A 57,383-nucleotide genomic window follows, 5' to 3' on the forward strand; every position below is an offset into this window, starting at 1 on the left:
TAATCAGGGATTTATCAACCTTGAGGTAGGAGAGGTGAGAGGATTGCAAGCGACTCATGTTGCCATATCCAGTTCCAAAGTCGTCCACCGATATTTCAATTCCTATGCGATTGAACTGCTCAATCGTTTTTTGATATTGAGTGTCTGAAATAGAGCTGTCCTCAGTTACCTCAAGGCATATCTGCAAACGATCATCAGAAAGGGCGGGATGCGTCTTAAAGAATTGAACCATCTCGGAATTGAGGTTGGCGGGGAAGATATTGAAAGAAAGCTTGAACGGTTTTGTCTCGGACCACTGGATACCTCTTATTCCCGAATAGGCCCTATCAAACATCATTTTGGAAAAGTCATTCATCAGTTCATTTTCAGCTATTACTGGAATGAACTCTGCTGAAGACAATGGGCCGTACCGGTCCTCTAGCCGGGCAAGAACCTCACAACCAACGATGCCGCCGGTCCCAATATCCACTATAGGTTGGTACGCGCAGTGGAAGGAACCTTTGCTTACAGCAGATAAGGTCCTCACAGATGCTGTAGTAGAGCCCTCAAGCAGCCAGCGAATCAGTGAAGGGAACCAGAATCCCAGCATGAGAGCAACCAGCGATAGCACTATGAGCACAACGTAATGCTGGCGGAGAATGCTCTTCCAGGGTCTCATAACAAGAATGCAAACGTTCAATCTTTCTGAGCACTCTGCGGAAACTATCCCTGAGAGACTACCGTTTTCAGCTGTGAAGTTCCGGTACAGTCCTTCGGAGCCGCTAATCGTGTAAGGAGAATCCCCGGTATAAACGATCTCCCACAAGAATGAAGAGTCCTGACTCTCTTCTATTGGTAGCGGTTCTATAAAGTAAATCAGCTTGCTGGTTGCGATTGCGAGCGAGGAGTCGATGCCATCGTCCTCCAGGAGGTCGCGGGAAGGCCATATCCTTCCATTTTCTGTGATCGGAATGTAGTTATCGGGATCAATCGCCTCTGCCGGAAGGTTGCCGATCATGGCAGTGCAAGCCACGCCTCTTTCTCCGTAAATCCCAATGTCCGAGATTCCGGAGTTTTCGAAAACATAGCCTCTTAGAGTGCGCCGACTGCTAGCACTGCAATTTAGGAGGGAAGGGTCTGACAGGGCCATTGATGTTGTGTTGATTTTGCTTGAAATCGACTCAACGTCCCGGATCGTCTGGCTTGCGATGTAGTAGTTTTCGAGGGTTACATCCCGGTTAAGGTACAGATAGGCGGCTACCACGCACAAGACGGCCGCCAATAGCCATGCAGATGATGAAATCAAGAAAGCCTTTAAGGTTACAAGCGCAATTCGACGCACAGAGGGGCTCGCTTAGTAGTAGTAGTATTCGCCTTCAATACCTGCGCCGGTAATGCGAACAAATCGCTTACTCTTCCTTTGACACTCAGTCCTTAAGTGGTACATGGGATCGCTTTGCCCGTCACGGGCTGCTCCGTAGCGCCCACCCGGGATTGGAAACCATTGACGGCAGGTTTTCCCGCTGTGATCGTAGTGCTCCTGTATGACTTTTTCCTTACGGCAGTACTTGCCCACAAAATCGCCTCGCTGGTTGATTTTCCTATCCCAATCGAGACAGATTTTGTGTTGTGGGATAAAACGGGCGATACCTCTCTCCGGTTTAGGCAGTGCTGCGTTTGATGCTCCTCCGCCAATGTCGGGACCTGATTCCATTTGGCAGCTAGGAAAGCCTTTGCCTTTGGCCAACCTCTTGTACAGCTTTTTCAGGATAGGCTTACATTCCTGCGGTGTTCCCTGGTTTGCGGCAAGACACAGTAATACCTCACAGCCAAAACTGGCCTTGCTGGCCTTGGCCTGGGGGGCGCCGACAAACAAGAAAACGGCAACGCCTAGACTGAGCAAAATTTTCACTGCTGATTGCCTCTTTTTTGCGCTATGGTATAGCTCTAGGATATTATAACTCTACAAGGTAAACAAGTTGCCGGTGTCGAGCCCTTAAAATTATAGGTTGATCAATGCATTTATCCGAAATCGCCAAAGAAAGTGCGACTGAAGACCAAATTTCATTTCTGGAAACGGAGTTTGCAGACCGGATCTATGCTGTTGGAGGTCGCTTCTATAAGGACGAGAGGGGCTATTTGTATCCAGGGTTCCAATACCCGTATACCACGAAATCCGGCGCCCAGCTTACCTTCGACATCGCATTCCAGACTACGACAGGTGAAACGCCGATCTCGATTGATGACACCTGCGTTGTCTTATTGGCGGTGCCTGAGGAACCCATCTTTACCAAGACGACCAGTTCTGTCTCTCTTCGCAAAATGATGAGCACCCCCAACAGCTACATCGTATTCGCCACCATCTCGACAGTGCTGGCGGAGAATGAGCGGATTGAGCTGCTGTCCCGTATCGAGAAGGAACTGATCGATGATCTGCTGGTCGATGATCTTTCTAATGTCGACCCTGACGATTTGAGAGAACAGGTATGGAGAGCCCACAAGTGAAAAGCACCGTCGCGGCCGTCCTTACAGCCAGCGTTCTCTGTGCACAGCCGGTGGTTGCCGGCTGGGATGTGTACCAACATCTGTCATCACAGGGCGGAAGCTGGACAGTTCATGACCGCAAAGCCGGTGTAACAGGGGCAGATAACGGCCAATCTTTCCTGTTGGCATCTGTTCACTGCGCGGGCGAGAATGCAGATGCTTTGCGCCTCAGCTTCGGGAGCCAGATATCTCAGTTTTACCGGCTCTATTTCGTGAGTCAGCTGGTCCCGGCTATCCAGGCGAATAAAGCGGATCTGACTATCTCAGTTGACGGCACGCATAGCTTTCCCCTGCAATACCACAACGCTTCCATCGACAACCAGAATCGACTAATCACTTCGGGGATGGTCATGAGCCATCAGGCTGAATCAAAAGCTATGGACGCACTCATGGCAGGCCGACAGGTGACTTTCAATCTCAGCTACAACGGCAGTCTGCTGCTGACCGAAAAGTTCACGCTCTCTAACTCGGCCGATGCCCTGAACAGCCTGCATTGCCCGGATTCATCGACCACTGTGGCCGACACCCGGGACGCTGCTGCCACTGACCAGGCGCTGTAGCCGGATTTTAGAGAATCCCTCGCACGTAACCACTTTCATATCGCTTTGCCGTGTCAGCGTCGATGTATTCCGCTTCAGTGAACGCTGCCGATTCGTGGCCGAGATCTTCTGAAACATCCCGCAATGGTCTCCGGTTCTCGATTATGTCCATGGAAGCACCGGTATGACGAAGAATGTGCGTTTTCTTTGAGGTCTGCAGTAACTCATCTGAAGCCTCAGGCATTCCCATGTCCAGGTACCGGTTAGCCGCCAGCACCATCGATTCCTCAACAATCCGCTCAATTGTCCTTTTGCTCATAACTGGGTCTGATTTCCCGCGTTTGGCAATCAGAGGTGCGGTTTCGCCGGGAGAAGGCATCGGCGGGAGGCCACGGTATTCCCGGTACCGTTTAAGGTAGGGGATATAGGCCTTGGGTAGTGGTATAGCACGGTCCTTGTCCCCCTTGCCTGAGACGTTTAGCTCCCAATAGCGGTTGTTCCCCAGGGTTGTGATCTGGAAATCCCCCATTGTTGGTGCCACAAATTGCTCGGAATCCGGATCGCCGTGGGGCGCCAGTTCAAATACCCGTAGGTAGAGCACCTTCATGGTGACGACAATGAAGAGATTTACCTCGTAGTAGTCATCTTTGTCAGCGGCCTTGATGAGCGTGTCGTGAAGGTGTCGCCATTGATCGGAAGTCAGTCGCGGGGCGGTCGCCTTGCGTGCCTTCGGCGCGGTTGGTGATCGACTTGCTCTTTCGGCCTTGCTCGCTTTCTGAACCCGTTTGGTGGCATCGAGCATGGGTGATCGACTCAGGTAGCCGGAAACCGTCAAGCGCTTGAAGAAGATCGACATGCTGGCCACGGCTGCATCGATCGTACTCTGCTTGCGGACTTTTCCTGCATCATAGAACGGACGCCAATCCGGGTTTGCTTCCCGGCGGCCGGCGCGGGTGACAAATCCCCTCAGGCGACCCTGTTCAGGTGTGGTAGACCACCCCTTTGGTGGGCGCTTGATCAGGTTGATATAGGCGTCGATATCATCGCCGTTCAGCTCTTTGAGTGATTTGCCCCGGATACACCAGGTGAAATTTAGGAGCCTTTGCACTTCACCGCGGAACTGGGCAAAGGACCCGGGTGTAGCCGCATGCTTAGTCAGGAATTTGGCCGCGGCATGCCAGTCTTCTCTGGCCTGGGGGTGCTGTGCATCCAGAAACTGTGCGAGGGTGGGGTAGTCCTCCAGGCTTTCGATCTGCCCATCGAGCAGCTTCGCGGTATCGAACAGCGGGTGCCCCGGAAACGTTTTTCTGCTCATGGTGTGGATCTCGAATCTTGTTGTTTTGCTTTCATGGCCGCGATTCTGGCGTACGCAGCCCGGCCCCGGGAAACGTATTCATGGCCACAGGTATTGCAGCGGCACAGAACCCCCTGACCCCGGACCTCAATCACTTCGACGTTGAACCAACGCCAGAATGTGGGGCTGTAATTGCTCCGGGCGTACATATAGCTCCACTTTGCCTTGCACTTGGAGCAGTAAAGGGCGCGTACAGGCGTTGAACGTCCCATTATTTCTTTGGCCTTCTATTGGCCCGGTTTTCGATCTTTCCTTCTCGGACCATTTGCTGAAGCTCCGTGATACATACCGGCCGGGTTTTCTCCAGCTTGGCCTCGAGTTCTGTCTTCTCCCCCGGGAAAAGCCTTTTCTTTAGCCGGTGAAGAGCCCGAATCTGGCGTTTAACTTCATCTTTCTCAGCTTGCGTGCAGTTGCTGATGGCGTCGAGAAAAGTCTCACGATCCTGCAGGGCCCACTCAATGGCCATAAACATGGTGTCGCCGTAGGAGTTCAGATGCATAGTTACCTCCCGCTGAACGCGGTTTTAGTGCCGGGCCGGCTCAAAGACCTCATAGCCGGCGAATAACTTGATTGTCCGATCGCTGCTATCCCACACAGCGACCGGGGTTCCGTTGTTGGCCAGGGACATCTTGCGTGCTTCGGACTCTGCAGCTTCCAGGGACGCAACGACTGGATCCCTTTTCTGAGGATTCAGGAAAAGCCCGTAGCGGTAACGTCGTCTGGACTCACTCGCCACGCTCAAGCCCTCCATCCAACGTTGACGTACTGCCGTCACCGCCATCAACATGGCCTTCGACGTAACCGAGAACCAATTTTCTCCCATGCCCATCATCAAACCGAAGGGAGCCGGTACCGGAGCCACCGAATAATTCAATCCCGAGACTTTCTGCTTCACGCAAATATCGGCTAAGGCCTTTTGCGATCCGCTCTACCTTCTTCGGGTCGAGGCCGGCGTGCTCACACTCGGGGATGTTGATGAACATTCGATTACTCCCAGAATCGCTTAATCGGAGGAAGGTCGAGGCCCTGATCAATGGCGTCGAAATTCTGCTCAAAATACTGGACGTACTGATCCAGATGCTTTCCGCAGAACTCTTCCAGTTCATTCACTGGTAAGCGAGGATAAAAAACGATTTCCGGATAGCCATCTTCGTCAGCGAATTGAACAGTCCCATCATCAAAAACAAGTCGCCCAACCCCGCCGAGATAGTTCTCAACGGCGGCGATGTAGGGGTAGTTGTTGGCCCCTCGGGGTCAAAAAATATCGTGTTTGATTCAACCATGACTCACTCCACTTGCTGTTACTTGCCGTCTCGAACCCAGCGCCTTACGCGCAATTCACAACCGGATGTCAGAGCCACGCCATTGGCCATACCCACATGGGTCGCTCTTTGCTTGCACCCGCAGCCGCATCGCTGGCGGCTCTTGCTTGGTGCCTTGACCATGAAGCGTGTGTGTTCTGACGCACTACCCCATATTTCCACTGCAATACTCCTGTTAAGCCGCGCAGGCCAAGAACTCAGGGTTAACAACTAGAGAATCATTACCCGCAAACCGGTATGAGCCACCGTGAACATACTCATGCATACATTCTGTAATCAGCCATTTACGGTTGGTGTTCTCAGCCCCAACCGCCGTGGTCAGGCTTCCGCCAAACGGATCCACCACCAGGTCTCCCTCCCGCGACATCAGCCGAATCAGAAATTCCGCTAAACGCAGTGGGTAAGGGGCTCCATGAGCTGGTAATCCGGCTGCCTTCGCCGCCTTCTTGTAGGCCGACTGCGAGCGACAGTTGTGCGGAAACCGAAGAACGTTCCTCGGGATTCTTCCCGGTGTTTCATTTGAGAAGGCGCCGGCCGGGCGTCTGTACGCGCCATCAGAAAAAGATCTGGCCTCTTTGGTACCGCCAGCACGAATCAGTGACAGGTGACGCTCAGAGTGCGGCTCCAAAACCCGGCGGTTATCGGAAATGAGCTGAGAAGGATCATTGCTAAACCAGTAAATTGGCTCCCAGGCGACATTCAACTGCTGGCGGGTTTTACTGGCCCACTGCAAAGGCCCGGGGGGCTTGCAGGGGTTCTCCCAGATCAATTCGTCAATTTTCCAGAGACCGAGCTCTTCCGCCAGCGCGATCACCATCTTTTCCCGGTATAGCGATCGGGCAGGGCAGCCTGGCTCAAAAATGTCATTGGAAACGTTCAGACAGATGCTGCCGCCGGCCACCAGGTTTCTCGCGATAGGGCGAATGCTCTCAACAATGAAGTCGATGTATTCGTTCAACGAGGGGTTACCGTAAGCCCGGGATTCCCGGAGCGGGTAGGGCGGTGAGGTCAGGCAGAGTGTGATTGGAGTGTCTATGGACTCAAACACATCGCTGCTCAAGGACCAGAGGGCGGCGCCAAGCTTTGTGGAGAATGCCACCACGGACGCCTTGGGCTGGACCTTGCGAAGCTTGGTCTTACCCTTGCCGGTCAGAACCCATTCGCCGCGGGTTTCAGTGCGTTCGAGCAGACCTGCCGCCTTCAGGGTTTGTTGATGCCACCGGATTTCACGCTTGAGCGTGCTTCTGGGGGTGCCGTCAGCGCCAATCGGCTTACGCTCATTCAATGCAGCGAGGGGAATCCCGGCTTCCCGGGCAACTCGGCGATAAAGGCTGGCATTATCGACAGGGCCTTCCGCTTTGCTGTAGACGGTCTTTACTGCATTGAATAGTGACAGCTGCATTGATCATTCCTGATTCATCCTAACCTGAGATTATTGTTGCACAATATTAATGCGTTATCAAATGTCATATAATTATTTATAAGAGTGGCTTAAGGAAAATCAGGCTGCATTTTTCCGCCATCACCATAGGCAGAGCGAGTTATTTGTACTAGGATAGTATCGTATTAGGTACGAGCTACGAGGTAAGTCATGGCCACCGAAGCCGATATCAGGGCAATGGGCGAGGATGTCATCAAAATCAGTTTCTCCGGCGAGAAGCGCAACGAAACATTCGTGATCGACAACATTGATGACCTGTTGAGATTGCGGGTAAGCCGGGAAGTGAAACAGCCAATTTCCCGCTTGATGACAGCGATGCTGATCTCCAAGAAGCCCGCTTCTGGTGAGACCCTGAAATACATATCAGCGACAATCCCAAAAGACGTGGTTGCAGCCTCTCTTGAGATCAATCCGACGAATCTTTCGAAGCTATACCGGCGGCCGGCTCTGTCCCGAACACAAACGGAAGAGCTGGATAGCCTGACCCTGGTATGGAAGGACGCTTTTTACGGCCTTTTCTCTGGCAACTCAGAGGCCATGACCCGTTGGCTTGAAACGCCGGTACCGGCCCTCAACGGAGTCACCCCCAGGAGCTTGATGGGTACCTTGTCCGGGCGCCGTGTGCTGGAGGGATACATCCAGGATCTCAAGTTCGGAGATTACTCTTGATCCTATTCAAAGCCGGGCACAAGGACTACGTGGACAAACTCGCTGATTACCGGAAAACACGCAGCTTTCGCGAAGGTGGCCGATGGAACAGTCCCGGCACGCCGGCATTGTATTTCAGCAGCAACGTGCAAAACGCCATGCTGGAGCTGAGAAACTACCTACCTGACCCTGTAGTGGCGAACACCGTGAACGTCATGGGGGTGTTTCAGACACCGCCACTGCGATTGATTCACCTCAGACCTGATGAGCTACCCAGCGGGTGGCATCAATACCCTTATCCGACACAAACCCAGATTACCGGTGACCGGTACTTGCTGGACGAGAACTACGACGGTTTTGTGGTTCCTTCTTGTGCAATTAACCATGACCTAGCTGAGTCAACCTACAACGATGTTCGCCAGAGTATCTATGCAAACGTGATCGTGAACCCTGAACGCCAGGCAATACAGGAAGCTTTGCTGCTAGAGAAACACAGCCCGATATACTCAGCTCGCGCATTCTCCGCACTCAAAGGAGATCTTTGACCATGAAAACGTCCGCATCTTCGATGATCGTTTTTCTTGTTGCGGTCTTTATGGCTTCTACTCTAATCGGAGCCTCTCTATGGGACAGTTTCGTTGATGGACTCCGGCTTATGATCGAGGGTTTCTAGCTAGGTCTCAGAAAATTGGCTAAACCTGATCATTTGGAGGTTTTGCCATGAAGAAGATCAGCCATGCACCACTTTCCATCGGTCAGTTTGCTTCAGGCTTAGGTGTGTCAGTGGTCACAATCCGGCGATGGTGTCGGGTCGGGAAAATCAGTGAGGCTTTCAGAACGGCTGGCGGACATCGCCGATTCACAACGGGGCAATTGCGCAAGCTAATGGGTTTGAACGATCAGCGGTACAGTGTCGGCTATGCTCGCGTTTCCTCTCATGATCAAAAGAGCGATTTATTGACACAGGCTAATCGACTGGCAGGCGTTTCAGATCGAGTCATTGAGGACTTAGGTTCTGGGCTGAATTGTAAAAAACCGGGCCTGAGAAGGCTCATTGCTACATTGTTAAATCACGAAGTATCCACGTTGTACCTCACGCACACCGACCGGCTGGTAAGGTTCGGACACGAACTGATCTTTCAGGTCTGCCGCTGGGCCGGAACGGATGTGGTGGTTCTGGACGATGAGAAGGAGATTCCGTTTGAACAGGAGCTTTGTCAGGACGTGCTGACGCTGATGACGGTATTCTCTGCACGACTGTACGGAAAGCGGTCCCACAAGAATCGCAAACTTACCGCTTGATACTGTATATATAATCAGTATTATTAGGGTGTGGATGTTGCCTTCAAGACCCAACTGCTGCCCAACAACAAGCAGCGCACCTACTTCGCTAAAGCCAGCGGGATCTCGCGATTCACCTGGAACTGGGCGTTGGCCGAATGGGATCGGCAATACGCCATACACAAAGATGGAAGCGGGGACCGCCCTTCGGGCATGGCGCTCAAGCGCCAATTCAATGCCCTGAAGAAATCCGAGTTTCCATGGGTGTACGAAGTGACCAAGTACGCCAGCCAGCAGCCATTCATTTCGCTCCAGCGAGCCTTCTCCGACTGGATGAAGGATCTTAAATCCTCGAAGCCCAAACACCTGAAGAAGCGCCGCCCGCGCTTCAAGAAGAAAGGCAAGGCTGTAGATTCATTCTACATTGGCGGAGACCAGGTGAAGGTTGAAGGTTGCCGGGTCAAGGTGCCGAACCTGGGATGGGTTCGCATGGCGGAGCCGGTCAAATACGGTGGTCACATCAACAGCATGACGATCAGCCGCCAGGCTGATAAATGGTTTGTGTCCTTCTCCATGAAGGTTGAGGTCTGCTCACTCCCAAGCAAAAGCCAAGCACGGTGTGGTGTGGATCTCGGTATCAAGGCGCTAGCCACGATCTCTCAGGGAGATGTTCGGGAATGGAAATCCCCAAAGCCACTGCAACAAGCGCTACGGAAGCTGGCCCGGTATCAACGGCGACTGGTGAAAAAGGTCAAAGGCAGTGCCGGCTATCGAAAACTGAAGACCCGCATTGCCAGACTCCACAAACGAATTGCCGACATTCGTGCCAACACGCTGCATCAGCTTACCCACTATCTGACCAGCAAATTTGCAGAAGTTGTTATCGAGGATCTGAACGTCAAAGGCATGATGGCGAATGGGAAGCTGGCCCGGCACATTGCCGACATCGGCCTGTTCGAGTTCCGCCGACAGATGACCTACAAGATGGAATGGCGAGGTGGCGTTCTTACCGTAGCAGATCGATGGTATCCATCCAGCAAACGTTGCTCTGCCTGCGGAAACCATAAAACGGATCTGGCGTTGGCGGATCGGGTCTACCACTGTCAGTCCTGCGGCCATCGAGAGTGCCGAGACTACAACGCCAGCAAGAATCTTGAGCATTACAATACGGCTCGTTCAGCCGGAATTTACGCTACTGGAGATGACGGCTCTGCCCAGGCCGCTTAGGCAGCTTGGGCAACCAGCATCGTTGAATGTAGAAGTGAGCATCAAACCTGATGATCAGGTTTGGATAGGTCTCTCAGAACGGTAATCCCAGTGAAACTGAAAAGGACCGGTTCGTTGCTGCCAGCTTTTGGGTTCTTGCTCCGGTTGCGATGGTCGCGGTAACAATTGCCATTATTCTGGATGACACAAATGATACTAAGCAGTGAGCGTAGAGGTGTCAGATGAGTTCAGCAGTTACTGAGCAGTTAAGTCCCTACCACCTTTCCCGGGACTACTCGAAGCTTTATGAGCTAATCTGCCGCGGTTTCAGGATGGCGGGTTGGGCAAATTCATTTAACCGTATCGATTCAGATGATACGCCTCTCCGTGACATCTGTGAGATTCGAAGAGAGGGTGAATACCAGGTCATGTTTTGTACCACAAATAATGTAACTCTCCTGTTGCAGTCTTAAACCACCCCTTTATACTGAACAAAAATACAGTATTGGAGATCCGAGGGTGGAGTTCCTTCTTGCTACACCAGAGTTTGGAATCAGGGGCCACTCCTATGAAGGGTTCCCGATTCTTCTCAAATCCAATCATGATGTGTTTGTCGAAGGAATGGAATTTCTCGTTCATCACTGCTTAAAACGTGGAAGTGTGCAAAGCCGACGTAGTTGGGAAACGTTTGGAAGGGATCTGTGTGATTATTTCGAGTTCATTGAAGCCAATGGGTTTGATTGGAGAGAGCTTGATCACCGAAATCACGAAACCCTGTTAGCCCTGTATCGCGACGTTTCTTTTGATCGATTTAACCTTAGCGCCTCCACGGTAAACCGACGACTTCACCTGGTGATCAAGTTTTATCAGTTTGCCCTCAAACAAGGTTGGGTAAGCACGTTGCCGTATGACCTTGAAACGGTGAGAGTCAGACAGACAAAGGGTTTCCTGGCACACACAGACACGTCCGGGGGGTATGCCGTAAAGCCTGATGTACTGCTGAAAACCACGCCAACCAAGATCAAAGTCCTCAACAAAGAGCAGGTCGATGAGCTGCTGAAAACCATCAAGAACAAAACTCTCCGATTGATCGTTCGGTTGGCGTTGCTAACGGGTTTGCGTAAAGAAGAGCTGCTGACAATTCCAGTTCACTACATATCTGCACCCCGGTCGATCTCGGCTCGAAGTCATGTGGTGGTTGAGCTTGATCCCCAAGAGATGAGCACCAAGGGAGACAAACCACGGACGATCCATGTGCCGATATCATTGATGACGGATCTCTGGGATTACGTGATCCACGAGCGTCACGAAACGATCCGCAAACACGGGACAGACCCAAAAGCCCTCTTTGTAACCGCCAAGGGCAACCCCTGGAGCATTCGAACCTCGCTCAACAATCAACTGAACCGATTGAAGCTGTCGTTCGCCTGCCATCCCCACATCCTTCGTCATACATACGCGACGCACACGTTGAAATCACTGATGTCACGGAAGAGCACCACGTTCAATCCGTTGATCTATGTCCGAGATCGCCTCGGCCACAGCAGCATCACGACTACGGAAAAATACCTGCATTTCCTCGACGACATCGAAGACGATTTGCGCACAAGCTATCAGAGAGAAATTGAAGAAACGGCGAAGGAGGCGGCCTGCGCATGAAAAAGGATTTCACGCTAGAGAGGCATGAGGTTGGTGTTCAGGAGTGTGGCGAGACTGCAATCGAGGGGACAATCACCACCGTTGATCAGGCGCGTGTTTCAAAACCGGCGAACACCGTCGTTGCGTTTCCCGAAAACGCAACAAGCGCCAGAAATGCGGACTTCGGGCCATTTTACGGCCAGGGCTATGACAACATCACCGCTGCCTGCCAACGCACAATCGAAAGGCTGGTCGCAGAAAGCGTCAAAACCAATGGAAAGTCTCTCAGCCCGAGCACGATTGCGAGTTACTGGAATGATGGCTTTCGTAACTTTGCGCCCTTCCTGTCGTTACTCCACGCCGCTAGTGGTGAGCGCCTTACCATGGCCGATCTCGACGCCGACAGCATCAAACAATTCCTCCAGTACTTGAGAAACGAGCCCCTCAAATACGGCGCGCAGAAAAACTACTTCTCTCATACCAAATCTCTGCTTGTGGCATGCCATCGGTTCGGGTTCTGGCCAGAAGTGGATATGAAAACGGTCTGGCCTGCCAGTCCGTTTCCGAGTTCTAACAGGCGAACTAAGGGCCAGAGGGCGCTTAGCAAGAATGAAAAGCGGTTTTTGATCAAAGCGCTGCGAAAAGACATGGAGCGTATTGTGGCTCACTCGGAGCCACTGGGTCGCTATGACTTGGCCGTATGCGTCTTGTCCATTGCGCTGTCGACCGGAATGAACCTGACGCCCATCCTGGAGCTGACCACAGACTGCGTACAGCCTCACCCGCTCAAATCCAACCTGCGGCTGTTAGTGAGCTTTAAACGTCGTGGTAACGCCACGCAAGTTGTCGCACTGAGAAAGTCTGAGGAAGTGTCAGAGATGGCCAGTATCCATCTCTATGCCGCTGATGCCATTGATCTGATCGTTGCGAGGAACGCTACGACACGCGCCCAGTTCGATGACTCAAATCGGCTGCTGGTCTACGAGGGAACTCGTAGCAAGTTCGTGGGCAAAGCATGCCGACTGACGAACTCCATATTGAATTACAGCATCAACGCATTTGTTGACCAGCACCAGCTTAAAACGGACGATGGTAAACCGCTCACATTGAATGTCAGCCGGCTGCGCCAGACGCTCTTGAATCGTGTGTGGGAAATGTCGGGGCAGGACCCCTTGGTGGCGGCCAGAACAGGCCGACATGCCGTCTCAACGGGCAATGCCCACTACTGGGAAGCACCACCGGAAGCGGAAACCGACATGCGGTTTTTAGGCGAGGCGCGTGTTCAGGAGCTTCTTAGCCAGCCGAATATTATCGCCAGTGACCGAACACCCGTTTCGTCGTGCAAGGATGTCCGTCGCGGGCAGCGCGCCCCGAAAAACGGCGAGCCCTGTCAGGACTACCTCGGCTGCTTCCGATGTAAGAGCTTCGTGGTGACCGGCGATGACCTCTATCGCCTGTTCAGCTTCTACTGGGCCGCCCTGCGCAATTACGACACCTTCGGCGGCAAACGCTGGACCAAGTACCTCAAGCAAGTGATTCGACTGATCGATGAAGAGATTGCGCCTCACTTTGGTCAAGCGCTCGTGAATGAACAGCGCGAGAGAGCGAAACACCAGCCGCACCCGTTCTGGCGAGACCTGAGCATGGCGAGGATGGCGGTATGAGCAAGATTACCGGCGCAGAGGTGCTGGCCGACCGTGAACGTTTGCTGCGGGCTTTGCCCCAGGGTGAAGGACTTCACGGTATCATCACCACGGACCGGGCCGATGGGGTGTTATATGCGCTTTCCCGGTATGAAGACCCGGAGTGGTGGTTGCCCAGAGCCAAGAGCACTGGAAACCGGAGGGATTGCGAGCGGAGGATGGATTTTACCCGGATCAAAGGCGATCAACTGAGATCCGAAGCCAAAATCCTCATGGGCCGAACAATCTGGGGCGAAAAGGCGCTGAGCAATGCCTCGGTCTTCACTATTTTCCAGAATCTGGTGCTCTGGCTGAACTGGTTGCACGACCAGGGGATCTCCGGTCTGGCGCAGGTCACGCCTCTCGTAGCGGTCCGCTACGTTCAATACGTCCAGCGTTTGACCCCGCCGCATAAGCCGGGGAAACAAATTAGCAGCATGACGAAGTGGAATCGCTTGTCGACTGTGGAACGAAGCTGGAAATTACTGCGCGATACCTCCCACGGATTTGAGCATCCATGGCCCGAAAGCTCGGCTATCGCGCTGTCCGGACATAAGAGATCAAACAAGGCCAAGACTGACATCATTCCTGATGACATTCTTCGGCAACTGTTCCAGCACGCCGAATTTCTGCTCAATCGAGCCGACGACTTGTTGAAGCATCGGGATGCCCTAGCTGACTTCCAACCCTGTTCTAAAAACCATAACGATCAATGGGAGGAGCGGGTCGAGTTTTTGAAAACCCGAGGTTGGGATCAGGGGCTAGGTGCACTGGGTACGACACTGCGCGACCTGCGTGACGGTTGTTTCGTGATCATTCTGGCGACGACCGGTATCCGGGCCCATGAACTCGGAAACATCCGGAGGGATCAGTGGTACAGCGAAGTTCGAGATGGCGAGCGGTTCTACTTCCTCGGCTCACGTTCGGACAAAACTCATGCGGGCGAAACATCATGGCTGTGCCCGGAGATTGCGATTGAGGCGGTAAAGGTGCTGGAGCGGCTGGTAGAGCCCTTGCAGGCTGAACTTGAGCAGGCGCTGAAAGAAGCCAAAGTAGTGGGAGACCTGAACAAAGTGACTTGTCTTGAAAAGTGCTCAGGTTGCATCGGTCTGACCAAGTTAACGCAAAAGAGAAACAGTATTTCTCTGCTGAGTGGCCTCGCTCTGCACCGAAGGCTCGGGAAGTTTGCGAAGGACCTCGGGATAGATTGGAAGCTTGCTTCACACCAATTCCGGCGTACTTTTGCTAACTACGTGGTGCATCACAAGCTGGGTGACTTGCGGTATCTGCGAGATCACTTCAAGCACTGGAGCCTGGATATGACCATCCTGTATGCAATGAACGAGGCGCAGGATCTGGAGCTCTATGACGAAATCTACGCCGCTTTTGACGGCAAACGTCAGGCGATTGTCGGTCATTGGTTGGAGCCTGATACTCGGCTTTCCGGTGGCATGGCCGGCCATATCCGCCAAATGCGAAGCCGCTCGGAAGAAGTCCGTACCTATAAAGATCGGAAAGAGATGATTGAGGCCATCAGCGAGCTGGTGTACCTGCGGTCCACCGGCATCGCCTGGTGTACCAACGATACCGGCGTGGACTGTGCAGGCGGCCAATGCGAGGATTGCGAGCACGGTTGTATTGACGATAGCCAAAAGCCGTTCTGGGAAGGACTTTACCTGCAACAGATTGAGCTTCGACAGATCGATGATCTGGATGACTCGGGATCAAAGACGGTCGAGCGCACCATGGAACGCTGCGAGAGGGTGTTGACCGATCTCGGCGTGGACATCAACCGTCTCAAGGAGCAACTGACCGATGTCGACGTCATCTGAATCCGAGACCCACAAGCGTATTCGGCTGGCCATTGTTCGATTGGAAAAAGGCCAGCCTAAGGTCGTTGAGAAGGGCAGGAAAGTCTCGGTGGCCGCTGTTGCCGAAGAGGCCGGAGTCAGTCGTGCCTTGATCCACAAAGACTACCCAGACATGCTGGAACGCATCCGGGGCAATTCCAACAAGGCGATCCAGAGACAGCGTGACGAGAAGCACGAGAAACTCAAGGAAGAGCGTTTCAAGAATCGTCAGTTACGGGAAAAAATCGTAGATTTGACCGAGCAGCGCAACGAACTTGCTTCGAAAAACGCGACTCTTGAACTCGAAAATCGCCGGCTCTCGGCAATCTTGGAAAGTAAAAACGTTAGAGTTTTTAGGGGGAAATCGGGTGAGTAGCGCTACGCAGATTTTGGCCAGAACCTTTTTCTCCCGCTTCTTAAACAAAAGCGAACATTCACCGCACCCCCAATTCCAGGCTTTACGCCCCTTAAACGGGTAAGCAATGCCCCATCAAGAACTTGGCAAACGATCAAAAGGGCTGACGGTTCCAGCACGTCGATCGCCAATTTTCTCTTAGATTGCCTGGAATCAGTGTGTATCGATCTTTTCGTCCCTTACCGTTGAATACGAGCAAACTGCGGCTTTTTAGGTCGATGTCTTTCACGCGAAGCGAAAGAGCTTCGTTGATTCTCAAACCGCATCCATAAAGAAGCGCAGTGATGAGCCAATACTCTGCATCCATGTTTTGAAGAATAGAAGCAACTTCATCGGGACTCAGAACGGTTGGCATGCGTCGAGGCGTTTTCGTCATCTTGTACTGTAGGTTTTCAATCTCCCGCTTCAGCACATGCTTGTAGACAAAAATAATCGCGCATAGCGCCTGATTTTGAGTGCCCGGACTGACTCCCCGATTGACGGCGAGATGATTCAGGAAACGCTCAATTTCGTGATTACCCATGACTTTTGGGTGCTTCTTGTCATTGAAAAGGATGAACTGACGAACCCAGTAAAGATAGGACTTCTCGGTTCGGTAGCTGTACTGCTTTGTCCTAATTTCTGTGCGGACCGATTGTAGAAACGGTGACTTCGACACGCTCGCCCTCCGTGGCTGAATGCTGTATGTACGTACAGTTATAATAAAAAACACCCAAAAACGCCAAAATTCTTGCGGCTTAATTTGCACGGCCCTGCTCGCTTTTCACAATGCATCTCTGTAGGTATCTGTTTCAGCATGGGAAAAATTCGACCCACTGGATTTAACGTGCAAAAACGTGCATAAATATCCCGCGTGCACACTTTTCACAGAACCAAAAGCTCAAAAGCCCCCTGAGATGGAGGGGTAATGATCTGAAAAATCGAGGTTATTCAGGTTGTGAAGCAGTATTGGACTGGGTGATGGTGTTGCGGTTTAATAAGAAAGCAAACTAATAAGCTGTTAAGGGGCAAGTGCCTAAGAATCGAATAAGGATGTTTAAATGCGATTACATGAACTTAAAATAAATAATTTTAGAAAACTAAAAAATTGTCGGATCAAGTTTAGAGATACGACTTTTCTCATTGGGCCAAATAACGCAGGAAAATCTAGCGTCTTTGCTGCGCTAGAGCATTTTCATAAAAATTCGAATTTAGATAGAGAGGACTACTCAAAAGAGTATAACGAACAAGAAGAGAGTTATACCTATGAAGATGAAGTTGAGATTGAAGCGGAATATCATAACTTACCAGATGCTGCTCATAGCTGGGTAGGGTTCAAAGGTAGACTAATATCAACTCAAGATCAGCTAGAAGGAGAGACCGGTAACTCTATCGTTTACAAAAAAGTCTGGTCTCTTAATCAAAGCAAGCCAAAGATATTCATGAAAGAATATCCGAGAACAAGAAGTGCGTTGTACGCAGAATGTACAAAGGTATCAGACCTCGTAGGTGAGCATTACTCGGAAATATTCCTGAAAGAGCATTTTGGTGAGGCGAATTTTGATAAAAATCTAACAACAGCGGCAACAAAATCGAAATTATTGGATTTGCCCGAATGCTGGGATATTCAAATGGATGAAGAGGCTACTTGGGTGGAAAACCCTGGTGGCATTCCCGGTAACGTCTTATCAAAACTCCCAGTTATTGTAGTTATCCCAGCAGAATCTTGCATTTCCGAGCTAACAAGCTCTGGCGGAGCTTTGTTTACTTTGTTGGGTGGGCTATTTGATCAGGTCAGGAGCAACTCTGAAAACTACGCTCAAGCACAGACTTTTCTTAATAACCTTGCTTCCGAGCTTAATCCAAATGATGAAGAAACTGATTTCGGCCAGTTAATCCGAGATCTTAATGGAATGGTTGATACTCTTTTTCCTGATTCATCTGTACATGTTAGTGCAACACTTGATGTGCCAGATAAATCTATTAAGCCTCAGTTTAAGGTGGAAATGGAGAGCAATGTAAAAACCGCCGTAAATTATCAAGGCCACGGGATGATCAGGGCAACCGCATTCCAGCTATTACGATTTGTGCAAGACTTTATAAATAGAAATACTGACAATCCTCGGGCAACCATATTTTGTTTTGAGGAGCCTGAGATATATTTACACCCATCGGCTGCAAATCAAATGCGAGATTCGCTATATGACTTGGCAGGCCCAAACTGTCAAATTATAGCGACTACACACTCTCCTTATATGGTTAATCTTGGTTCCGATAAAAGCATGAGCTTAACGAAGTTTGGCTTTACTGAAGATGGCTTCTCGACAGCAAATTCGTTCAATCTAGAAGAGGCTTTTGTTGCGCTCGTCGAAGAAGAAAAGCAGAACTTAAAAATGCTTTTGAAGGTTGATGACTATATCGCAAGAATGTTCTTCTCAAAGAAGTGTGTGTTTGTTGAAGGTGATACAGAAGAAGTTGTCGTGCGCGAAACAATCAAAAGGCTATCTCATGAAGATAAGGCAAAGGTCATAGGGAACTGTGAGTTTCTAAGAGCCCGAGGAAAGGCTGTACTTATATCAATTGCAAAGTATTTGAATGCGCTAGATGTAAACTACATGTTTATGCATGACCGTGATGCAGGGACTGAACGCGCGGAAGCGATGAATGCACCAATCTTGGAACAGACAGGGCATGAACGGCGAATTATGATTGAGGAGTGCATTGAAGATTTATTGGGCTATGATGCCCCGAGTAGCGAAAAACCATATAAAGCACACCTGCACATCCAAAATAATTGGGGGGATGAATTTTCTGATTTACCGAATAATTGGAAGTCAACATTTATCACCTTATGCAGCCCATATTTGGATCACCTTCGAGAAGCCCCTTAACAAGTTGCTGCACTCGGAAAAATTACTCGCTACGCTCCCAATTTTCCGGTGAGCAAGGCGTTATGCAATCAAGGAGGACAAGTTACGTGATCACTGACCGAGAAACTGAACTGGCTGAGCGACTAATCAAGCTACATGACGGAAGGAGCTATCGGGAACTCCAAGAAATGTCGGCGCTGCCTAAAGACCCGAATGACGATGGGAAGATCACTGAAGACATGTATCTGGATATGTGTCGGGATATAGAGAACGAAATGGGTGCGTTGGAAAGCATCGAGTCTATAGATTGCCTACCGAGAAATGAGTCCAAGTTGACGTTGTGGAAGGCGAAGTACAGCAAAAGTGATATCAAAGTGTTTTGGGCGATTGGATTCGACTCGGAGACACTGAAAGTTCAAGACGTTTTGGTCCAATGGTAAATGCATAACAAGGCCAGTCACGGCGACGTCTACTACATTGCGGCTTCGCCTTCATTCCGTAGCCGCGCATGCTGGCTGGCGTTATACAGACTAAGGAGAGTCAGACTTGAAGTTAGCCAATGTAGTCCCGTGGGGCCGATGTTTTGAAGAGTATCAGGCGATGTTCGGGTTATCCGAGAATGACCTGAACAAGCGTATCCTTGGTTGCGGTGATGGCCCCGCAAGCTTCAATGTAGAGGCGGCAGGCCGTGGGTGCCAAGTCATTTCCTGTGATCCGGTTTACGAGTTCCAAGTTGACGAAATACGTCGCCGAATTGATGAAGTGTACCCGGAAATTATGACTAAGATGCGGCAAGGCGCAGACAAATATATTTGGGAGACACTGAGTAGCGTCGAGCATCTTGGCGAGATCCGTATGAATGCCATGTCGAGGTTCCTGGCCGACTTTGAGGCAGGTTGTCAGCAAGGCAGGTATGTATCAGCGTCTTTGCCTTCGCTGCCGTTTTCCGACTCTGAGTTCGACTTGGCACTCTGTTCCCACTATCTTTTTCTCTACAGTGACCATGTGGGTGGGGCAGCTCACCTCGCATCAATGCGAGAGCTATGCAGAGTGGCGCCGGAAGTCCGTGTCTTTCCTGTTGTATCCTTAGACGGAGAAGTTTCGAAGCACCTGGATCAGGTAATGACTGCATTATCGTCCGATGGTGTTGATGTCTCATTGCAGCCTGTTAGTTACCGGTTTCAAAAAGGTGCTACTGAGATGTTGGTGGCAAAGCCCGTATAACCAATGGCTGTTGTCGGACGCACCTACGCTGCGCTCCGGTACGCCGCAAAGCCAGGCGTTATGACTAAGGAAAGTAACGTGCAGAAAAAGGAAGTTTCGGAGTACATACTTGATCAATATCGGGGAGTAGTGGCGGTCGATGCTTGGGGTGAGCAGTCGTTTTTCTACAATCCTGACCGGCGACTACCTCGAGGCATATATTTTGCGACGCTCAAGGACAAGGATGGGGAAAATGACAAGGGGTCGAATCTCGACCGTGAGGGAGTGTTCCGCTTTAATTTCGGAATAGGTAAGTCGTCCTATAAGGAGATCTTGGGCAATATACCTGCCAGGCCCGCAGCGGGTGGGGTGGTGAATACGGGTCACAACTTCACCGAGCTAAATAAGGTTTTACCGCACCCGGTGTACGGATGGATGTCTTGGGTATGCGTTCTCAATCCTGACAAAGCCATGATCCAAAAGTTGGAACCTTTGCTGAATGAGTCCTATGACCTTGCGGTCAAGAAATATGCTAAACGCGTCAAGTCATAACCAGACAGTCAACCGGACGCCAAAAGCGTGGCCGCTTTTGGTTCCCTCCGCTGCGCTCCGGCGCCGGTTACTTTAGCGTTATGTGTAAGGAGAGCATGGATGCGATTTCAAGCCATTCCAATCATCCGAATCTTCGATGAGACCAAGGCCAAGGAGTTCTACCTGGATTTCCTCGGTATGTCGCTCGATTGGGAACATCGCTTTGAGCCGGGATTTCCTATCTACATACAGGTCTCTCGAGATGGGTTGGTTTTCCACCTCAGTGAACACTCGGGAGACTGTACCCCCGGTTCCAAAACGTTCGTGAATACTGATGAGCTTGAAGCCCTGCACCGCGAAATTAGTTCACGAGGTTACAAATATTCTCGGCCAGAGATTACGACTGCGCCTTGGGGTGATAGGGTGTTCGAAGTGGTAGATCCGTTCTCAAACAGAATTTTGTTCAATGAACGCACAACCACATAACCAGTCATTCCAGTTCGTTACGGCCCTGATGGGCCTCCACCGGACGGCCTTTTCTTCGCTTCGCTACGCAAAGGCCGCCGCTGAATAATGGCGTTAAGTGTTTTCAGGGAGGAAACTGTGAGTAAGTATCATATTGCACAACTCAACATTGCCACGCTATTGGCGCCGATAGATTCGCCGCAGCTTTCGGATTTTGTCGCGAATCTCGATCGGATCAATGCGTTGGCAGATGACTCCCCTGGTTTTGTCTGGCGGCTACAAACCGAAGACGGTGATGCTACCGGCATTGATTATTTCGGCTCCGATAAGATCGTGAATCTCTCCGTCTGGGAATCGGTCGAGACTCTGCACAATTATGTTTATCGGTCTGCTCACGTCGAGATAATGCGCCGCAAGAAAGAGTGGTTCCAGAAAATGGGCGAGGCATACATGGTGCTCTGGTGGGTGCCTGTCGGCCACATCCCGTCAATCGAGGAGGCGGCGCAAAAGCTGAACGTTTTGCGAGAAAGTGGCCCAACTGAGGAGGCTTTCACATTCAAAAAAGCATTCCCAGCTCCTGGCGAACTCGCCACTGGGCGAACCGAAACTTGGGGTGGTGTATGTCCAGCCACTTAACAAATCAATCAAGTTCGTTCCGGCCTGCGGCCTCCACCGGACGCCCCTGTCGGGCCGCCGCTTATTTCAGCGTTATACAGACTAAGGAGAGTCAGATTTGAAGTTAACCAATGTAGTCCCGTGGGGCCGATCTTTTGAAGAGTATCAGGCGATGTTCGGATTATCCGAGAGTGACCTGAACAAGCGTATCCTTGGTTGCGGTGATGGCCCCGCAAGCTTCAATGTAGAGGCAACAGGCCGTGGGTGCCAAGTCACTTCCTGTGATCCGGTTTACCAGTTTCAGGTCAACGAAATACGTCGCCGGATTGATGAAGTGTACCCGGAAATCATGACTAAGATGCGGCAGGACGCAGACAAGTATATTTGGGAGTCACTGAGTAGCGTCGAGCATCTTGGCGAGATCCGTATGAATGCCATGTCGAGGTTCCTAAGCGACTTTGAGGCGGGTTGTCAGCAAGGGCGTTATGTATCAGCGTCTTTGCCTTCGCTGCCGTTTTCCGACTCTGAGTTCGATTTGGCACTCTGCTCCCACTATCTTTTTCTCTACAGCGACCATGTGGATGGGGCAACTCACTTCGCATCAATGCGGGAGCTATGTAGAGTGGCGACCGAAGTCCGTGTCTTTCCTGTTGTATCCTTAGACGGAGAGGTCTCGAAGCATTTGGATCAGGTAATGACCGCATTATCTGCCGATGGGATTGATGTCTCATTGCAGCCTGTTAGTTACCGGTTTCAAAAAGGTGCTACTGAGATGTTGGTGGTAAAGTCCGTATAACCAGTGGCTGTTGGCGGACGCGCCTACGCTGCGCTCCGGCACGCCGCAAAGCCAAGCGTTGAGGCTGTAGAAAAACCCCGAAATCCCCCTCGGTTTTGGTAGCATCAGGCAAACGGACAAGGAGTCGTCGGCATGCCCCGCTTTAAGCATTACAACTACGACCAGGACGCCATGGTCGTGATCAACTACCAGGAACAGCTTCAACCCGGCACCTTTGAACACGCGGTGCACTACCTGATCGAACACAAGCTGGACCTGTCAGTTTTCCATCCCAAATACCGCAATGAAGACACTGGCCGGCTGGCCTACGATCCGGCCATCTTGCTCAAGATCATCCTGTTCGCCTACTCCAAGGGCATCACCTCCAGCCGCGAGATGCAGTGGTGCTGCGAGACCAACATCATCTTCAAGGCCCTGTCCTGCGATACCGTTCCGCATTTCACCACCCTGGCCAAGTTCGTCAGCAGTCACTCGGATGAGATCGAAGAGCTGTTCGAGCAGGTGCTGCTGGTGTGCCACGACCAGGGCCTACTGGGTAACGAACTCTTCGCCATCGACGGCTGCAAGATGCCCTCGAACGCGGCCAAGGAATGGTCTGGCACCTTCAAGGAACTGGGAGAGAAACGAGAGAAGTTGCGACGACTGATCCGTCACCACTTGAAGGAACATTACGAGCGTGACGAGACGGAGACCGAAGCTGAACTGGATCGGGATATTCGCCGTGCAAACACCATCCTCTCGCTGGATGAAGCCATGAACAAAGTGGACCGCTTCCTAAAGACGAACCGCCCAAGGATGGGCCGGGGGAAGCGGAGCAAGGAAGTGAAGAGCAACCTGACTGACAACGAAAGCGCCAAGATGACCACCAGCAAGGGCACGATCCAGGGCTATAACGGTGTGGCCACGGTGGACAGGAAACACCAGGTGATCATCGATGCCCAGGCCTTTGGCGAAGGCCAGGAACACCACACTCTACAACCGGTCCTGGAAACGGTCGAAGCCCGTTTCAAAAAACTGGGCATTGCCGAGAGCATCTACCAGCAAGGCACTGTGATCACCGCCGACACCGGCTTCGCCAACGAAGCCAACATGAAGTACCTGCACGAACGGCAGATCAACGGCTACGTGCCAGACAACCGGTTCCGCAGTCGAGATCCGAAGTTCCAGAACCAGAAAGACAAATACGGCAAACGTCATCAGAAGCTGCCGGATACTGGCTGGAAGAAGACCATCCCGGCCAGTGAATTCCAGTTCGATCCGGTCACTATGACCTGTATCTGCCCAGCCGGGAAATCCTTGCATTACGAGGGCACGAGAACGGATCAGAATGGTGTGCCCCGGGCTCATTTCCAGGGCCGGTTACTCCAGTGTCGTCAGTGTTCCAGGAAACACCAGTGCATGCAGAACCCGGAATCTGCAAATCATCGCAAGGGCAAAGGACGGCAGGTCTCCTACACCCTGGAGCTAAAGCGCGGGCCCACTTACACCGACTGGATGAAGCAACGCGTCGACAGCCGGCAGGGCAAAGAGATCTACAGTCACCGCATGTCGGTGGTAGAACCGGTGTTCGGCAACATTGGCACGACCAAACGGCTGAACCGCTTCAGTCTGCGGGGCAAGAAGAAAGTACAGGGCCAGTGGCAGCTATACTGCCTGGTGCACAATATTGAGAAGCTGGCGAATTACGGGCAGTTGGCGGCGTGACACAAAGAGCAGAAGGCCGGAAACGTGGTCGCTGGTTGCCAGCAGGACTGACACTGACCCCATCAAATGGGCGAAACTGATGGCTGATCATCGGAATGGCGATAATCGACTAGCTGGTGGCCGCTACAAAAATTTTAGGAATCAGGCGCTGGGAACGACTCGGAATCGGGTTTTTCTACAGCCTCGTTAACTGACTAGGGAGAGCTAGGTGGAAATTTTAGTAGGGGGAGACAATAGTAAGTTTCATGTCAAAGAGCATACGATCCGAAAAAAGCGGGTTTCGTATGAGGAGCCCGATGAAGCAATTACGACTCCGCATTTCCAAGCGGTCGTAACGGACCGAAGGAAAAACAAAGATAAGCCGATTCTTTGCCGACTCAGATATGAAGACGAAAGAGGTAATTTTCTTGGCCTCGAGAACGAGATGTTCTTCGATGTCGATGACTCGGATGAAATGTACGTTGATATCCCTATTGATGTGCCTGACAGTGCGGCCCGAGCTATTGTGGTCGTATTGGAGCGGAGGCCTGATTCATTTATGGAGCGACATGAATTGCTAATCGCTTCTGTAGTTGTCGTTTTTCTATCAGCCTTAGTGGTTCTGGCGGCCAAAGGCCTTTTTGGGTGGCAGTAGCCGTCAGTTAACAAGAAAAGGCACCCGGACGCCTTCGGCGCCGATGCTTAAGGACGTTAAAGGCTAAAGGGAGTTCCCGGTGAACAAGGAAGATCTTTCTCCAGAAGACCAAGCCTACTACAAGCGTTTTGAGTTTAAGCCGTTACGAGTATTGCTGTATTTGCTGGCAGTGGTTTACTTGGTGTTTGTTTATGCGGTTGGTGGTGCCCAGTTTAGCGGAGGCTTTTTCAGCGGCTTGGTCGGAACCTTTGTTCTGATTCAGGGCATCGATCTCTCTCAAAGACGACTGATCGTCATTGGCGGGTTCCTGACAGTTGTGAGCGTCTTTCAGACAATATCGTCGGTGTTGTAGTGGCTACCGAGCGCTTACTGCAAAAGCCTTTAACAAATAGTTGTAGTACGTTTCGGGCCTCGCGGCCCTACACCGGACGCCCATTTCGCTGCGCTACATGGGCGCCGCTAAACAAGGGCGTGTGTGCCGGGCATGGCACAGAACTAGGGAGGTGAAAGTCCTCCTGCCAGGTGTTCGCAGAGCCGAAGGCTAGGAGAAGGGCAAGGGCGTCATCGCGAGGTGGGGTCTGAAGGAAGCCCAATCCAAAGCGGCGGGACGACGAACAGGAACCCGATACGAGGTGTGGTACATCCGGGGCGAGCGGGCACGTGACCGCGAAGCCCTCCTTCTGCGACTGGGGTGTACTTTATAAATCGGGCGTTCACGTCGTGAAAGCTCTGTGCCTTACCCCGGGAGGTCTGCCACGTGTGGACGGACCCACTGAGAGACGAGCGATCGTCTCTGATCGCGTGGCAGAAATCAGCAGAGGGCATAGTAGGTTCGCCCGTGAACCGAAGGCCCGAACAGAGACAGGAGTCGAGAGTCCGTGCAGGGAAACGGGATGGCATCCGCAAAGCAGCTAGCGCTGCCCCTGGAGTCTCCAGGGGATGAACCCGTTGCCGGAAACCGGGAAGGCTCGCACTCCGTTCAACCCTCACCGTGGATGGCGCGTGTGTTGAGCAGGGACAACCTCAATCGCGCCCTGAAACAGGTTCGACGTAACAAGGGAGCGCCGGGCATCGACGGCATGACCGTGGATGAGTTGCCGGATTATCTGCGCCAACACTGGCCCGAGATCCGGCAGCAACTGCTCCAGCAGACCTACCGACCAAAACCGGTCCGGCGGGTTACCATCCCCAAAGCCAACGGCGGTTCCCGCCCTCTGGGCATTCCAACGGTGCTGGATCGCTTTATCCAGCAAGCAATCGCTCAGGTTATCCAGCAGGACTGGGAACCGCGCTTCCACCCACACAGCTACGGCTTCCGTCCGGGACGCTCTGCGCATCAAGCGGTCCGATACGGACAGCGCTGCGCCCGGGAAGGTCGCAACTGGGTGGTGGATCTGGACCTGGAAGCCTTCTTTGACCGGGTAAACCATGATCGCCTGATGGCACGTCTGAAACGGCACACGCCGGACAGGCCGATGCTCAGGTTGATCAACCGGTACCTGAAGGCAGGTGTACAGATCGACAGCCGCAAAACACCAACACCCGAGGGCGTACCACAAGGCGGGCCACTATCTCCGGTGTTGGCGAATGTGATGCTGGATGAACTGGATTGGGAGCTGGAGCGGCGCAACCTGCGCTTCGCCCGCTACGCGGATGACTGCCAGATCTACGTGGGCAGTCACCGCGCAGGCGAGCGGGTGATGGTGAGTCTGACGCGCTTTATCGAGGACTCGCTGAGGCTCACAGTGAATACACGAAAGAGCGCGGTAGACCGGCCCTGGAAGCGCAGCTTCCTGGGCTTCACCCTCAGCCGGAAAGGGCAGCGATTGAAAGTGGCTGACAAAGCCATCACCAAGCTGAAAACCCAGATCCGGCTACTGAGCCGCCGAACACGGGGCCACTCACTGGCCCGGGTGATCGCAGATCTGAAAGAGACCCTGCTTGGTTGGAAAGCGTACTTCGACGCAGCCGAAGTACTGAGCCCGCTGCGGGACCTGGACAAGTGGATACGGCGGAGAATGAGAAGTTACGTGTGGAAGCAATGGGGCCGAAGGGGGTATCGTGAGCTGAGAAAGCGGGGTGTCCCGGTCAGATTGGCCTGGAACACCGCGAAATCAGCCCACGGCCCGTGGCGGCTGAGTCATTCGCCGGCCCTGCGGGAAGCCTTACCGGCCCGGTTGTTCCGGAGCTATGGACTGCCGGAACTGGCAGTGCGGTAACGGGTTGAATCAAGTCACTGAATCGCCGTGGTACGTGATCCGTATGCCCGGTGATGTGGGAGGAGGGGCATCGTGAGGTGCCTCCCTATCCCGATTATGTAGAAAAGGAGTTTGAGCATTGAGCAATTGGAAACTTTCAGAATCTTATGACTTTGACGGGCGGGAAGTTCGCTATGACCGGTTGGGCGAAGGCCCGCCAATGGTCCTTGTTCATGGAACTCCCTGGTCATCATTCAATCTGCGACATTTGATACAGCAACTGTCCAACAAGTACACGGTCTATTTTTTTGATTTGCTTGGCTATGGCCAATCTTGTACGGCGGAAGGCGACGTGTCGCTGGGTGTGCAGAATAACGTTTTGGATAGCTTGCTTACTCATTGGGAGCTGGAAGACCCAATTATTGTCGGTCATGACTTTGGTGGCGCTACCGCGCTCAGAGCTCATCTTCTCAATGAACAGTCTTTTAAGAAGATTATTCTGATTGATCCGGTCGCAGTCTCTCCTTGGGGCTCGCCATTTTTTCGCCATGTAAACAAGTATGAAGCTGCTTTTTCAGGGCTCCCAGACCATATTCACGAAGCTGTGGTCCGATCCTACGTGCAAACGGCTGCTTTCAAGCCACTTGGTGAGGCAACGCTAGAGGGAATCGTTTCGCCGTGGACTGGCGAGCAAGGCAAGACAGCTTTCTATCGTCAGATGGCGCAAGCAGACTCAAAATATACCGATGAGGTCCAGTCGCTTTATCCTCAAATTACTACACCTACCTTGATTCTTTGGGGACGGGAGGATAGCTGGATACCGCTGGACCGAGGAGAAAAGCTTCACGGCTTGATTCCAGGATCGGTTTTTCGCGTGATTGATGATGCAGGCCACCTCATTATTGAAGAGAAGCCTGATAAGGTGGTGCAGGAAATTTTGGATTTTTGTGCAGACTTCGAAACTACATAACCAGTCGCTCAAGTTCGTTCCCGGCCTTGCGGCCGTCCACCGGACGGCCCTGTCGGGCCGCCGCTTAGCTATTCGTTATGTGGGTATAGCCAATGCCGCTATCTGATTTGACAGAAGCTGAATTGAAGATAGTTCAGCGATGCTTGGATGCTGTCGCTGACGGTAAGTTCTTCGAGGATTGGGAGTTTCACACACTTTTCGGTGTTGATCGTAAAGTTGTTCGTCAGGTAGCAAAACAGTTCCCCCTCGTTGATGAGTTTGATGAAAGTGAGGGCGGGAATGATGACTCTTGGTTGGTAATCAACAATACCTTTGCCAACCTCCTGGGCTATCCGCATCGCAAAGATGCAGAGCTTGCCCAGTGGGTTTCAGCTTCAAAGGGCCAAGTGGAGGAGGTTTTCAGAAAATGGCGGGGATGAGTCCACATAACCAGTGCAGGCACGGCGACGCCTACTACATTGCGCCTTCGGCTCCATTCCGCAGGCGCGCATGCTGCAAGCGTTATGTAGAAAAGGAGTCTGATTGATGCGTGGATGGGAACTTTCTGAGTCTTATGACTATAAAGGACGGAACATTCATTATGGGCGGTTGGGTGAAGGCCCGCCAATGGTCCTTGCTCATGGAACGCCTTGGTCATCATTCAATCTGCGTCATTTGATCGAGCAGTTGTCCAGAGAGTACACAGTCTACTTTTTTGACTTGATGGGCTACGGCCAGTCGAGCAAGGATGAATGTGATGTTTCATTGGGTGTACAGAACAAAGTCCTAGATTGTTTGCTGAGCCACTGGGAACTCGACGATCCGATTATCGTTGGTCATGATTTCGGTGGTGCTACAGCGCTCAGAACTCACCTTCTAAATGGTCGGCGCTTTCAAAAGATCATTCTCATTGACCCAGTCGCTGTCTCTCCTTGGGGATCGCCCTTTTTCCGCCATGTAAATGCCCATGAAGCTGCGTTCTCAGGGTTGCCGGACTATATCCATGAAGCCGTTGTCCGTACCTACCCCCCTCTGTCAAGGTAGTTGGAACCCCACCCGATGTTAGACTCTGTAAATGAAGTGGGGCGAGACAGAGGTTTTCATGAAGTATTCACCGGAACGTCGCGAAGCCATCCTGCGCAAGTTACTGCCACCGAATAACCGGCCTGTTGCTGAAGTGGCGCAAGAGGAAGGCATTTCAGACGCGACCTTGTACAGCTGGCGAAACGAAGCCCGAAAGAATGGACAATTACTGCCAGATCACGGTTCGGATCCGGAAGGCTGGAGTTCGCGCGATAAGTTCAACGCCGTTCTTGAAACCGCCGCACTGAGTGAGTCCGAGCTGGGCGAATACTGTCGCAAACGTGGCATCTATCCTGAGCAAATTCGCCGGTGGCGTCAGAGCTGTGAAACGGCCAATGACCGTGATGAGCGGCTTGAGAAATGCTCCCGTGACGCGGTTAAGCAGGAGAAGAAACGCACTCGACAGCTTGAGCGCGAACTCCAACGCAAAGAAGCGGCACTCGCTGAAACGGCGGCCTTGCTGACACTGCGAAAAAAGGCCCGGGCGATCTGGGGGGACGAGGACGACTGACCAGCACCCTGGATCGCCAGCATGCTGTACAGCTGGTTGATGAGGCGCGCATAGATGGCGCGCGCCTGAAAAGCGCCTGTGCCGAGTTGGGTATTGGCACCAACACCTATCGCCGCTGGAAAGCCGGCGGTGAGGATGGCCGGCCCAGTGCGCTCAAACATACGCCGTCTCATGCACTGACTGCGATGGAGAAAGCGATGATCCTGGCCGTTTGCCACCAGTCCGATTATGCCAGCCTGCCACCGTCTCAGGTCGTGCCGTTGCTGATGGACGACCATGGCTGGTACATCGCCTCGGAATCATCCTTCTATCGCGTTCTGAGCGAACACAACGAGAACCACCGCCGGGGTGCCCGGCACTCTGGACGAGTCGGCCCGCCTCGGCGTCACGAGGCCACCAGACCGAACCAGGTCTGGTGTTGGGACGTTACCTATCTCAAGTCCACTGTCCGGGGCCGGTTCTTTTATCTGTACTTCATGCTCGACGTGTACAGCCGCAAAATCGTGGGCGCCGAAGTGTTCGACGCGGAGAACGCGGTCAACAGCGAAACCGTGCTGCGAAAAGCACTGCTCCGTGAGGGTTGTGTGAACAATCCGCCGGTGGTGCATTCAGACAACGGCAGCGCCATGAAGGGCGGCACTCTGCCGGCCACGTTCGAGACATTGGGTGTCACACCGTCCTACAGCCGACCGCGTGTGTCCAATGACAACGCTTATATCGAGTCGCTGTTCGGTACCACCAAACAGCGTCCGGAATACCCGCCTGAGGGCTTTGAGAGCCTTGATCTGGCCCGTGACTGGGTGAGCATGTTCATCCGCTGGTACAACAACGAGCATCGCCATAGCGCGATCCGTTATGTGACCCCGGCCCATCGCCATGAGGGCAAGGATGTTGACATCCTGGCGAGCCGAAAAATGACACTGCTCAAGGCCAAGGAAAAGAATCCCGGGCGTTGGTCCACCGGTATCCGAAACTGCGAACCGGTCGGAGCTGTGTGGCTGAACCCGCTGCCAGAAGAACAGACTGTTAAAGAGCAGTGTATGGCTCATTAGAGCCTAATTGAATCAGGTGCCAACTACCTTGACAGACGACGTAGTGACGCAGTCAAATTTCTGCAATGATAAAGCTCGCTGCCTAATTGCTCTTATTTGAGAAGGGGGTAAGGTGATTCGGGTAATTTACCGCTGGAAAGTAAAGGAAGATGACATCGCAAACTTCCAAGAGGTGTGGAGCCGCACCACGAATCACATACATGAGACTGTGGCGGGAGCGTTGGGAAGCTTTATGCTTCGTAGCCCAGAAGATCCGACTGAAATTCTGACAGTGGCAAAGTGGGATTCAGTAGAGAACTGGAAGACCTTCTGGGTGGCGGATAATCCGTCCGAGATGAAGGGAATGCGGGAGATAGCTCAGCGGATTTCCGTGACCGTATACGATGAAGTTGACGACTTTACGCGGAGTCACGCAGAGTAGCTCGGCGGGATCGTTTACGTGCCATATAATCAGTGGCTGTTGTCGGACGCAGCAACGCTGGCGCTTCGGTGCACCGCAAAGCCAAGGCGTTATCGCACCATCTGAATGTTCGCTTTGCGACCCCAGCGAAGAGCTCGAATTAGCAGTGCAACTGAAACAGAGATGCTTACAGGTGGACCCATTACCCGACTGTGGGTAGCTACGACCGGCTTTGAGTTCTAGTAATTGCTTAAACGGTGGGCATTTTGCTCTACGAGGTGAACAAGAAAATCTGCGACCGCTCGTATTCTTCTAGATTTGGTCAAGTCCGACTGTATAACCAGATAAATTGGTTGGTCGATTCCAAGGTCAGATTGTTCGCAGATCAAGCCAGCATTGGTAGCAACTAAGTGGGGCAATACCGCTAATCCTAAACCTGCCTTTGTGGCTGATATCTGCGAAGCAAGAGAAGTGGTAGTCATCACAGGCTCGCGCCCGCGCAGAATCCTTTCGACCCATTGTGCCGCAGGAAGATCAGCCTGCCTATCATTCCAGGTAATGAAATCAGCCCCATCAAAGGGGGCAGAATCGGGGTCAGAGCTCGCCTTGGGCGAATAACCGGGCCCCCGATATAGGCCATATCCTAAAATGCCAAGACGGCGCAGTGTCACGTTGCCGCGTTCTGGTCTCACCATTCTTAAAGCAAGATCCGCATCGCGACGGTGCAAGTTGAGAGTGTGGATATCCGTTATTAATTCAATTGTGACACCGGGATATTGCTCATGAAACGCCGGCAGAGCTGGCACAATCAGCTCATTCGCGAGGTTTTCGGCAGTGGCTAGTCGTACTTTGCCAGTTGGCTGCGCCTGGCCTGAATTTCCGTAAGAAAAAGCGGCTGCAGCTGTCTCCATCGCCTCGGCTCTATCGACCATGCCGGCGCCCTCTTCGGTCAGCAGATAGCCTGACTGCTGCCGGATAAATAGTGGCATTCCTAGCGCTTTTTCAAGCCGCTCAATCCGACGTGATAGCGTTGCAATGCCAAGGTTAAGGTCTAAGGCAGCCCCACTCAGCGTTCCCCGACGCGCAACGGCCAGAAACGCACGGGTATCATCCCAGACCCACTCTTGGTACTCGGCTTGTTTTCCGTTTTCAGAAACCAGGTTTCCATTATCTGCTCTTTTTTCCATAAACGGATAATGACACTCTGTTTTCTTTCAAAACAAGGAGACATCCAATGCAACAGCGAACACTAGGAGCAGACTTTCTTACTTCAGCTATCGGTCTGGGATGCATGGGAATGAGCGAATTCTACGGCCCCAGAGAGGATTCCGAGTCCCTGCGCGTCTTGGCGCGCGCAGTCGAGCTAGGTATCAACTTTCTCGACACCGCCGATATGTATGGGCCGCATCATAATGAAGAACTCATCGGTCGATTCCTCGCGGATCAAAAGCCGAACCTCAAGATAGCCACCAAGTTTGGCATCGTTCGCAATCCCGGCGAATACTCACGAAGCCTGAACAACTCCGCCGCTTATGCCAAAGAGGCTTGTGAGGCGTCGTTGCGTCGGCTGGGCGTTGAGCAAATCGATCTCTACTACGTTCACCGGGTCAACCCTGAACAGCCGATTGAAGAAACCATTGAAGGCATTTCCAGGCTCGTCAAGGAGGGAAAAATTGCCCGAATTGGATTGTGTGAAGTCAGCGCTGAAACACTGCGTCGGGCTCATACAGTGCACCCAATTACGGCGGTGCAGACCGAGTACTCACTCTGGACACGTGATGTAGAGCGAGATGTGCTCCCAACCTGCCGCGAATTGGGCGTTGGTTTTGTGCCCTATTCCCCGCTGGGGCGTGGATTTCTGACGGGGCGTTTCCAAAGCACGCAAGACTTCAGTGCTGAGGATATTAGAAACAATCTGCCCAGGTTTGAGTCGGATGCCATCAAAGCGAATAGTCGGATCGCGGAGACCATAGCGAGAATGGCTGAACGAAAAGGCTGTAGTTCAGCTCAGCTATGCCTGGCCTGGCTTTTATCGAAAGGGCCGGACATCGTGCCAATTCCTGGCACGAAACAACTGCGCTATCTTGAAGAGAATGCGGCAGCTGCAACCATCGATCTCACTTCGGAAGAACAAGAAGAGCTTGAAGCGTCCACTGCTCGTCTATCGGTGATTGGTGAAAGATACACGCCTGAGGGAATGAAAGGAGTCAACGCATGAACAATGAGAACTCTGATCGTCGAAAGAAAGCTCTGGATCTGCTGGAATTACTGGAATCCGGAGCGCCGGCGCGTGTTTCCCAAAATATTGATGAGTTTCATCCCGAAGCGCTTGAGATACTACTTGGTTTTGCATTCCACGATGTGGTTTCGAGAGACGGAATTGAGCTACGAACACGCGAAATGCTTACTGTGGCCATGCTTGCTGCAATGGGAACGGCGCAATCTCAGCTCGAATTTCATATGCGAGCAGCACTTAATACAGGAGTGTGTCGTGAGGAGCTGGTTGAGATAGTTCTACAGGTTTCTGTGTATGCCGGAATTCCGGCGGCAATGAATGCTATGACGGCCGCGAAATCCGCCCTCCGTTCATGCTGACTTGAAAGCCGCCAGTGACGAGGGTTTTGTGCAGTACAGTTGGTCATTCTGTGGCGCTGTGCCATGCTTTTATTGGCCATCTGTACCTCTACAATGGACTTCCCCCGGTATGCATGACACACCCCAGCCTCGAACGGAGGCCATTTCAAGGGCATTGATCGAACCTCCTGAATGTTCGCTTTGCGACCTTTACGAACGATTTTAGGCTTTAGGAAAATTTTCCCCATGCCGATTTCGAACAGCAACCACCCAAGATATGTTTGGCAACCCCCAGCCGTCCTACGATATTTAGCGCGATTCCAGAATCTTGAAGCGTTACAATGAGGACAAAATTACCCGAAAAATAGCAAAAAGTGTCACTTTTACAATTCCACGTGAAAACAGACGCTTAAGCAAAAGTTACATGTTACTATAGGACTAAAACCATGATTTCTGCTCGCGGAACCGGCTACGGGAACGTCTGGCCATTCATGGAAAACGAGGGCGAAGAAAGAGACCTATTCATCAAGATATGCGAGTCGTGCAATCTCGAATGGATTGATCCTGACCCCGCTGAAAATAGTTATGGAGCTTGAATGCGCACTAACATGATTTCCATCGTCGACATGGCCCCGATCTATCCCCAGGAGCCATACCTTGAAATGGTGCAGCGACTCCAGGATCAGGTCGAGGGACTTACCTTTGAGTCAGCCTCGGAGACTCTGGACGCATTGCTCAATGTCGGCGACTCCGACTCGCTTGTTGATAGCGAAGGGCTCATTACAGAATATGAGCTGGAACCAGCGATCAACCAGGAAGAACTGTCGACATTGGCCTCCCGCCTCCAGTATGCACTGGCGGATCATGTCGATCTTGATCTTGATACCGCGAAAACCGTTACGCGCAACACCATAAATTGCGTTCCTCGGAGCCTTGAGGATCTGGTGGACTATGTGGAGCCGGAGACCATCGGATTCATCAATACCGGTTTTTTCATTGAGTTTCCGGAGATGACAGGTGGAAACAAGAAGCTGCAAATGTCGTTCATCGATAGTCAAGTGGCTAAGGTCGATCCCGGTCGTCGTCAGTTCATTCTGGGCATGGCCCATGAAGCTCTGGTTGAGCAGCCACTCGAAACACATAAAGGGCTGACCCAGAGGCAAAAGCTTTTGGAGAGGGCTGGCGTCTATTACGCCTTGCACCGGTATGGCCATCCGGTGGCAAGCTTGTGGTTGGCCAGGTTCTTGAACCCATTCCTGTTCTGCTCGTGCCCGAATCACGACTGCGGCGCCCGCCACTTTGGATTCACAGATCCGCAGTCATCGGCCGTTCTGGTGCTGGAAAACTTGCCCTACGTTGAATCCCTTCTGAATGAGAAAGACCAATTCACCCCCATGAGAGAGGAAATGTGTTGCGAGCAGATCTGCAGCAATCACCTCTCAGATGTTCTCTTTGGCGCTGAGGCTTTCATGCTCATTGATCAAGAGAGGCTTGAGGGAGCGAGCATTACCTCGATGCTGGACCTGGTGGGAAAGAATTACGAGTTGATGGATGACCTGCTCCAAATCCGGTTCTTGAAGGTCGTTCGGATATTCCAGCAAATCTATGGGGGTGGCCATGGGGAAATCGGCTTTCTTAAGCAGCCGCCCGAAGAAATCCTGGTCGAGTCTATCAAGCGGTTTCAGAGCTACGTTGCGGAACACCCGGGGCGCCCCAGCCTCGAGATGCTGACACTCTGGGACGCCAACAACTTTCTCGCAGTTGGGCAAGACACCGGTGACATGAAGATCGGCATCAGCCTCCATGACATGTTCCTGAGGAGCATGTATGAGCCACAGGCTTACGAGGACATGGCTGAGAGCATCATCGATATTGTCCATGAATACCCCGATCTCAACGATGCGAGTGTTCGAATCTTGCAGGGATTCCTCACCAATTACAGCTATGTCCTGGCACGGCTGTTTTTCGCGACCTCCGCATACTGCGACTCTTTGTTCCAAATCACCAATGAGCCTAAAGTGGTCAACCTGCTGGCGGAGTTTGGCTACTGGCCGGCAATGAAGATGAGGATGCAGGAAACCTCAAACCCTGCGGAGGTAGATTATTGGGCTCGACGCCTGACGGTTGAGGCCTCCTGATCCAACCATGCGGGACGATTATAGTGACCTGAACCTCAAGGGGCGGGGCGCCTACCTTAGCTCCCTGTCTCTGAAGGAGCCTCATGAGCCCGTCAATTACCGCGGCCATAAGATCAGCTTCCGGCCTAAAGTCATTTCCGAAACCCAGCTTTACCTACCAACAGGGCTTACAAGAGGCCCTGGCGAATGGCGGCTAAGGGTGCCGCATTCCTCGGGCATCGCAAAGGAGTCTGTTCGGGACAGTCGGTTTGCTAAATCTGAGCACGCAAGCCTTAAGGCCGCTTTGTTAAGGCTCATCTATCTGTATACCGCACACGACGCGCCTTCTCGGAAACAGAAGGAGACCGGCATTCTTATCAAGACTGGCCATTCGGGAGTGAGTGTTCAGGCATATAAGCGCGAAAAGAGGGGGTCGGTACCAACTTGGTCATTTGCCGTAATCGTCAAACAGAAAGACGGGCAGGGTGGCTATGACCGCCAGCATCTTGCCGAATGGACTCAGTACAAGGTTACCGAAGATCTGATTTCAGAGGCGGTGCGACATGGTGTCGCTATGCTCGAATACCGATCCCATTTGGAGCAGGTGAGGGGGCATGAGCTGGAAGAGCCGGTAAGCAAATTCACTCGGATCCCAGATGAGTTTTGGAAGAAGAATCCGCCACAGCCCATCACTGTTGGCACCCTGGTTCAGGCTGTTTATAAGGCTAAGGGCGAGCGCGTGCGTACAAGCCGGCCCCTGTTTCCGATATGGACCGGGATAGAGGGCTTAAGCTTTCAGTTTTCACCGACCACGCGCAAATCTGGAAAGGTATTGTGGCGTATTCGCCTTGTTGCGGCTCTTCCCGCTGTGAATAGCAAAAGGCACGTTCAGGTCGCGTCGACAAATCATGAGGCCATGACTCAGCAATGGGTTGATACGGCCGTCGCTGACGGCATCTGGCTTCGATCGTTTATCCTCGATTGTGCCGAAAAGCGCGAAACCGTCCCTAACGATTTATCGCTGGCGGACATCCCGGCAGGGTTTGAGCCCCAGCATACGGCGGCAGAGGTTCCCCTCGAGCACCTATATTTGGCCATTTCCCGAAAATCCCAGGCGAGGGGAGAAGAGCCTCCGTTTTTCGATTACGGCATGCCCACGCCAGACGCGAACAAGCTTTTGTCGCTTGATCTGAGTTTGCCGCAGCCAATGGTAAACATAAACGGCATCTGGATTTCCTTCAGAGCAAAAGAAACCAGTGAGGGCATGCTTTATGTGCCCACCAACGTCTCGCTTGATAGTAGGGGTAATGGCTGGAGGGTTAGAATTGCCCGCCAGCATTCAAGTGTCGATCGTTACCATGGAGACGTACACACACCGCTTGAAAGCTCGCTTTTCGACGCCTGGCGGACTGTTGTGCTAACGCTTAGCCAGGAGGGTTTTGAAAGACCCGGATCGACACAAAAGCGTGATATGGAGTTCGATACTGGGATGGTGGGAACTCGCATCAATTGGGGTGTTTCATGGGGTGGCGACGAACGGATGATCTCTATCAGAGGTTGGCAGGCGAGCTTGGTTAACGGTGAAGCACTTCACTATTGGCTTCTGGCCTGCACTCATGCTGAGTCATACAATTTAGATTATATGACTGTATGCCTTTTTTCAGATGTGCCTTTAAACCCTCCCCGGCCGACAAATGCAGCACTTGTTGTGGAAAGCTGAACAGGCATGTTGAGTCCTCTGTGTTTTGCCTATTCCATGGCGCCTAAAATTTGCACAAATGCTATTTTAATTTTTGACTCAGGACAAGAAAGATTACTTTTAATTGTGTTAAATGGCTTAAAATTCCCCTCGGAAACGAGGATCCTGCCCTTTATACTGTATGCATAAACAGTAAAGGAGCAGGCAGTGAACCCCCCGTTTGATATCCCCGCAGTCGATACTAAAGCCGTTTCAAACATGTATTCGGACAAAGTGCCGGCAGGCTTCCCTTCTCCGGCGGCCGACTATGCAGAGCGACCGTTAGACCTGAACGATTACTGCATCAAGAAACCTGCGGCCACGTTCTTCGTTCGCGCCCAGGGCGACTCCATGCGAGGCGTGGGCATCTATGACAACGACCTGTTGGTAGTGGACCGAAGCTTGAGCGCAGCTCACAGGCGGATCGTCATTGCGGTTGTGGATGGAGAGTTCACCGTGAAAAGGTTAGACCTTTCTGATCCTGAAAGGCCGGTCCTCAGGGCTGAGAATCCCGACTTCCAGGACATCTACCTGAAGGACGGCAACGAACTGCAGATTTTCGGGGTGGTCCGTAACGTCATTCACTCGACTCTGGATGTATGAGCACCCCCACAAAAACTGTCTGGGCCCTGGCCGACGTCAATGCCTGCTATGTCGCCTGCGAGCGATTGTTCAACCCGCGCCTACGGGACATACCGGTAGTCGTTGCCTCGAACAACGACGGCTGCGTGGTGGCTCGAAGTGATGAAGCAAAAGCCCTTGGGATCAAGATGGGGGTGCCTGTATTTGAGGTGAGACACCTTCAGAAGTCCCATGGCCTGGTGATTTGTTCCTCTAACTATGCGCTCTACGCAGACATGTCGAATCGCTTTATTCAGACCCTGGAGGAATTGGCACCGGCGGTCATGCCTTATTCGATAGACGAAGCCTTCATGGACCTGACCGGGGTCAGTGCCGCAGTAGACCTCACGGAATTTGGAAAGACGGTTAAGGACACGGTTGCACTCTATACGGGCCTGCCCATTTGCGTGGGGATCGCCCCTACCCCGACATTGGCAAAGCTGGCCAACCACGGAGCCAAGAAGTACCGAGGGACGAAAGGCGTTGTTGACCTCACCAGTCGGGAACGCCAGAGAAAGCTGCTTCACCTGACACCGGTTGAGGATATCTGGGGTATTGGCCGTAAGCTGAGCGCCCGGCTGAATGCAGCAGGCATCAAGACTGGCTTGGAGCTGGCGGATGCGGAAACAACGTGGATCCGCAAAGAGTTCTCTGTGGTAGTTGAGCGCACAGTCAGGGAGCTGAACGGGATCGCCTGTCAGGAGATGGAGGCGGTACCACCCCCAAAGCAACAGATTATATCGAGCAAGTCCTTCGGTGCTCCTGTGACAGAGCTGGCGGACATGCTGGATGCAGTATCGAGCTACGCCACCCGGGCGGCCGAAAAGCTCAGAGGTGAGGGGCAAGCGACAGCCCATATCACCGCCTTCCTATCCACCAGTCGGTTTGCTGGCGTCGAGCGGTACTCCAACTCAACCGGCACCCCATTGGCGCATGCCACACAGGACACCCGAGTTATTGTTCAGGAGTCCCTGAGACTGATCCGGAAAATCTGGAAGCCGGGCTTACGGTACAGCAAGGCTGGAATCATGCTTGGTGACTTCCGCACGCCAGGCAACGAACAGGAGGACCTTTTCAGTGAGGTCTCTGACTCGAGCAGAGATGAAGCGCTCATGCAGCTGATGGATACCATTAATTCCAAGAATGGCTCCGGATCTTTGAAGCTTGGGAGAAATTCGGGAGGCAAAGGTCAGTGGGTTATGAAGAGACGAAATCTGTCCCCGGCCTACACGACACGATGGAGCGATATTCCAAAAGCTCAGTAACGCGATCATCTGCCCTTTCGAATCGCCTGGATCACTGCGAAGTGATCCTCCACCAAGGCAATGTATTCGGCATTCTCCCCTCGGTTGTTCTGTAGGGTTGGATCGGCTCCATTCGCCATGAGGACTGCAACAAGACGGGCATTCCCGGCACGAGCCGCTTTCATCAATGGAGTCTCAAGCTGGGAATCCTGCGCGTTGATAGGCGCTCCGCTGTTAATCAGCATTTCGGCCAGCGCCGGCGCTCGCTCCGATGAAGTTTTATCACTGCCGCGGGCGAGATAATGGAGTACGGTTCTCCCCTGCGCGTCTTTAAGCTCAGGATCAGCGCCGTTCGATAACAAGGACTCCATAGAGAGTAAGTCTGTTATGGCGGACACCATAAGCGGGGTAACACGATTCCCCGGGGCCCGGTAGTCTGGATTTGCGCCACCTTCGAGCAACACCTTTACGCCATCGGGCATGGCGTTATAGGTAGCCAGAAGAAGAGGTGTCATCCCATCGTCCGTTTGAGCTTCAAGCGGGGCGCCATTGTTAATCATTGCCTGTGCCAGGCTGCGCCTCACAGGCTCTTCAAACATGAAATCTTTGTGGCTGTTGTAGACAAAGTGCAGTGGGGTCCAATCACTCTGGCCTGGCACCGAGAGTGCGTCGGGATAGGTTTTGGCAAGAAACAGGGCGACATCAACCTGCTTACCTACCAGCGACAGAATAATGGGGGTGTAGCCGCGCTTGGAGCGACTGACAGCCAGTTCCGGATTGGACGCCAGAATGGTTTTGACTGCTGGCAAGTCTCCGGAAAGGATTGCCTCAGCAAGGCTTGTGCTTGAGTACTCCTGTTTGGAGTCTTCCGCCGGCGCCTGCGCTCTCAGCATGGCCGCTATATCAGAATGGCCAGCTTCCAGGGCCGCAATAGCGGCTGTGGTACCCACATTGCTTTTGATCCCCGGGACGGCACCGGCATCCAGTAGGGCTGTTACCACCTCGCTTGCGCCGGCGTTGGCCGCCCAAAACAGCGGGGTAGCCCCGGCGCTGTCCCGGGCATTGACGTTTGCCCCTTTCTCTATGAGGCGGCGAACCAGGTCTTTTTGCTCGCTCTGGGTAACCAGCCCTGCCTCGATCTCTTTGCTGGATAGACCGGACGCCCAAAGCAGCGGTGTGGCGCCATTGCCCGGGATTGATTTATTGACCGAGGCTCCCGCTTCGATCAAAGCCTCGACCATATCGACGCGCCCCCAGACGATGGCCGTTGAGAGTGCCGTCAACGCCGGTTCACGCCCAGCAACGGCGTCAGTCGCGTCTGGGTTGCCGCCCTGCTCCAGAATCAGTTGAAGCCGGGTTTGATCCCCCGCCATGACCGCCTGCACAACCGGACTCAGCTCACCGGGTTCGCTCTTCTGCACCTGAACCTGCATTGTTTCGTTTGTTGCGGCATCTTGGCCTTGCCCGGCTGGCGCTGATGCACAGGCGGTCAGACCTAAGGCGCAGGCTACGATCATCAAGCGACGAGCTGTCTGTAGTGTCGGCATATTTCCCCGGCCTGGTACGGCCTCTATCTATTGCCCAAGGGGCAAGCAATCAATATTTGATAATACAAGTATGGCCTAAAGCCAACTTGTTTAGTATTCTCTATAATCATATCAAATGCGACGAGAGAATCGTTGCAGCCCTCACAGCTATCGAAGGACACCGTACATGATTTTCAAGCACGCCCGCGTATTCCGCTTCACCAAGCCCGTTTCCATCGATCCTGACCAGCTTGAGCAAAAGCTTCAGGCTGATGCTTTCAAGCCGTGTGGCCCGCAGGAACTTTCTCGCATGGGCTGGGCCTCTCCCCTTGGCAAACACGGCGAACATCTGGTCTATGCCGCTGGCGGTTGCATCCTGATTTGCCTGAAGAAGCAGGAAAAGATTCTCCCTGGGCCGGTCATCAAGGAGATGGTAGAAGAACGCTGCGAGGATATCGAGGCAGAGCAGAACCGGAAGGTTCGTAAGAAAGAGAAGGACGAGATCAAAGACCAGATCATGCTGGAGTGTCTGCCGAATGCGTTTTCGCGCACCAAGCGTTTCTTTGCTTACCTTTCCCCGAAGGACGGGTTCATGGTGGTTGATACCCCCACGGCGAGCGTAGCCGAAGAGCTGGCCAGCGCACTCCGTAAGTCTCTGGGCTCTCTGCCGGTTCGCCCCCCTGTTGTTGAGCAGGCCCCGGCCTTCACCTTTACCGGCTGGGCGAATGAAACCATCGATCGGCCGGAGTCCATCACTCTCGGTACTAAGGCCACTTTGATCGACCCCTCAGAAGAAGGCGGCAAGATCAGCGTTGATGGTATTGATCTTGGCAGTGACGAGATCCGGAATCACCTCGAGGCCGGCATGCAGGTCACCAAGATCTCTCTGGAGTGGGATAGCAACGTCAAGTTCGTGCTCAATGACGAGTTGGCCATTACCGGTTTGAAGTTCGGTGAGACCTTCCAGGAGAAGCTGGATGATGTCGATGCCGACGATGCCCTGGCCAAGTTCGATGCTGCTTTCGGGTTGATGACGCTGGAACTTTCCCGGATGATCCCCGGCTTGCTGGAGATCCTTGGGGGTGAAGACGACTCAGCCATCATTACTGACGTTCCGGAAACAGAGCTGACTGCCCACCAGAAGGACAGCGACTCGAGCGAACCGGCGCCAGTGCAGCATACCGGTGATCACGGCCAAACCGACAATCTTTACCCGGAAGTGGAAATGTTTGTTGTGGATACGCAGCGTGCCTCGATCTCTGGCGTTCAGCGAAAATTCAAGATCGGATACAACCGTGCAGCGCATCTGGTGGAAGAGCTGGAGCGAAAAGGCGTGGTTGCGCCGGCCGGGAATGACGGAAGCCGTGAGGTTTTGAAAGCTCCGGCCATGGCATCCTGAACACTGAATGAAATTCACCCTGTTGTAGTGTGAGAAGAGATAATGACACCCAGCATTCCCAGATCAACATTTGCCTTTTTCGGGCACGCATTTATGACGACGGGAAAGGTCTATTTGATTCTTTTCCTGATCGTCGGGTGGGTCGTTGGAGGCCTGACGGAGATCGACGGTATTTGGGCGCCGGTATGGATTGCAGGCACCTTTCTTGCCGTTCTCTTGACGGCATTCCGGGGAATGCTTCTAGTTGTCGAAGAACAGTCGATGCGACCATTGAATTCTTACAGTCGCATCTCGATAACGTCGATTACTGGTCGATCACCCGCGGTTCGGGTGTGGCCATTGATATCCGAGCAGGAAAACTCGCGATTGAAGGCTCTTATAATCGCAAACGGGTAAAACGGCTTTCGTCCAGCTTTTCTATGGCCCAGCCATCGGGCCTGCCATTGCCGGGCTTGCGATAAAGAATTGATACCGGCGTCTCCCCTGCTTTGTTGATAGCGAATGGAAGCGCCCCCTCCCTTTCTAGCCTATCCAGGAAGTAATAGGTCTCTGCTTCTGCTGCGACGTGAAGCGGGTGATTTCCTGTTTCATCGAGAGGTTGCGAGAAGTCAAAGTCACCGCGAGATGCTTCAGAAATGGTTGGAGAGTCCCCGAGGATAATTGCTTTCTTGACGGCTCCCGGGCCAGGCTGCAAGAAGGCACAACCGCTCAAGAAAACAACCATGAATGCGGCTAGCACAAGCCTTGTCTGGATTATCATTTTATCGTCCCTATTTGAGCTACCAATCCCGCAGCGTCATGCAACGAAGCAGGATTCTTCAATCAGACACCCCCACGTAGGCAATGATTCTAGTTGTGAACTTCGTATAAGGTTAGCGCCTATTTGCTGGACAATGACGCTCAGGGTACACCGGGCGCCTTATAAAATGCCTTCTTCGTTGGATCTTCTCAGCAACAATCTCGAAAGCAGCCATTACAGCATGCGAAACCTCCCAACCAGGATTTTCGCAAACTCCCTTGGATCGAATGAAAGACTCAATCTCGGTCGCGATTGAAAAGATAACTGGTGCTGATCGGTAAGGGTTGATTGAAGAATCATTGAGCCGATTCTCAACGACCATTCGATAAGCAATAGTCAATGCATTGGTGTGGTCTGGCACACAGGTAACCATGGTGTTGCAGAGACTGTGCTCCTCTACTACGTGCTGGTATTGGTTCAGCAAACCGTTAACCTTCGATCGATCCGTGACAGACAGTTGGCCGCGCATGTCACTGATTGACTGAATCTGGGGAGATAACAGGTGTTTGAAGAAATGAACTGCCTGTTCAATTAACTCGCTTTCGTTCACGGCCCACTGATCCCCATCTTTGAGGTTGGCGGGACTGTCAACCAGGTAGATCGATTGGCAGAGATCTGCAAACTTTATCAGAAGGATGCTCCAGCCATCCTGGTATGCCTGAGCTGAGTCCTCTATTTCACTGATCAGTTGTGACGAAGCATTCTTGGCAAATCGATTCAGTTCGGCTTCACTGTTGCCCACATTGAGCTTTGCTGCATCGGCAGTTCTCCCGGGAGATTTTATTGCGGTCACCAGCTCTTCATGGCTTTCGTAATCAAGCGCTTCTGCGAGCCACTCCCCCACTTGCGATAACGTCAGTTTATTTACCTTACTGGCGGCGAAGTGCTTGTTGGCTTTTGACTGAAAAGTTTTCACGAGCGCTTTCTTGGCGCTGTGATCAAGAATTACAGGCATAGGTCACCTTTAGTGGTGTAGTTGAAGTGCTGACGCGCACTGAGAACGTCTTCTATCTAGCGCTTGGGTTCGGTGACAAGGAACAAAGAGGTCCGACCGGTTTACTAAGTTCTACAGATATCTTCATATCTGAGGGAAGCTGATTGAGCACCTCAAAAAATAATAGTTTATTTTTTAATTATAACCAAGCCCGATCAACAGCCTTCGTGGTTAATACGGCAACTCTATCATCCCCAGGAGCGTTTGAGGCGGCGTGCTGATAAATCACCTCTACCGAATTAACCGCGGGTGATGCAGCAGGTTTTTAGTGAAATTTTCATGTACCGGGTCCAGCGATTCCATTTGGTGCCCTTTCCCGGCCATGCGCCACAAATTTTTCCAAAGATGCGTATACTTGAGGGTATATGCAGGTCCCGCGATTATTCCGCCTTGGGGGCGATAATCTGGCTTCAAAGGAAATTTGTGAGGAGTCGGGTGATTCAGGAGGGATACAAAGACTATACCGGGGTCACCAGCGGATGCAAGATGTTCACAAAACACAGATATTTATGAGAAATAAGCTGCCTAGAGACACTGAAGACCAGAGCTATATCTACGAGACTTACCTTGAGGCCAGTCTCGCTGCCAGATACCTCGGTATAAAAAATCGTCGGGAATACGCGAACAGGCGCCACGAGGACGAGCGCCTGCCTGCCAATCCTCGCCATTACTATCGGGATCAGTGGCAAGGGTTTAAAAAGTTTCTTGGCCAACCCACAAATTACGCCTCCCTCGCAGAGGCTAAGGCAGCTGTTCGGAAGCTTGGGATTCGGAAATACCGCGAATATAAAGAGTGGCGCTATCTCGATCCCAGGCTCCCTTCTTATCCGGAAGTCACATATCAAGATGAGTGGGTTGATTTTTACGATTTTGTAGGAAAGGAACGGCCTAATGTTTATTCAACTCTGGCTGAAGCAAGCAAAGCCGCTAGATCTCTTGGCATCACTGGAAGTGTTGAATATCACCGCAGATATCGTGAGGACCCCAGACTCCCCTCCAAACCAGACAGGAAGTACCCTTTAGAGTGGAAGGGATACCGTCATTTTCTAGGGAAGGAACGGTCTAACACCTATCGTACTCTGGCTAAAGCAAGCAAAGCCGCTAGATCTCTAGGCATCACTGGGAGTGATGACTATCACCGCAGACACCATGAGGACCCCAGACTCCCCTCCGACCCACACAAGAAGTACCCTTTAGAGTGGAAGGGATACCCGCATTTTCTAGGGAAGGGGCGGCCTGATTTCTATCCAACTCTGGCTGAAGCAAGCAAAGCAGCTAGATCTCTTGGCATCACTGGAAGTGCTGATTATCGCCGCAGATACCATGAGGACCCCAGGCTCCCCTCCCACCCCAACAAGAAGTACCCTTTAGAGTGGAAGGGATACCCGCATTTTCTAGGGAAGGAACGTCCTGATCCCTATCCAACTCTGGCTGAAGCAAGCAAAGCCGCTAGATCTCTTGGCATCACTTCAAGAGCTGACTATTACCGCAGATACCATGAGGACCCCAGACTCCCCTCCCAACCAGACAGGAAGTACAATTTACAGTGGAAGGGATACCCGCATTTTCTAGGGAAGGAACGGCCCGATCCCTATCCAACTCTGGCTGAAGCAAGCAAAGCCGCTAGATCTCTTGGCATCACTAGAAAGGTTGACTATCACCGCAGATATCATGAGGACCCCAGACTCCCCTACCGCCCAGACAAGAAGTACCCTTTACAGTGGAAGGGATACCCTCATTTTCTAGGCTTTCAGAGTCGTCGAGGACGACCTCCCCGCAAGGTTCACTCAACATACGCTGAGGCTAGAGAGGGAGCCGCTACCACCCCTACAACTGGATATTACGAAACGTTGAATGAGGCCCGTCGAGCTGTTTTACCAATGCGTTTGTTTAATAACACGCATTATCAGGTCCGAAGAAAAGATGACCCTCGGCTTCCACCTAATCCTGATCAGTTCTATGAAGACTGGCAAGGATGGGCGCATTTTCTCGGTCGAATCTGATGACGCATAACCCACCTCACCTGCTACATCCGCTTTTTGATACGGCCCGGAACCTGATCGACAGGAACTGCGAGCTGGCGGACTACCCATCTCTCACCGGTTTTCTGGATTCGTGCCCGAATGGTGCAATTGAGGACTGGGAGAAGGCGGCCCGGTTCCTCATTGATTACAGCGCGAGCTCCGGGACCTATTCTCGCTTCCGAGGAGAGATCCAGAGATTCTTGCTGTTCCTCTGGCGTGAGCAAGGCCGCTCTCTACAAAGCTGCAATGAGGAAGACATCAACGCCTATATGCGGTTTCTGAAAAGCCCGCCTTCTCACTGGGTAGCTGGAAATCCTGCCAATGCGTTCAAGACACAGGATGGAGTGAGGGTTAATCGGCCTCAATGGCGCCCGTTCTTCAGCAACGGGGTCGCTGGAATGAGGCAGGCGACACTGGATGCGGCAACCCGCGCCCTCAGTGTCTTTTTCAGGACGATGGTTGCCCGAGGGTATCTCGATCGTTCACCCATGGCCAATGCCAGGCGGTCAGAGCAAAAAGCCAGTCGCACCCGTCTTGAAGATGAGGACGCCGATGTCCTGGCGCCGCGGTTCACTGATGAACAATGGAAGTACATCAAAGAGACCCTGTTGCTGGCGGCCGAGGAAGACGATAAGTACGAGCGACACCTGTTCATCGTGATCACGATGAAAAGCCTTTACCTCCGGGTGTCTGAACTGGCCCCGCAGACAAACGAGCTGACCAATGAAACGTACTATCCGACCATGGGGGCCTTCCGACAGAGAGTGGTTGGAGGTGTCAGGTACTGGCATTTGAAAGTGCTTGGTAAAGGGAGCAAGGTTCGGTACATCCCCCTGCCCTCCGGTTACCTTTGGTATCTCAAGCGTTTTCGCCGCTGGCGGGCCTTACCTCCTCTGCCTGAGCGTGGCGAACAGGTACCCATGATTCCCCGCCGGCATGGGGGTGGGCAGGTTGGTAAGCGAGCGATTGAGAACCTGGTGAAAGAAGCATTCCTGCTAGCGGCGAATCGCCTGGAGAAAAACGGTCACATGGAGGAGGCTCGGGAGATGCACCAGATTTGTGATCGAACTCATTACCTTCGTCATACTGGCGCTTCAATGGATATCGAAGCCGGGCGGCCAATTCGCCATGTGTCGGAGGATCTGGGCCATAGCTCGGTGGCATTTACCGAGGCTATTTACTAATCAGAAACAAAGTAAGCGAACATCACCCGGCGATATACGCCAGGTCCGGATGACCGAAAAAAGACTTCAATAACCGGGGTAGTTTCTGTAACCGCCGAAGTTGTCGATAAACGATATTCCGAAGTTGGTCTTTGCTGTTTATGATCTTTTTTCCGACGTGGTGGTATTTGATGTAGCCCCAAACGGACTCATCAGGATTCAGTTCCGGTGAGTAAGGCGGCAGGAAGAACAGCTTGAGCTTGCCGTTGAGGCCCTCCACGTATGCCCGGACCCGGCGGGCATGGTGCACTGGATGGTTATCCAGAATCAGGAATATCGGCTTTTCGGCGTCTTGTACCAATGCTTTGAGGAACCCAATGAAGGCGTCCGTATTCATTGTCCCTTCAATGGTTTTGAACCGAAGCTCTCCACGGGGGGAAATGGCAGAGATCATATTGATGCTGAAGCGACTACCGGTATTGCGAATCACCGGCGTTTCTCCGATGGGCGCCCAGGTAGTGCCACTATGGTAGTCAGAACGTATGCTGGCCTCATCACCAAAATAGATGGTGGCGCCGACCTTCTTGGCTTCTTTGCGAATCTCTGGGTAAGTTTCCTCTTTCCACTGCTTTACAGCCTCTGGCTTCTGCTGGTACGCCCGGTGCAGTGGCCTTTGCGGTGTCAGCCCCAGGTTGCGAAGCAGGCGACCGACAGAGACATCACTGAGTCGAACGTTGAACTTTTGCCGGATCAACTCCCGTACCCGACCCCGGGTCCACAAGGCAAAATCGAACTTCAACTGGTCCGGGGTAAAGGTGGTAATCCAGGTGTAAAGCTCCCGAATCTGTTCGCCGCTAAGCTTTTTCGGACGCCCGGGAATCTCTTTGGCCTTCAGTGCGTCAAACCCACCTTCACGGAAAGCAGCCAGCCATTCATAGATACGGGCCCGACTCATACCCAGGGCTTTGATGACAACTTCAGGACTTTCACCATCCATAACCTGTTGGACAGCACGAATGCGAAGAGCTTCCAGAGTTTTATGATCCAGTTTACGACCGTCAGTATGGCGCATGAGTAGGCAACTCCGATAAGGTCGGTTGAACAATGCCTACATTATAAATGATGTCCGCTTACTTTTGTACTTCTTAGTACGTCAGTGCGAGCAGTACGGCCAGATATAAAACTGGATTGGGGCGCCAAATATAATTGTGCCGAATTAATTAGTGACTTGTTGTTGGTACAAGCGTTCCTAGCTCTTGCTCAAACCTGTGCGTCTCTTCTTCTATTGAGTTTAGATCGAACAAAAAACCCTGCTCGATAAACCCCTCAATTGATTGTTCTGTATATTGGGCTTTCTTCTCCAGATATGACTTCGATTGATATAGATCTCTCTGTTTGTTATCAAGTCTTTCGAGCAGGCCTGAATCTTCCGCGTTGAAATCTCTCAAGAATTCTCCAAACTCAGCCAGCTTCATACCAACCACATATAGCCGGTCCTTGATGTCATCGATTGAGGCTTTGGCACCGCTCATTCTTTGCTCCTTTGATAGGTTATTTGACGATACTACCACGCAAAAATACTAGCGAACGGACTGAACCCCAAAAACATCATAATAGCGTTTCAAAAACCTGCCAGTCACTGTTTTTGCATTTACAAGCCTGACTGTGTAATAGTCGCTTCGCAATATCGCACCTTATTAACGAATCTGGAGTACGTTTAAAAGTGGCAAAGATCAACGACTATTATCAGAAGCGTCAACTGATGGATCAACTGGCGCAGGAGCTTCAGCAGCTCGAAAACGACCAGGCGCTTCAGAGCGAGCTTGAGTTTGAAAAGAAAGTAAAAGAGCTGATGGATGAATATGATAAGTCACCCAGTGACGTGCTTCCGATCCTTGTTTCTATCGACCCTAGCGTGGCCGCCAAAGCCGGTACCTCCGCGAATTCTGGTTCACGCCCTAAGCGCCCTCTGATCACATATAAAAACCCGCACACGGGCGAAGTGGTCGAAACACGCGGTGGCAATCACAAAACCCTGAAGGAATGGCGAAAAGAATACGGCGCAGAAGCAGTCAAAAGCTGGGCCTCCTGATCCCCGAGTTGCCCGGGTCTCGCCGGGCAGCCCTTTTATCGCGGGTGCGCATCAAAATCAGCCAGAATTTCTTTCTTCTTCCGCCCTATCTTCGCAGGCCTTCCCTGCTCTTTGGTTTTAGCCTGCTGGATGTTCTTTTCACTCAGCAAGCTGGGTTTGGACATCGCCTTTTTCATCAGATCCCGGTTTTCAGCAATCACCATTGAAACCTTGTCCGCGGTGTCTTCATCCAGACCATTGCAGTTGCGAACCAAGAAGTCCCGCATTTCATCTGCGAGCTCCAGGAGTTTGTCCCGGGCATCAGCTTCTGCCTTGGTCGAATACACCCGATTTTCCTCCATCGCTTTTTCCAGTCCATCTCGATCAGAGTAAAAAAGCGCTTGAACGCTCATGCTTCCATCCTTTCTTTCGTCGATTAATGCGCAGGGAACTCTCCCTACACCTTACATGGTGCATCATTCTTAACGCTAACCAATAACAAAGCAAGACTACGGCAAGTCTTGCGTAGGATTGGTCACCAGAGTTTGTCCGCGATCTGAGACTCCAGGTCGTTCTCCTGTGAATCCTCAAGCAGGGACATGAAATCCAGCCCCGTCTTCCTTTCAATGTCATCGATGCTGGTGAGGTAGCTGACGACTTCGTACTTGGCGTTTTCCTTGTGGGGGATCCAGAAGGCGATAACCTCCGGCCCAATCGGTGAAATAACCACCTTGTAGAAATGAGTTGGTACGCGGACGCCATCACCAATCGTTTGGGCGCCCTCGCCCACATGTGCCCCGCTGATGACATAGACCTGATCTCGCTCCCGGGCCCAATCCCTGATTTCGTTCTCCAGATACCCCCACGCCCCTTTGTGGCCAAACATGTCCCGATTCAAGCCCGGCTTCTGAGGAAACATGTTCGTGTAGAAGAAAGTCTCCTGGTTTGCCTCAGCGCTGTAGTCGATCGAAGCACTTGGTGCGCAGTGACCCCGGTCATACCCGCTTTTCGAATAGTCAGACCGTGAAGATGAGTATTGCTTCGGGACCTGGGGGTGCTCGACGAATCGATCTTGCCGCTCAACATTCACATCCACCGTTTCCCTTTCAATCCAGTAAGCGCACCAGACCGGAATCTTGTGCTGGTAGCTATAGCCTACTGCATACCCGTCATGACAAAGCGTCAGGTCGCTACCGCCCGGATTACCAAGCTCCATATTGGTCGGGCACGAATCGCTGGCGGATGCGGCCATAGAAGCAGTCGCGAGAGCGACAAGAAGGACAACTCTTACAAGCATTGGTGGGTCTCCAGAAAATTTTTGAGAAAACGGACTTGCATAAAACAAGTTTTACATTTAGGATTCATTAAAACATAAAACTTGTTTTACATAAAGGTGGCAGGCATGTGTAATCCAACTCAAAAAGACGTCTCCGAGATCGTGTGCCCTTCGTGCGCAGAGGTCATGGTTTCCTCAAGGGTTGAGATCAACACCGGTAAGGTGCGGGTTAAGAATTTTCCAGCAATGAAGAACGTCTTCAAGACTTCAACGTTTGAGTCTTCCGAAGAGCTGGAACTGGCTGGCCTTTCCTTTTCCCGGGAAATTCGGCGCCGCCATACGGCTGGGCGAACCTTCCTTTCTGAATGCACCGGCGTTTGTCTGGCCTGCAATAATCCTTTTACTGTTTACCGTATTGTTCACACATCTGGCCCCGTTCCCTTGCAGCATTCTGCAGCAGACTTTGAGCACGGGTACCGTAACGCAACGATCTATGACGCTGACCAACCAGGTTTTGCTGGCGGTCATTTGCTTGAGGATGTTATGCACCATGGCGCCTACTATGGCTATTGGCTCGAATGTTGGTCGAAGGCCTACCCATGGTGCACCATCGACCAGAGTGAGATAGCCGACCTGGCCGAGCGTTCACTCGATGTTGCATCAGCCATTGCCACCCAACATCACGAATCAAACAAGCTGTGCCGGCTTGAGGCTCGAATTAACTGATAAGCACTGCCGAGGCGACTTGGAGGCTCCGCATGGAGCCTCCCTTTTTTCACGTTAAATCCTCTCTTTCCTTCCAACAACTTGCCCTGAAACTTTAATTGATTTATATTTTCTCGGTAAATTTCTTTGCTGAGAACTCTTCGTGGCCCAAGAAGAAAACCGCATCGACAAAACCAATACCTTTTTAACCGGCGTGATTATTTTGGCCATGCTGGTTGGAATGGTTGCTTTCATTATGTGGGCGCTGCAGGACCAGATGATCCTGGTCTGGCGTGTGCTTCGTTACTACCAGTATTCAGCGACTGCTTATATTCCTTTGATTGGACCACCGGCCGGCGAGCTTCCTCAACTTCTCGAATTCCTGAAAAACACTCCCTCAAAAGATCTCTTCGTCTCAACGATGTGGGAGATCGACCAGCATTACGGCCGGAACTTTGGAATCCTGCTGGCGGCACTATTCCTGACAATCGGTATCAACAGAGTACGGGCAGGTAAAGGCGCCACGGGCCCGGAGTTAACCGTCGAAAGTGTACTGAAATCGATGTCTCCTATTTTCCCGCATCTTCGGTACATCGAAGAAAATAGTCCCGTTGGTAAGTCCATCAAGTGGGACCCGACGCCAGGTGCGGATAATCGATTTGCAATGCCACTGCAGGTGTTCGAGTTTGCAGAAATGAAGCCACCACCAGGGCTCGAGAAGGTCCTTACTCCGGAACAACTGAAGGCATGCCGGCCCATATATGAGCCTGACACCAAAGATTTCTTTGCGGCCTTCGACAAGAGTCTTGCCAGAAAAGCATTTGAGTCCCAAATGGGCCCTCCCTTAACAACTCTCAAGGATTTCTCTGAGGACGAGAGAAAAGCGTTCAACTACTTCCGCAAAAAGCTGGAGAAGAAGGTACCGAAGAAAGAGGTTAAAGCTCTGATTCTCAGGTTGGAGCAAAAACATGGTTTCGTTCGGACCTTCCTTATGTCGATGTTCGAGGAGGCCAAGCGTGTCGGGATTGTGACCATGAACGATGATCTTCTCCCTATCATGGACAGCGATCGGACTTTGTACTGGGCGCTTGACTCCGTAGGAAGAGACACCCCATGGATTGAAGCCGCTGGTCCCTATGTTCATAAGGACATGGAGGATCTCGTCGGCATCCGCATTACCGAGCCAGAAGTGACTGAGGCCGTGGAAAGCCTTGAGCGCTACTTGAAACTGGACCGTGAGACTGCACGAGAAATAGCTGAGTCGCGAGGCGACGGCGGCATGGAGTAAACATTTAGATGTCAGGTGTAATTGGCGTACACGGCGTTGAGCGCAACGAAGATCTAAGCAAGAACCTGTTGCAGCGCGAAATACGGCCTATCAGCATGCGAGTGCTTGATACCCTCCGAAATTCTGGCGGCGTTTGGATGATCCTGTTCGCGATCCTCCCCTTAACCATGCCCGCGCTTAACGAACTCTGGGTTTTCACCGGCTTCCTTCTCTGGCTTATTACGCGGAAAAAGGCGAAGCCCTGGGCCCTCGAACAACCAAAAACTGTGAAACGAACCATTACCGGTAAAGAAAAAACCGTTGGTAGTGGAATATTCCCAGTTGGTTATGACATGGAAGGTGGCAAACGCCGTTATCTCTGGCTGAGTGATGATGCTGTCAGGACGCATTTCATGGTGTGTGGAAGCACCGGCTCGGGCAAAACGAGATACTTGCTTTCCCTAACTTATTTGGCGCTCCTGGTGGGTTCTGGGGCGTTATACGTCGATGGTAAGGCGGATGTCGAATCATTCTGGCTTCTGTTCGACTTGATGCGGCGATTGCGACGAGAGAAAGACCTGCTACTCATGTCCTTCCTTACGGGTGGGCGCGAGAGCGTCCAGCTCCGTAACATGAGGCGGCGCCTGTCAAATACCAACAACTTCATGGCTGTTGGTGCCACCGAAGAGCTTGCAGAGACTGTCTCGGGGTTGATGAGAGACGTTTCGGGCGACGCTGAGATGTGGAAGGGGCGAGCCAGGGTCTTGGTTTACAACATCATGCGTGCCCTGGTTAGCCTTCGAAATCGCAAAAAGATTTCGCTCAATATTCGCGAGTTCACCAGTTACCTGCCCTTGCCGAAAATTCTTGAGCTCGCTAATCGCGAAGATATCGATGAAGACACCAAAGGTGGGCTTCGGGCCTATCTGAACGACCTTCCTGGCATGACGATGAATGCCATTGAGGCTCAGGATGCCTCCAGCGAAAAGGCAAATGAGCAGAACCAATACCTCCAGATGCAACTAACTGAAATACTTGGAGAATTGAACAACACGTACGGTCATATTTTTAACCCCATCGTCGGGGAAATTAATATGAAAGACGTTATTTACAATCGCCGGGTGCTCTTCGTCATGTTGCCGGCCTTGGCCAAGACTCCGGACGCTCTGGCCGGGTTGGGTCGACTGGTCATTTCTCAAATCCGGGCCGCATTAACGCCTGCCTTGGGTTCAGACGTGGAGGGTGAGCGCTCTTATCTCGTAGAAGCGCGACCATCCGGCGCATTAGTTCCCTTCCTAATGGTTCTTGATGAATATGGTTACTATGCTATACGTGGCTTCGCCGCCGTCGCCGCTCAGTGCAGGGGCTTGGGCATTTGGGTGTGCTATGGTTTCCAAGATATCAATAGCTTGCAGATGAATGAGGGGGCGAAGGCCGAGTACAAATCCATCATGGCCAACACAAACTTCAGTGTGGCCATGAAGTGCGAAGAACCAGAGGAAACCGCCAAATACTTCGAAGAGCGTGCTGGCGTGGCGCGCATTTCACAGACCCAGGGTTCGGAGCGAGAGCGGGGTTCAGCCTTCAATAAAGTGTATGACAAGGGCGATATTGTTATCTCCGATCGCAACCGTATCAGCCCTCGAGACCTTGCGGCCCAGGAAAAAGGTGGCGCACATTTTCTGTGGGGTGATCAGCTTTACCGCGGTCAAACCATGTTCTTTGATGCGGCCAAGAGTCCGGAAGCACGCCTGAACCAATTCTTGCCGGTATTCCCGCCCAAAGTTACCAGGGCCAAGCAGTACAAGGTTATGAACGAGCGGATGTCCGGCCTCTTCTCCGGTGAGTTCACTCCGGACCCGTCTAAAGCGCCTCCAGTCCCAGAGCATCTTGAAAACCTGATCAAGGATATTCGCTCAGCAAGACTACAGAGCAACTCAATGATCAAGTCGTCGATCATTGGTATCGGAATGATTGGGATTCGGTTGCGTCAGTCAACAGGTCAGTTTGGTCACGTTGCTGACCCGGAACCCAAGGCCCGTACCAGCGATAAGGTCCTGCAAGGTTTGGCGGTTGGCGGCACAACAAAACCAGTTCCAACCAAAGAGGAACCTACCACCCAGAAGCCGGCGCCTGTTGGCAAGGTACAGACTGACCCTGCAGAAGCCGAAGAGCTGGATCGTGAGCGGAGGAAGGCAGAAGCCCGTAAGAAGGCTCTTGAGGCGCAGAAACGCAAAAAGTCAGAAACCGCTGACGGCGAGACTGACACTGAAACCGGCTCGACAACGAGTTCCGGTACCAGTGGCCTGGCCGGTGGCGTTGGTTACGAGAACGTTTTCAAAGGCGCAATCCGTAACGTCGTAAAGGCTAAAGCGGGTGACCAGAGCGATGCGATAGCCGATCCTAAGAACCACTTCGAGAACAGCGCAAAAGCAATGGGTCTTTCCGATAGCGAATCATCTGAAAGTGCAGAGCGTAGTTACCGGCGTCTTGAGGAATCTCACAAGTATCCTGCTAAGCCTGTACCAGAGAAGCGGGCCAAGGAAGAAGTCCGCTCGGAAGCTGATCGGTTAAAATCTAAGCTGAAAGGTCTTGATCGACTTCGATAGTAAATATAAAATAAGTTTTACTATTAGGCTGGAGGCGACATTATGGTTACATCACCAGAAGAAGAAGGCATTTGTATTGTTGCGTACCCTCGGGAGTACGTAATTGGTCATGGCGATGATGATTACGTGATCGCGACCGAACCGGGTGATGGCCTTATAAAGATTTCGATGCCCTCCACGGCTGTTATGGATGAGCTTCGCTCGAAGTACGATGTTGACCATACCCCATCGATTGCACGCTTTGCAGACACTCGCGATAGCAACCCGATGGCGTGCCAGCATTCACCAGATAATTGTAAAGATAATCCGCAAGGGCAAATTCTGTTCCAGCAAAGCTTCCTTGTAGGTTATGAGGACGGCATTCCTCACTACCGGGCAGGCTGGGGTTCCGTCATTTGTAAAAACGCTCAGAATCTGGCGCCAGAGTTCGGCCTTGGTTACATGGAGATCGACTACAAGCGTCACATGTTGTCTCCAACTGAGAAGTCAGAGCTGACTCAGTTGGAGCAATCCTATAAGGCGATCAACAGAAAGCTTTTCGCTGCCGGCGATTCCCCTTCTGGCAAAAAGCTTCAAGAGGAATTAAAGACCGTTGCCCGTCGCATTGACGATTTAACAGATCCGGCTTTCCGAGCAGTCATGCTTCATCCGGAAGAAACGGTTAGCATGCCCCTGAACGGCATCAAGAACATCGAGCGGGCCATGGAGCACGCGGTTGACCGGTATAGCCATCAGGGGCGTCTGGGCGGGTTCATCCTTCGCGTAACCGATGAAGGCGGTCGCATCGTTCCAGGGTTGAGTGGCGAGGGCTATGCTTGGCGCAAAGGCAATGCAACCCAAGAAGCCAAAGAGGTTTCTCAGGGTTACCTCTATGCGATGGACCGTGGCCGTCTGCTGAAGCAGTACCAGGGGCAAGGGTATACCGTCGATATCGTGCCGACACAGCGAATCAATTGCGGGCCCGGAGGCAACAACACGTACTCACGGCCCGCTCAGATTGACACTCTGCGCAAGATGTACATGGACAAGCGAACCGGGGCTACCCTCGCCTACACCATGGCACTTCGTCTGGCTACTACTCGCGATTTCCAGAACCACCTTCTGGCCCGCGCTTACCCAGTGGGCCCGGCCATGGGTCACCCGATGCAGGTTGATCCGGAAGGTTCTTTCTCCTACCCACTGAAGTTGGATGGTGCCGACCTCTCGCTGGCGGATCAGTACAAGAACATGCGTACCAACCGTGAGTTCTCCACTGATATGGACCTTCTGGTTGAAGGCGAAAGCTACCGCGTGCGCGATTCCCGGGGAAGTGAGTTCACGGCCACCTGTGAGGCTATTAACGGGCAGAACCAGCTTGTGGTCAACGGATTTGCACTACCAGAAGGTTTCGAGTTCTCCCCGCAGTCTGGCCGCTTTGAGAAAAAACCCGAGCAAGCCCAATCTGCAGAAATGAAAGCGGCGCCATAAAAGGCGCCGCGGTTTCAGTTACAGTTCTATCGAGTTACTTGTCACGCCATCCTTCTGTCAGGGTGAACTCTACCCCACTCTTCTCCTCGTGCTCTTTTGCGAGTTTGCGGAGATCCTTCAGAAAGGCACGATACTCCTTTCCTTTGCTGGACGTTCTGTGAAACCACAGAACAGTTTCGTTTTTTCCTACTGCACCAAGTACCTCGGTGGAGAACACGGAACTCTCTCGCATACGCTTGTTCCGGCGTGAAAGTCGAAACACGATCAGCGAAAGACCAATCACCAGGACAGCCAGCACAATGCTCGCGCTGATGATTGCTTCATCACGCCCACCTTGCAGCATATCTACCAGCGGATCTGGTGTATCGGCAACGGTGTATGAGGAGGTGTCAGTGCTCGAGACGCTATTTCCTGAAGAAGCCTCTTCCACAGCACGAGCGACTTCCTCCGGGCTTGCCCCGGATTTTTCGGCCGCAATGCGGGCCTTTGAGCGTGCGATCGCTTCTGCGACTACTTCTTCCCTCTCCTCTTCGGCGATGCGCTCGCTTCGGGGCTTGGGAGGCTCTCGGCCCAGCATCTCTTCAGTTGCTTGAATGAGACTTTTTTCAGACATGGTTCAGTTACCTCGACGGCGAAAAATCAAATCCTACGATTGAGTAGATCTCGTTTGCCACTGCCGCCTTTTTCTTTTCTGATAGACCTTTTTTATTAAACTCAACGCCCAGGCACTCCAGGATGATATCCAGGTGCTGCGCGACGTATGCATGCGTACTCACAACGGCCTTTGCCGCTTGATTTACGCCCTTTTCGTCCTTTACTTGATCTGACATGCGCTGCTCAACAACAGCCTTGATTGAGGCCTGAATGAGCGCCTGAGGGTGATACCAGATCGTGGCCAGC

The 57,383-nt window shown here is 52.3% G+C and carries 58 protein-coding genes and 1 pseudogene (2 of these 59 cut by a window edge); 41 read left to right on the top strand and 18 right to left on the bottom strand.

Annotated features, from left to right (window positions below; all coding sequences use genetic code 11):
- Nucleotides 1-1,321 carry the 5' portion of an EAL domain-containing protein gene (locus tag AC5JQH_RS23545; RefSeq protein WP_493806204.1) on the bottom strand. It extends 287 nt beyond the left edge of the window, so the window shows 1,321 of its 1,608 coding nt (coding positions 1-1,321); the start codon lies at nt 1,319-1,321; the stop codon falls past the left edge of the window.
- 12 nt (nt 1,322-1,333) lie between these two features.
- Nucleotides 1,334-1,891 carry a hypothetical protein gene (locus tag AC5JQH_RS23550; RefSeq protein ID WP_482901992.1) on the bottom strand — a complete coding sequence of 186 codons (558 nt, stop codon included), beginning with the start codon at nt 1,889-1,891 and terminating at the stop codon, nt 1,334-1,336.
- Between the two features lie 104 nt (nt 1,892-1,995).
- On the opposite strand from AC5JQH_RS23550, the gene AC5JQH_RS23555 reads away from it, so the two are divergent.
- Both AC5JQH_RS23555 and AC5JQH_RS23560 read left to right on the top strand, forming a co-directional pair.
- The gene (locus AC5JQH_RS23555) at nt 1,996-2,484 is read left to right on the top strand and encodes a hypothetical protein (RefSeq protein ID WP_493806205.1); all 489 of its coding nucleotides are present in this window, start codon (nt 1,996-1,998) and stop codon (nt 2,482-2,484) included.
- Nucleotides 2,481-3,083 (top strand): hypothetical protein, encoded by a 603-nt coding sequence (locus AC5JQH_RS23560; protein WP_482901994.1) that lies wholly within the window; start codon nt 2,481-2,483, stop codon nt 3,081-3,083. The genes AC5JQH_RS23555 and AC5JQH_RS23560 overlap by 4 nt, the downstream gene beginning before the upstream one ends.
- A gap of 7 nt (nt 3,084-3,090) precedes the next feature.
- On the opposite strand, the gene AC5JQH_RS23565 is transcribed toward AC5JQH_RS23560, so the two are convergent.
- From AC5JQH_RS23565 to AC5JQH_RS23580, 4 genes are all read right to left on the bottom strand, one after another.
- Nucleotides 3,091-4,377 carry a tyrosine-type recombinase/integrase gene (locus AC5JQH_RS23565; RefSeq protein WP_493806206.1) on the bottom strand — a complete coding sequence of 429 codons (1,287 nt, stop codon included), beginning with the start codon at nt 4,375-4,377 and terminating at the stop codon, nt 3,091-3,093.
- 250 nt (nt 4,378-4,627) lie between these two features.
- On the bottom strand, nt 4,628-4,915 hold the full coding sequence (locus tag AC5JQH_RS23570; protein ID WP_136630391.1) for a hypothetical protein: 288 nt from the start codon (nt 4,913-4,915) through the stop codon (nt 4,628-4,630).
- 24 nt (nt 4,916-4,939) lie between these two features.
- Nucleotides 4,940-5,152 carry a hypothetical protein gene (locus AC5JQH_RS23575; RefSeq protein WP_136630392.1) on the bottom strand — a complete coding sequence of 71 codons (213 nt, stop codon included), beginning with the start codon at nt 5,150-5,152 and terminating at the stop codon, nt 4,940-4,942.
- Nucleotides 5,142-5,399, bottom strand: a complete 258-nt coding sequence (locus AC5JQH_RS23580) for a hypothetical protein (protein WP_136630393.1) — start codon at nt 5,397-5,399, stop codon at nt 5,142-5,144. The genes AC5JQH_RS23575 and AC5JQH_RS23580 overlap by 11 nt, the downstream gene beginning before the upstream one ends.
- Here AC5JQH_RS23580 and AC5JQH_RS23585 point away from each other — a divergent pair.
- Nucleotides 5,392-5,532: a hypothetical protein gene (locus AC5JQH_RS23585; protein ID WP_153637265.1), complete on the top strand. Its 141-nt coding sequence runs from the start codon at nt 5,392-5,394 to the stop codon at nt 5,530-5,532. The genes AC5JQH_RS23580 and AC5JQH_RS23585 overlap by 8 nt on opposite strands.
- A gap of 381 nt (nt 5,533-5,913) precedes the next feature.
- Here AC5JQH_RS23585 and AC5JQH_RS23590 read toward each other — a convergent pair whose 3' ends face one another.
- On the bottom strand, nt 5,914-7,140 hold the full coding sequence (locus AC5JQH_RS23590) for a site-specific DNA-methyltransferase (protein ID WP_136630395.1): 1,227 nt from the start codon (nt 7,138-7,140) through the stop codon (nt 5,914-5,916).
- A 189-nt stretch (nt 7,141-7,329) separates the two neighbouring features.
- Between AC5JQH_RS23590 and AC5JQH_RS23595 the strand changes: the two genes are divergently transcribed.
- From AC5JQH_RS23595 to AC5JQH_RS23630, 8 genes are all read left to right on the top strand, one after another.
- Nucleotides 7,330-7,848 (top strand): antitoxin Xre/MbcA/ParS toxin-binding domain-containing protein, encoded by a 519-nt coding sequence (locus tag AC5JQH_RS23595; protein ID WP_136631889.1) that lies wholly within the window; start codon nt 7,330-7,332, stop codon nt 7,846-7,848.
- Nucleotides 7,845-8,372 (top strand): RES family NAD+ phosphorylase, encoded by a 528-nt coding sequence (locus AC5JQH_RS23600; RefSeq protein WP_136631888.1) that lies wholly within the window; start codon nt 7,845-7,847, stop codon nt 8,370-8,372. Before AC5JQH_RS23595 ends, AC5JQH_RS23600 begins: the two co-directional genes overlap by 4 nt.
- A gap of 175 nt (nt 8,373-8,547) precedes the next feature.
- On the top strand, nt 8,548-9,129 hold the full coding sequence (locus AC5JQH_RS23605; protein ID WP_136631075.1) for an IS607 family transposase: 582 nt from the start codon (nt 8,548-8,550) through the stop codon (nt 9,127-9,129).
- A 30-nt stretch (nt 9,130-9,159) separates the two neighbouring features.
- Nucleotides 9,160-10,335: an RNA-guided endonuclease InsQ/TnpB family protein gene (locus AC5JQH_RS23610; RefSeq protein ID WP_136631074.1), complete on the top strand. Its 1,176-nt coding sequence runs from the start codon at nt 9,160-9,162 to the stop codon at nt 10,333-10,335.
- Between the two features lie 498 nt (nt 10,336-10,833).
- Entirely contained in the window at nt 10,834-11,973 is a 1,140-nt protein-coding gene (locus tag AC5JQH_RS23615; RefSeq protein ID WP_092033539.1) for a tyrosine-type recombinase/integrase, read from the top strand.
- Nucleotides 11,970-13,616, top strand: a complete 1,647-nt coding sequence (locus AC5JQH_RS23620) for a site-specific integrase (RefSeq protein WP_493806207.1) — start codon at nt 11,970-11,972, stop codon at nt 13,614-13,616. The genes AC5JQH_RS23615 and AC5JQH_RS23620 overlap by 4 nt, the downstream gene beginning before the upstream one ends.
- A complete protein-coding gene (locus tag AC5JQH_RS23625; RefSeq protein ID WP_008169875.1) occupies nt 13,613-15,466 on the top strand; it encodes a site-specific integrase in 1,854 nt (617 codons plus the stop codon). Before AC5JQH_RS23620 ends, AC5JQH_RS23625 begins: the two co-directional genes overlap by 4 nt.
- On the top strand, nt 15,450-15,860 hold the full coding sequence (locus AC5JQH_RS23630) for a hypothetical protein (RefSeq protein ID WP_008169873.1): 411 nt from the start codon (nt 15,450-15,452) through the stop codon (nt 15,858-15,860). Before AC5JQH_RS23625 ends, AC5JQH_RS23630 begins: the two co-directional genes overlap by 17 nt.
- Before the next feature lie 133 nt (nt 15,861-15,993).
- Here the strand turns inward: AC5JQH_RS23630 and AC5JQH_RS23635 are convergent, their stop codons facing one another.
- Nucleotides 15,994-16,557 (bottom strand): phage integrase N-terminal SAM-like domain-containing protein, encoded by a 564-nt coding sequence (locus tag AC5JQH_RS23635; RefSeq protein ID WP_493806208.1) that lies wholly within the window; start codon nt 16,555-16,557, stop codon nt 15,994-15,996.
- Nucleotides 16,558-16,939: 382 nt separating this feature from the next.
- On the opposite strand from AC5JQH_RS23635, the gene AC5JQH_RS23640 reads away from it, so the two are divergent.
- The 16 genes and pseudogenes from AC5JQH_RS23640 (at nt 16,940) to AC5JQH_RS23715 (ending at nt 30,910) form a co-directional block, all read left to right on the top strand.
- On the top strand, nt 16,940-18,769 hold the full coding sequence (locus AC5JQH_RS23640; protein WP_493806209.1) for an ATP-dependent nuclease: 1,830 nt from the start codon (nt 16,940-16,942) through the stop codon (nt 18,767-18,769).
- An 86-nt stretch (nt 18,770-18,855) separates the two neighbouring features.
- Nucleotides 18,856-19,188, top strand: coding sequence for a hypothetical protein (locus AC5JQH_RS23645; RefSeq protein ID WP_027848511.1), 333 nt, complete (start codon nt 18,856-18,858; stop codon nt 19,186-19,188).
- Nucleotides 19,189-19,294: 106 nt separating this feature from the next.
- Nucleotides 19,295-19,972 (top strand): class I SAM-dependent methyltransferase, encoded by a 678-nt coding sequence (locus AC5JQH_RS23650; protein ID WP_493806210.1) that lies wholly within the window; start codon nt 19,295-19,297, stop codon nt 19,970-19,972.
- A 78-nt stretch (nt 19,973-20,050) separates the two neighbouring features.
- Complete coding sequence (locus AC5JQH_RS23655; RefSeq protein WP_156478841.1) at nt 20,051-20,503, top strand: DUF6194 family protein; 453 nt, start codon at nt 20,051-20,053, stop codon at nt 20,501-20,503.
- Nucleotides 20,504-20,602: 99 nt separating this feature from the next.
- Nucleotides 20,603-20,968, top strand: a complete 366-nt coding sequence (locus tag AC5JQH_RS23660; protein WP_493806211.1) for a glyoxalase superfamily protein — start codon at nt 20,603-20,605, stop codon at nt 20,966-20,968.
- A 117-nt stretch (nt 20,969-21,085) separates the two neighbouring features.
- Complete coding sequence (locus AC5JQH_RS23665; protein ID WP_493806212.1) at nt 21,086-21,583, top strand: DUF3291 domain-containing protein; 498 nt, start codon at nt 21,086-21,088, stop codon at nt 21,581-21,583.
- Nucleotides 21,584-21,680: 97 nt separating this feature from the next.
- The gene (locus AC5JQH_RS23670) at nt 21,681-22,358 is read left to right on the top strand and encodes a class I SAM-dependent methyltransferase (protein WP_161385328.1); all 678 of its coding nucleotides are present in this window, start codon (nt 21,681-21,683) and stop codon (nt 22,356-22,358) included.
- A gap of 132 nt (nt 22,359-22,490) precedes the next feature.
- On the top strand, nt 22,491-24,062 hold the full coding sequence (locus tag AC5JQH_RS23675; RefSeq protein WP_493806213.1) for a transposase: 1,572 nt from the start codon (nt 22,491-22,493) through the stop codon (nt 24,060-24,062).
- Between the two features lie 208 nt (nt 24,063-24,270).
- Nucleotides 24,271-24,696, top strand: coding sequence for a hypothetical protein (locus tag AC5JQH_RS23680; RefSeq protein ID WP_493806214.1), 426 nt, complete (start codon nt 24,271-24,273; stop codon nt 24,694-24,696).
- Nucleotides 24,697-24,775: 79 nt separating this feature from the next.
- The gene (locus AC5JQH_RS23685) at nt 24,776-25,048 is read left to right on the top strand and encodes a hypothetical protein (RefSeq protein WP_286893498.1); all 273 of its coding nucleotides are present in this window, start codon (nt 24,776-24,778) and stop codon (nt 25,046-25,048) included.
- A 541-nt stretch (nt 25,049-25,589) separates the two neighbouring features.
- Complete coding sequence (ltrA, locus tag AC5JQH_RS23690) at nt 25,590-26,915, top strand: group II intron reverse transcriptase/maturase (protein ID WP_053113004.1); 1,326 nt, start codon at nt 25,590-25,592, stop codon at nt 26,913-26,915.
- A gap of 118 nt (nt 26,916-27,033) precedes the next feature.
- Entirely contained in the window at nt 27,034-27,864 is an 831-nt protein-coding gene (locus tag AC5JQH_RS23695; protein WP_474544776.1) for an alpha/beta fold hydrolase, read from the top strand.
- Between the two features lie 92 nt (nt 27,865-27,956).
- On the top strand, nt 27,957-28,283 hold the full coding sequence (locus tag AC5JQH_RS23700; RefSeq protein WP_493792065.1) for a hypothetical protein: 327 nt from the start codon (nt 27,957-27,959) through the stop codon (nt 28,281-28,283).
- 106 nt (nt 28,284-28,389) lie between these two features.
- Nucleotides 28,390-28,887, top strand: coding sequence for an alpha/beta fold hydrolase (locus AC5JQH_RS23705; protein ID WP_493806215.1), 498 nt, complete (start codon nt 28,390-28,392; stop codon nt 28,885-28,887).
- A 31-nt stretch (nt 28,888-28,918) separates the two neighbouring features.
- Nucleotides 28,919-30,489: pseudogene (locus AC5JQH_RS23710) on the top strand (IS3 family transposase).
- A gap of 112 nt (nt 30,490-30,601) precedes the next feature.
- Nucleotides 30,602-30,910, top strand: coding sequence for an antibiotic biosynthesis monooxygenase family protein (locus AC5JQH_RS23715; protein ID WP_345799795.1), 309 nt, complete (start codon nt 30,602-30,604; stop codon nt 30,908-30,910).
- A gap of 218 nt (nt 30,911-31,128) precedes the next feature.
- Here the strand turns inward: AC5JQH_RS23715 and AC5JQH_RS23720 are convergent, their stop codons facing one another.
- Complete coding sequence (locus AC5JQH_RS23720; protein ID WP_375193792.1) at nt 31,129-32,076, bottom strand: LysR family transcriptional regulator; 948 nt, start codon at nt 32,074-32,076, stop codon at nt 31,129-31,131.
- Nucleotides 32,077-32,123: 47 nt separating this feature from the next.
- On the opposite strand from AC5JQH_RS23720, the gene AC5JQH_RS23725 reads away from it, so the two are divergent.
- The 6 genes from AC5JQH_RS23725 (at nt 32,124) to umuC (ending at nt 39,204) form a co-directional block, all read left to right on the top strand.
- Nucleotides 32,124-33,107, top strand: a complete 984-nt coding sequence (locus tag AC5JQH_RS23725) for an aldo/keto reductase (RefSeq protein WP_375193791.1) — start codon at nt 32,124-32,126, stop codon at nt 33,105-33,107.
- Nucleotides 33,104-33,484 (top strand): carboxymuconolactone decarboxylase family protein, encoded by a 381-nt coding sequence (locus AC5JQH_RS23730; protein ID WP_375193790.1) that lies wholly within the window; start codon nt 33,104-33,106, stop codon nt 33,482-33,484. Before AC5JQH_RS23725 ends, AC5JQH_RS23730 begins: the two co-directional genes overlap by 4 nt.
- A gap of 575 nt (nt 33,485-34,059) precedes the next feature.
- Nucleotides 34,060-35,601, top strand: coding sequence for a hypothetical protein (locus AC5JQH_RS23735; protein WP_493806216.1), 1,542 nt, complete (start codon nt 34,060-34,062; stop codon nt 35,599-35,601).
- Nucleotides 35,602-35,608: 7 nt separating this feature from the next.
- Nucleotides 35,609-37,300, top strand: coding sequence for a hypothetical protein (locus tag AC5JQH_RS23740; protein ID WP_493806217.1), 1,692 nt, complete (start codon nt 35,609-35,611; stop codon nt 37,298-37,300).
- A gap of 186 nt (nt 37,301-37,486) precedes the next feature.
- Nucleotides 37,487-37,921: a LexA family protein gene (locus AC5JQH_RS23745; protein WP_482902005.1), complete on the top strand. Its 435-nt coding sequence runs from the start codon at nt 37,487-37,489 to the stop codon at nt 37,919-37,921.
- The gene (umuC, locus tag AC5JQH_RS23750) at nt 37,918-39,204 is read left to right on the top strand and encodes a translesion error-prone DNA polymerase V subunit UmuC (protein WP_482902006.1); all 1,287 of its coding nucleotides are present in this window, start codon (nt 37,918-37,920) and stop codon (nt 39,202-39,204) included. Before AC5JQH_RS23745 ends, umuC begins: the two co-directional genes overlap by 4 nt.
- Nucleotides 39,205-39,209: 5 nt before the next feature.
- Here the strand turns inward: umuC and AC5JQH_RS23755 are convergent, their stop codons facing one another.
- Nucleotides 39,210-40,604, bottom strand: a complete 1,395-nt coding sequence (locus AC5JQH_RS23755) for an ankyrin repeat domain-containing protein (protein ID WP_493806218.1) — start codon at nt 40,602-40,604, stop codon at nt 39,210-39,212.
- 292 nt (nt 40,605-40,896) lie between these two features.
- Here AC5JQH_RS23755 and rdgC point away from each other — a divergent pair, with 292 nt between their 5' ends.
- The gene (gene rdgC / locus AC5JQH_RS23760) at nt 40,897-42,108 is read left to right on the top strand and encodes a recombination-associated protein RdgC (protein ID WP_482902008.1); all 1,212 of its coding nucleotides are present in this window, start codon (nt 40,897-40,899) and stop codon (nt 42,106-42,108) included.
- Between the two features lie 376 nt (nt 42,109-42,484).
- Here the strand turns inward: rdgC and AC5JQH_RS23765 are convergent, their stop codons facing one another.
- On the bottom strand, nt 42,485-42,868 hold the full coding sequence (locus AC5JQH_RS23765) for a hypothetical protein (protein WP_482902009.1): 384 nt from the start codon (nt 42,866-42,868) through the stop codon (nt 42,485-42,487).
- Between the two features lie 112 nt (nt 42,869-42,980).
- Nucleotides 42,981-43,862: a hypothetical protein gene (locus AC5JQH_RS23770; protein ID WP_482902010.1), complete on the bottom strand. Its 882-nt coding sequence runs from the start codon at nt 43,860-43,862 to the stop codon at nt 42,981-42,983.
- A gap of 518 nt (nt 43,863-44,380) precedes the next feature.
- On the opposite strand from AC5JQH_RS23770, the gene AC5JQH_RS23775 reads away from it, so the two are divergent.
- Entirely contained in the window at nt 44,381-45,904 is a 1,524-nt protein-coding gene (locus tag AC5JQH_RS23775) for an integrase repeat-containing protein (RefSeq protein ID WP_493806219.1), read from the top strand.
- A complete protein-coding gene (locus AC5JQH_RS23780; protein ID WP_493806220.1) occupies nt 45,904-47,109 on the top strand; it encodes a tyrosine-type recombinase/integrase in 1,206 nt (401 codons plus the stop codon). The genes AC5JQH_RS23775 and AC5JQH_RS23780 overlap by 1 nt, the downstream gene beginning before the upstream one ends.
- Before the next feature lie 22 nt (nt 47,110-47,131).
- Here AC5JQH_RS23780 and AC5JQH_RS23785 read toward each other — a convergent pair whose 3' ends face one another.
- Complete coding sequence (locus tag AC5JQH_RS23785; protein ID WP_287498697.1) at nt 47,132-48,160, bottom strand: IS630 family transposase; 1,029 nt, start codon at nt 48,158-48,160, stop codon at nt 47,132-47,134.
- 148 nt (nt 48,161-48,308) lie between these two features.
- A complete protein-coding gene (locus tag AC5JQH_RS23790; RefSeq protein WP_493806221.1) occupies nt 48,309-48,620 on the bottom strand; it encodes a hypothetical protein in 312 nt (103 codons plus the stop codon).
- A gap of 191 nt (nt 48,621-48,811) precedes the next feature.
- Between AC5JQH_RS23790 and AC5JQH_RS23795 the strand changes: the two genes are divergently transcribed.
- Complete coding sequence (locus tag AC5JQH_RS23795; protein ID WP_493806222.1) at nt 48,812-49,180, top strand: histone-like nucleoid-structuring protein, MvaT/MvaU family; 369 nt, start codon at nt 48,812-48,814, stop codon at nt 49,178-49,180.
- Nucleotides 49,181-49,215: 35 nt separating this feature from the next.
- Here AC5JQH_RS23795 and AC5JQH_RS23800 read toward each other — a convergent pair whose 3' ends face one another.
- The gene (locus tag AC5JQH_RS23800) at nt 49,216-49,572 is read right to left on the bottom strand and encodes a YebG family protein (protein ID WP_493806223.1); all 357 of its coding nucleotides are present in this window, start codon (nt 49,570-49,572) and stop codon (nt 49,216-49,218) included.
- A 122-nt stretch (nt 49,573-49,694) separates the two neighbouring features.
- On the bottom strand, nt 49,695-50,456 hold the full coding sequence (locus AC5JQH_RS23805; protein WP_493806224.1) for a DNA/RNA non-specific endonuclease: 762 nt from the start codon (nt 50,454-50,456) through the stop codon (nt 49,695-49,697).
- 105 nt (nt 50,457-50,561) lie between these two features.
- Here AC5JQH_RS23805 and AC5JQH_RS23810 point away from each other — a divergent pair, with 105 nt between their 5' ends.
- The 4 genes from AC5JQH_RS23810 to AC5JQH_RS23825 all read left to right on the top strand — a co-directional run bounded on the left by AC5JQH_RS23810 (nt 50,562) and on the right by AC5JQH_RS23825 (nt 56,483).
- Complete coding sequence (locus AC5JQH_RS23810; RefSeq protein ID WP_493806225.1) at nt 50,562-51,161, top strand: hypothetical protein; 600 nt, start codon at nt 50,562-50,564, stop codon at nt 51,159-51,161.
- Nucleotides 51,162-51,303: 142 nt separating this feature from the next.
- Complete coding sequence (locus AC5JQH_RS23815; RefSeq protein WP_136630401.1) at nt 51,304-52,428, top strand: secretion/conjugation apparatus DotM-related subunit; 1,125 nt, start codon at nt 51,304-51,306, stop codon at nt 52,426-52,428.
- An 8-nt stretch (nt 52,429-52,436) separates the two neighbouring features.
- A complete protein-coding gene (locus AC5JQH_RS23820; RefSeq protein ID WP_493806226.1) occupies nt 52,437-55,016 on the top strand; it encodes a type IV secretory system conjugative DNA transfer family protein in 2,580 nt (859 codons plus the stop codon).
- A 42-nt stretch (nt 55,017-55,058) separates the two neighbouring features.
- The gene (locus AC5JQH_RS23825; RefSeq protein WP_493806227.1) at nt 55,059-56,483 is read left to right on the top strand and encodes a hypothetical protein; all 1,425 of its coding nucleotides are present in this window, start codon (nt 55,059-55,061) and stop codon (nt 56,481-56,483) included.
- A gap of 34 nt (nt 56,484-56,517) precedes the next feature.
- Here the strand turns inward: AC5JQH_RS23825 and AC5JQH_RS23830 are convergent, their stop codons facing one another.
- A complete protein-coding gene (locus tag AC5JQH_RS23830; protein ID WP_136630398.1) occupies nt 56,518-57,096 on the bottom strand; it encodes a hypothetical protein in 579 nt (192 codons plus the stop codon).
- Nucleotides 57,097-57,103: 7 nt separating this feature from the next.
- Nucleotides 57,104-57,383: the end of a hypothetical protein gene (locus AC5JQH_RS23835; RefSeq protein WP_136630397.1), read on the bottom strand. Its footprint extends 317 nt past the window's final position; only the last 280 of its 597 coding nucleotides appear in the window; the start codon falls outside the window, past its right edge; its stop codon occupies nt 57,104-57,106.

The organism is Marinobacter sp. H13 (assembly GCF_059072335.1).

What these genes read in the sequence shown, in the direction of transcription:
- AC5JQH_RS23730 (WP_375193790.1), top strand. Translation starts at nt 33,104, where the DNA reads ATGAACAATGAGAACTCTGATCGTCGAAAGAAAGCTCTGGATCTGCTG.
- AC5JQH_RS23805 (WP_493806224.1), bottom strand. Translation starts at nt 50,456, where the DNA reads ATGCTTGTAAGAGTTGTCCTTCTTGTCGCTCTCGCGACTGCTTCTATG.
- AC5JQH_RS23810 (WP_493806225.1), top strand. Translation starts at nt 50,562, where the DNA reads ATGTGTAATCCAACTCAAAAAGACGTCTCCGAGATCGTGTGCCCTTCG.
- AC5JQH_RS23590 (WP_136630395.1), bottom strand. Translation starts at nt 7,140, where the DNA reads ATGCAGCTGTCACTATTCAATGCAGTAAAGACCGTCTACAGCAAAGCG.
- AC5JQH_RS23605 (WP_136631075.1), top strand. Translation starts at nt 8,548, where the DNA reads ATGAAGAAGATCAGCCATGCACCACTTTCCATCGGTCAGTTTGCTTCA.
- AC5JQH_RS23780 (WP_493806220.1), top strand. Translation starts at nt 45,904, where the DNA reads ATGACGCATAACCCACCTCACCTGCTACATCCGCTTTTTGATACGGCC.
- AC5JQH_RS23595 (WP_136631889.1), top strand. Translation starts at nt 7,330, where the DNA reads ATGGCCACCGAAGCCGATATCAGGGCAATGGGCGAGGATGTCATCAAA.
- AC5JQH_RS23775 (WP_493806219.1), top strand. Translation starts at nt 44,381, where the DNA reads ATGCAAGATGTTCACAAAACACAGATATTTATGAGAAATAAGCTGCCT.
- AC5JQH_RS23640 (WP_493806209.1), top strand. Translation starts at nt 16,940, where the DNA reads ATGCGATTACATGAACTTAAAATAAATAATTTTAGAAAACTAAAAAAT.
- AC5JQH_RS23580 (WP_136630393.1), bottom strand. Translation starts at nt 5,399, where the DNA reads ATGTTCATCAACATCCCCGAGTGTGAGCACGCCGGCCTCGACCCGAAG.
- AC5JQH_RS23790 (WP_493806221.1), bottom strand. Translation starts at nt 48,620, where the DNA reads ATGAGCGGTGCCAAAGCCTCAATCGATGACATCAAGGACCGGCTATAT.
- AC5JQH_RS23700 (WP_493792065.1), top strand. Translation starts at nt 27,957, where the DNA reads ATGCCGCTATCTGATTTGACAGAAGCTGAATTGAAGATAGTTCAGCGA.
- AC5JQH_RS23740 (WP_493806217.1), top strand. Translation starts at nt 35,609, where the DNA reads ATGCGGGACGATTATAGTGACCTGAACCTCAAGGGGCGGGGCGCCTAC.
- umuC (WP_482902006.1), top strand. Translation starts at nt 37,918, where the DNA reads ATGAGCACCCCCACAAAAACTGTCTGGGCCCTGGCCGACGTCAATGCC.
- AC5JQH_RS23800 (WP_493806223.1), bottom strand. Translation starts at nt 49,572, where the DNA reads ATGAGCGTTCAAGCGCTTTTTTACTCTGATCGAGATGGACTGGAAAAA.
- AC5JQH_RS23765 (WP_482902009.1), bottom strand. Translation starts at nt 42,868, where the DNA reads ATGATAATCCAGACAAGGCTTGTGCTAGCCGCATTCATGGTTGTTTTC.
- AC5JQH_RS23725 (WP_375193791.1), top strand. Translation starts at nt 32,124, where the DNA reads ATGCAACAGCGAACACTAGGAGCAGACTTTCTTACTTCAGCTATCGGT.
- AC5JQH_RS23660 (WP_493806211.1), top strand. Translation starts at nt 20,603, where the DNA reads ATGCGATTTCAAGCCATTCCAATCATCCGAATCTTCGATGAGACCAAG.
- ltrA (WP_053113004.1), top strand. Translation starts at nt 25,590, where the DNA reads ATGGCATCCGCAAAGCAGCTAGCGCTGCCCCTGGAGTCTCCAGGGGAT.
- AC5JQH_RS23555 (WP_493806205.1), top strand. Translation starts at nt 1,996, where the DNA reads ATGCATTTATCCGAAATCGCCAAAGAAAGTGCGACTGAAGACCAAATT.
- AC5JQH_RS23675 (WP_493806213.1), top strand. Translation starts at nt 22,491, where the DNA reads ATGCCCCGCTTTAAGCATTACAACTACGACCAGGACGCCATGGTCGTG.
- AC5JQH_RS23785 (WP_287498697.1), bottom strand. Translation starts at nt 48,160, where the DNA reads ATGCGCCATACTGACGGTCGTAAACTGGATCATAAAACTCTGGAAGCT.
- AC5JQH_RS23585 (WP_153637265.1), top strand. Translation starts at nt 5,392, where the DNA reads ATGAACATTCGATTACTCCCAGAATCGCTTAATCGGAGGAAGGTCGAG.
- AC5JQH_RS23620 (WP_493806207.1), top strand. Translation starts at nt 11,970, where the DNA reads ATGAAAAAGGATTTCACGCTAGAGAGGCATGAGGTTGGTGTTCAGGAG.
- rdgC (WP_482902008.1), top strand. Translation starts at nt 40,897, where the DNA reads ATGATTTTCAAGCACGCCCGCGTATTCCGCTTCACCAAGCCCGTTTCC.
- AC5JQH_RS23630 (WP_008169873.1), top strand. Translation starts at nt 15,450, where the DNA reads ATGTCGACGTCATCTGAATCCGAGACCCACAAGCGTATTCGGCTGGCC.
- AC5JQH_RS23565 (WP_493806206.1), bottom strand. Translation starts at nt 4,377, where the DNA reads ATGAGCAGAAAAACGTTTCCGGGGCACCCGCTGTTCGATACCGCGAAG.
- AC5JQH_RS23820 (WP_493806226.1), top strand. Translation starts at nt 52,437, where the DNA reads ATGTCAGGTGTAATTGGCGTACACGGCGTTGAGCGCAACGAAGATCTA.
- AC5JQH_RS23625 (WP_008169875.1), top strand. Translation starts at nt 13,613, where the DNA reads ATGAGCAAGATTACCGGCGCAGAGGTGCTGGCCGACCGTGAACGTTTG.
- AC5JQH_RS23830 (WP_136630398.1), bottom strand. Translation starts at nt 57,096, where the DNA reads ATGTCTGAAAAAAGTCTCATTCAAGCAACTGAAGAGATGCTGGGCCGA.
- AC5JQH_RS23570 (WP_136630391.1), bottom strand. Translation starts at nt 4,915, where the DNA reads ATGCATCTGAACTCCTACGGCGACACCATGTTTATGGCCATTGAGTGG.
- AC5JQH_RS23705 (WP_493806215.1), top strand. Translation starts at nt 28,390, where the DNA reads ATGCGTGGATGGGAACTTTCTGAGTCTTATGACTATAAAGGACGGAAC.
- AC5JQH_RS23770 (WP_482902010.1), bottom strand. Translation starts at nt 43,862, where the DNA reads ATGCCTGTAATTCTTGATCACAGCGCCAAGAAAGCGCTCGTGAAAACT.
- AC5JQH_RS23825 (WP_493806227.1), top strand. Translation starts at nt 55,059, where the DNA reads ATGGTTACATCACCAGAAGAAGAAGGCATTTGTATTGTTGCGTACCCT.
- AC5JQH_RS23720 (WP_375193792.1), bottom strand. Translation starts at nt 32,076, where the DNA reads ATGGAAAAAAGAGCAGATAATGGAAACCTGGTTTCTGAAAACGGAAAA.
- AC5JQH_RS23735 (WP_493806216.1), top strand. Translation starts at nt 34,060, where the DNA reads ATGCGCACTAACATGATTTCCATCGTCGACATGGCCCCGATCTATCCC.